The sequence below is a fragment of the Pseudomonas sp. BCA17 genome (assembly GCF_004519405.1).
Classification (GTDB): Bacteria; Pseudomonadota; Gammaproteobacteria; order Pseudomonadales; family Pseudomonadaceae; genus Aquipseudomonas.
Map to the genome: position 1 here is coordinate 1,145,306 of NZ_SGWI01000001.1, position 56,720 is coordinate 1,202,025.

A 56,720-nucleotide genomic window follows, 5' to 3' on the forward strand; every position below is an offset into this window, starting at 1 on the left:
TGAGGCGCCACTTGGCCGGGAACGCCTGGATCATGTAGTACAAACCCAGGGAACTCAGCGCCGCCCCCACCATGCCATGGGCCGCCCGAACCGCAATCGCCGAACTGAGGTCGTTGACGAACAAGTGGCCGAAGGTCACCAGCGCATACAGCACCAGGAACACCTCGGTAAACGCACGCAGGCCGAACTGCTGGCGGAACTTCACCAGCAGCAGGTTCATGCACACATTGGTCATCACATAGGCGGCGGGCAGCCAGGCCATTTCGGCGGTGGTCGCACCCAATGCGCCTTGCAGGTATTGCAGGTTGGCGATGACCAGGGCATTGCCCAGGCCACCGGTGATCGCCACCAGCACGCCCACCAGCGCGAACAGCCAGCGCTTGCGTGTGGGGTGCAGCGGTGTAGACGGCGAGCCGGGCAGGCTCGGACGCTCGTGAGGCTCCCAGGTGTGGGGAGTGTATTTGTCCATTCGATGACCTAGATGAGCCGACGGGTTAGGTCGGTAAAACCATGACCCAGGGATAGTAAACCTGAGAGCCGCTCATCTTGCCATCTTGGGGTGGGATTGAAGCCCGTATTCTGTAGGAGCGAGCTTGCTCGCGAAAAACGTCAATGATAACGCGTGCTTCCTGAATGAACGCGGCGCCTATGGCTTTTTCGCGAGCAAGCTCGCTCCTACAGTGGTTGTTCAGATGTTTCTGGAGCGCATTTGCGATCAGATCCAGCCCAGCCAGCTCCAGTAAGTGGCGGCAAATACCAGCATCAACAGATAACCCACCAATGTCACCAGGATGCCCACCTTGGCAAATTGGCGCGCCGTAAATGTCCCCGTCCCCAGACACACCATGTTCTGCGGCGCATTGATCGGCAAAATAAACCCGTAACTCATCACAAACCCCAGCAACATCGCCATCCCCAGGCGACTGAATTCTCCCGGCAGGGTCTGCAACACGGCAATCAGGATCGGCAGCAACGCCGAGGTCAATGCCGTCGCGCTGGCGAACCCCAGGTGAATCAGGATCAGGAACGCTCCCAGAATCGCGAAGACCCCCAACGGCCCCACTTGATCCAACCCGGTGTGCGCCACCACCTGCGAACCCAGCCATTGCCCGGCCTGGGTCGTCAGCAGCGCCGTGCCCAGGCTGATACCCACACCGAACACAATCACCGTGCCCCACGGAATACGCGATTGCACATCCTTCCAGGTCATCACGCCCAGGCCCGGCAGCAGCAGGAACACCAGCCCGGCGTAGGTGGTGGAGGTGGTATCGAAACTGTGCAGGCGCCCTTCAGTGGCCCACGCCAGCAGCAACAACACCGAAACGGCCAGCAGGCGTTTCTGCGGGCCGGTCATGGGGCCGATCTCCACCAGCGATTGCGCCACCGCTTCTTTACCACCGGGGATGCTGTCGGTTTCCGGCGGCAGCAACTTGAGCACCAGGAACAACAGCACGGCCGACATAATCAGCGCCCACGGCGCGCCGGCGATCAGCCAGTCGATCCACGACACGCGCTGACCGAGCATCTTGTCCATGAAGCCGACGGTCAGCAGGTTCTGCGCTGCCGCGGTCTGGATCCCGACGTTCCAGATGCTGGTGCCCTGGGCCACCACGATCATGATGCCGGCGGCGATGTTCGAGCGCTTGTCGACGCCAAAAGCGGCGATCACCCCCATCATGATCGGCACCACACAGGCACTGCGCGCCGTGGCGCTGGGCACGACCAGGCTGAGCAGGAGGGTGACGGCAATCGCGCCCAGCAGGATGCGCCGGGTGCTGGTGCCGACGCGGCTCAGGGTCACCAACGCGATGCGCCGGTCCAGGCCGGTGTGGGTCATCGCTGCCGCAATAAACAGGGCCCCCGCCACCAGCGCCAGCGCAGGATTGGAGAAGCCCGTCAGCGCCATACTGATGGCTGGGCTGGAGCCGATCAGGTGCGTCGGGTCTTGCAGCGATGGTGCGGTACCAAGCAAAAACGCCATGAGCGAGGTGATCATGATCGCACTGGCTTCATAAGACACCGCTTCGCTGATCCACACCACCACGGCAAATGCGAGGATCGCCAGCATGCGCTGCCCCGCCACTGGCAGGTCGGCCGGCAGCGGCAACAGCAGCACGCCGACCATCACCAGTACGGCGACCACCAGGCCCAGGGGTAATTTGAAGGATGCAGCGGTTGTGGCAGGGGCGTTCATGGGGGACTCCAGGCCTCTAAATCAGGCCTGGAGCATGAGGCAAAGCGCCGCGTGGCGTGTTGACAGGTATCAACGCTCTAAGCCAACAACTGGCTCAACACCGCACGCAACTTGCCCGGCTTGACCGGTTTATTCAGCAACGGTGCGTCCAGCCGACGCAACGCGCGGCGGCATTGGTCGGTGCGGTCGGCGGTAATGATCACCGCCGCAATCTTCTGCCCGAAATGCTCGCGCAGGTGCTTGACCACCTCACACCCGAGACCCCCATGGTCCAGGTGGTAGTCCGCCAGGATCAACTCCGGCGCCCTGCCCTGTAACGCCAGCAAAGCGCCCGCCTGGTCGGTGGCGGTGAGCACTTCGCAGCCCCACTGCCCGAGTAACGCCTGCATGCTGTCGAGGATGCTCACTTCGTTGTCGATCACCAGTAGACGCCGACCCGGCAGCGGGTTGCCGGTGCTCGGTTGTACCGACAGTTGGCTGATCGCCGGCGGCATCTCTGCGCCCAGGGGGACTTCGATGCTGAACATCGAACCGCGCCCCGGCCAGGACCGTACCGCCACCGGGTGGCCGAGGATTTCGGCGATACGCTCGACAATCGCCAACCCCAGCCCGACACCCTTGCGGTCCGCCGCACGGCCGACGTCGAGTTGGTTGAACTCGAGGAAGATCGCCTCCAGCCGGTCCGCCGCAATCCCACGCCCGGTGTCCCATACCTCGATGCACAGGCGGTCACCCCGGCGCCGTGCGCCGAGCAGAATGCACCCCTCATCGGTGTAGCGGCAGGCATTGCTCAGGAAGTTACGCAGGATGCGCGTCATCAGGCGCAAGTCGGTACGGATCGCATAACGGCCGGTGTGCACCCGCAGGTTCAGCCCCGTCGCCTCGGCCACCGACTGAAACTCCGAAACCAGCGGCGCGAACAGTTCATCGAGCCGATACACGGCCAGGTCCGGCTTGACCGCCGCCTGGTCCAGTCGCGAGATATCCAGCAAGTCCGTGAGCAAATCCTCGGCGCCTTCCAGCGCCTGGTGCGCACGCTCCACCAGGACATGCTCGACGCTGGGCAATTGCCGTTCGCGCAACGTAGCGATCAACAGACGTGCGGCGTTCAGTGGTTGCAGCAAGTCATGGCTGGCGGCGGCGAGGTATTTGTCCTTGCTGCGGTTGGCGGCTTCGGCAGCGTCGCGAGCGTCGCGCAGGTCCTGTTCGATGCGCTCGCGTTGGGCGATCTGTTGTTGCAGGTTGAGGTTGGCTTCCAGCAGCTCATCGGTACGCGCGGCGACCCGTTGCTCCAGCTCGTCGTTGAGACGGATATAGCGTTTGCGCTCGGCCTCCAGTTCATCCAGCCGTGCGGTGAGCTCCGGGTAATGGCTTTTACGCGCCGACTGGTCGCCAAGGCCCAGCAACCCGGCGAGGGCACGCTGCTGGTCGTCAGAGAGCTTCGCCATAGACGACCTCGACATCGCGCTGGCTCGACTCCCGTGGGTTGGTGAGGATGCACGGGTCGTGCATCGCATGTTGTGACAGGAACGGAATGTCTGCCACTCGCACCCCATGCAGGCCCAGGGTTTCGTGGAAGCCAATCGCGTGTTTCAACGCAATCAGATGGTCCACCAGCCGCCCGCAGATCTGCCGGTGGTTGAGGCCCCGGCAGTCGATGCCGAACGTCTCGGCGATCACCTGGAAACGCTCCGGCGCCGAGTTGTAGTTGAACGCCACCACATGCTCCACCAGCACCGCGTTACACAGGCCATGGGGCAGGTCGAGAAAGCCGCCCAGGCTGTGGGACATGGCATGTACTGCGCCGAGGATCGCATTGGAGAACGCCAGCCCGGCCTGCATGCTACCGAGCATGATTTTCTCGCGCAGGGCGATGTCGCCGGGGTTGGCGATCATCTGCACCAGGTTGCCGTTGATCAGGCGCATCGCCTCCAGCGCGTGGGGGTCGGTGAGCGGGCCGTGGCCGGTGGAAACGAACGCTTCGATGGCGTGCACCAACGCGTCGATACCGGTACAGGCCGACAGGAACGGGTCCATGCTGGCGGTGGTTTCCGGGTCGATCAGCGATACGTCCGGCACCACGGCCTTGCTGACGATGGAGAATTTCATGCGTTCCTGCTGATTGGAGATGATCACGAACTGCGAGACATCCGCCGAGGTGCCGGCGGTGGTCGGAATCAGGATCAGCGGCGGGCTGGGTACGCGAATCGTGTCCACGCCCTCGAAATCGAGGATGCTGCGGCCGTGGGCGACCACGATGCCGATGGCCTTGCCGCAGTCCATCGGGCTGCCGCCGCCGATGGCGACAATCACGTCACAGTGGTGTTCGCGGTACACCTCGGCGCCGAGCATCACTTCTTCGACGCGGGGGTTGGGCGAGACGGCGCTGTATAGGCAGTAGTCGATGCCAAGGGCTTGCAGGCTGGCTTCGACATCCGCCACCCAACCGGCGGCGATGACACCGGGGTCGCTGACCACCAGCACCTTGCGTGCGCTGAAGGTCTTGGCGTAGTTACCGACGTTGTGCCGGCAGCCGGCACCAAAGATGATTTCAGGAGAGACGAATTTACGCAGCTGGCTCAGGGTCTGGCTCATTGGTAAGCCTGTTTTTATTATTTTGGAAGATGCGCTCCACACTAACCCATCCGGCTGCGATTGCAATCAGACCAAAGGGGCATCCTCCACACAGCACCGGCCAGCACAAGGCTGGCCGGGGTGAATCAACGGCTGGCGAAGTACATGGTCACTTCGAAGCCGATACGCAGGTCGGTAAACGCGGGTTTAGTCCACATGGGCATGTCCTCTTGTTGTGCCGGAAGATCCCGGTCAGGTCATTAATGCATGGGGGGGTTGGGAGGCGAATGCTACTTTCGACGTAGCGGCCGCCGTGCATTAGTCGCGGATGCAGGGACGGCCAATCCGCCATGCCTTTTTTGTAGGAGCGAGCTTGCTTGCTCCTACAGACGGCCTGCTAAACGAGGGTGGCAGCTGTACGCGGGTTAGCAGACCGGTCAATAGGAAAACCAGCGCACCCGAAGGTGCCCCACGCACAGCCACCATAAAAGAAGCAGTGAACCGTGTACCTATTGAGTCAGGCTGCTAAATCCGATCACTGATTTGTCAGTGACGGACCGCAGACTAGCCACCGATTCCAGCAGGCACAAGGCGGCAGGGATTGTCTAGGAAACGTCCTGCAATTTAAAGGGATGCGCCTTGCTGGCCCTTTACAAAGCATGACCAAATGCCACCAGCCCTGCCAATCAAACATCGGCATGCGGTCCATGTGGGACGGGGTTTGCGCCCTCCCACATGGACCGCATTGCCAGTTTTAGGCTTAGAAGAAACCCAGCGGATTGATGTCGTAGCTCACCAACAGGTTCTTGGTCTGCTGGTAGTGATCGAGCATCATCTTGTGGTTCTCACGGCCCACACCCGACTTCTTGTACCCGCCGAACGCCGCATGTGCCGGGTACAGGTGATAACAGTTGGTCCACACCCGCCCGGCCTTGATCGCGCGGCCCATGCGGTAAGCGCGGTTGATGTCGCGGGTCCATAGGCCGGCGCCCAGGCCGAACTCGCTGTCGTTGGCGATCGCCAGCGCTTCGGCCTCGTCCTTGAAGGTGGTCACGCCCACCACGGGGCCGAAGATTTCCTCCTGGAACACGCGCATCTTGTTATGCCCCTTGAGCAAGGTCGGCTGGATGTAATAGCCGCTGGACAGGTCGCCCTCCAAACGCTCCGCCGCGCCGCCGGTGAGGAGCACGGCGCCTTCTTGCTGGGCGATTTCCAGGTAGGACAGGATCTTGTCGTATTGCTGCTGCGACGCCTGGGCGCCGACCATGGTCTCGGTATCCAGTGGGTTACCGCGCTTGATCCTGACGATTTTCTTCATCACCTCGGCCATGAACGGCTCGTAGATCGACTCCTGCACCAGCGCCCGCGACGGGCAGGTACACACCTCGCCCTGGTTGAAGAACGCCAGCACCAACCCTTCGGCGGCCTTTTCAATAAAGGCCGGTTCGGCGCTCATGATGTCTTCAAAGAAGATGTTCGGCGACTTGCCGCCCAGCTCGACGGTGGACGGGATGATGTTCTCGGCGGCGGCATGCATGATGTGCGCGCCCACCGGGGTGGAACCGGTGAACGCAATCTTGGCGATGCGCTTGCTGGTGGCCAGCGCCTCCCCGGCTTCGCGACCAAAGCCTTGCACGATGTTGAGCACGCCGGGCGGCAGCAGGTCGCCGATCAGCTCGGCAAACAGCATGATCGAAAGCGGCGTCTGCTCGGCGGGCTTGAGCACGACGCAGTTACCGGCCGCCAACGCCGGGGCCAGTTTCCACGCGGCCATCAGCAGCGGGAAGTTCCACGGAATGATCTGCCCGACCACGCCCAGCGGCTCGTGGAAGTGATAGGCCGCGGTATGCTCGTTGATCTCGGCCGCGCCGCCTTCCTGGGCACGGATGCAACCGGCAAAGTAACGGAAGTGGTCGGCGGCCAGGGGCACGTCGGCGTTGAGGGTTTCGCGCACGGCCTTACCGTTGTCCCAGGTTTCGGCGACGGCCAGTACTTCCAGGTGCTGCTCGATACGCTCGGCAATTTTCAGCAGCACCAGGGAACGGTCCTGGGCCGAGGTTTTGCCCCAGGCATCGGCGGCGGCATGGGCGGCGTCCAATGCCTTGTCGACATCGGCGGCGCTGGAGCGCGGGAATTCGGCGATCACTTCACCGGTGACCGGCGAGGTGTTGGTGAAGTAGTCACCCTTGAGCGGCGCGACAAACTCGCCGCCGATGTAATTGCCGTAGCGCGGCTTGAACGTGACGATGGCGCCAGGGGTGCCAGGTTGTGCGTAGATCATGGTGAGGCCTCTGTCGGGGTCCGGGCCTGTCGGTCAACAGGCGATGAGCCGATGGTAGAGAGCCCTCGCCGCCGGGCGAATGCGCCGTTGGCAGGAGGGCTCTTGTCATTTGGTCGTAGAACTAGTGCTTGGCCACCAGCTCCTTGGGCAGCTTGAAGGTCCAGAGCATGCCGCCCTGGTTGAAATCCTTGACCCGCTTGGCCACCTCGCCACCCCACAGCGGCACCGCCCCGCCCCAGCCGGAGAGCACCGACACGTATTGCTCGCCGTCCATCTCCCAGGTCACGGGCGAGCCCAGTACGCCGGAGCCGGTCTGGAACTCCCAGACTTTCTCACCGGTCTTGGCGTTGAAAGCCTGCAGGAAGCCTTCCGGCGTACCGGTGAAGACCAAGTTGCCCTTGGTGGTCAGCACCCCGCCCCACAGCGGCGCGAAGTTCTTGTGGCGCCAGACTTCCTTGCCGGTTTTCGGGTCGATGGCGCGCAGCACGCCGATATAGTCTTCATTCAGCGGCTTGATGGTGAAGCCCGCGCCGAGGAACGCCGCGCCTTTCTTGTAGGCGATGCCCTCGTTCCAGATGTCCATGCCCCACTCGTTGGACGGCACATAGAACAGCCCTGTATCGCGGTTGTAGGCCATCGGCATCCAGTTCTTGGCCCCCAGGAACGCCGGGGCGACAAACACCGAGGTGCCCTTGGTTTCGCTGCCGGGGGCGCCGGGACGGCTGGCTTCGTTATAGATCGGCCGCCCCTCCTTATCGAGGCCGCTGGCCCAGGTGATCTTGTCGACAAACGGGAAGCCGCGGATGAATTTGCCGTTGGTGCGGTCGAGCACGTAGAAGAAGCCATTGCGGTCGGCGGTGGCCGCCGCCTTGATTTCCTTGCCGCCTTCGCTGTAGTTGAAGGCGATCAACTCGTTCACGCCGTCAAAGTCCCAGCCGTCGTGAGGCGTGCTCTGGAAGTGCCACTTGATGGTGCCGTCATCCGGGTTGAGGGCCAGGCGCGAGGAGGAATAGAGGTTATCGCCAGGGCGCAGGTGGGAGTTCCACGGTGCCGGGTTGCCGGTGCCGAACAGCAGCAGCTTGGTTTGCGGGTCGTAGTAGCCGCCCAGCCAGGGCGCGGCGCCGCCGGTCTTCCACAGGTCGCCGGGCCAGGTCTTGCCGGGCGCACCGCCGGAGATACCGTTTTCCACGGCCTTGCCGTCTTTGTACACATAGCCCATATGACCTTCGACCGTTGGCCGGGTCCACAGCAAGTCGCCGTTCTTCGGGTCATACGCTTCGATCTTGCCCACCACGCCGAACTCGCCACCGGCCACGCCGGTAATCAGCTTGCCGTTGACCACCAGGGGCGCGGCGCTGATGGAGTAGCCTTCTTTGTGGTCGGCGACCTTTTTACTCCACACCACTTTGCCGGTGTCTTTGTTCAGCGCGACGAGTTTGGCGTCGAGCGTGCCGAAGAACACCAGGTCGCCGTAAAGTGCCACGCCCCGGTTGATCACGTCACAGCAGGGGCGAATGTCATCGGGCAGGCGCGCGTCGTACTGCCAGAGTTTCTTGCCCGTGCGCGCGTCCACCGCGAACACCCTCGAGTAGGAGCCGGTGAGGTACATCACGCCGTCCTTGACCATCGGCTGCGCCTGCTGCCCACGCTGTTTCTCGCCACCAAAAGAAAAGGCCCAGGCCGGGCGCAGGTCTTTGACGTTGTCGACATTCAGCGTATCGAGCGGGCTGTAGCGCTGACCCTGGACCCCCAGACCGTTGGTAACGATCTGGCCAGGGTTTTGCGGGTCCTGGAGGATGTCCTGATCGGTCACGCCGGCATGGGCCTGGCCGGATAACAGGATGGCACCGAGCAACACACTCAAGGCGAAGGGTTGGCGACGTGCGGGTTGGGTCATGACGGCTACCTCTGCGGTTTTTTTGTTATACCCGGGAAATTTTCCCGGTCTGGTACCGATTCTTGGGCGCGCAGGCCGTCGTCACAATTGACCGCTGTATCGAGATTGCTAGTTCCTTAGTAGCGGTGCCGGGATGTCCACCCGCTGCAGTTGCTCGCGTTCGTAACGTGGGTACAGGTGGCTGACGCTGCGGATCAGCTCGTAGCGGTTCAGGCTGATCGCGGCAAAGCGCTCGGGGATCGGGCTGCGGATCAGCTCGGCCATATCGCTGCCCTGCGCGGCGCCGTCGCGCAGCAACTGATCGAGCCAGGTCAGGTAGTCGCGCATTTGCTCGAGCGGCCGCGCATCGTCGGCGACCGGGCCGTGGCCGGGCACCAGCAGGGTCCAGGGCAAGGCTTGCAGGCGGGCGATATCCGCCAGCCATGTGGCCAACCCCGGGCTGTTGGGGGTGGTGAGCGCGCGTTGGTAGAACACCAGGTCGCCGGCAAACAGCACGCCAGTCTTGCTGTCGAGGATCGCCAGGTCGGCGCCGGTATGCCCGGTGAAGGCCAGCAAGCGCAGATCATGGCTGCCAAAGCTCAGCACACCGGGTTCGAGCAGTTGGGTGGGCAACACCACTTCGGTACCGCGCATCCAGTCGCCGACCAGGCGGTAGAGGTTTTCGGCCATGCCATCGCCCTGCTCGTGGAGCAAGCGCGTGGTGTCGGCCAGGGCGCCGATGGGCACCGTTTTGAACGCCTGGTTGCCCAGTGCGTGGTCGGGATGATGATGGGTCAGCAGCACTTGGATCACCGGCTTGGCCGTGACGCCGGCTATCGCCTGGCGCATCGCTTCGCCGTAGCGCCTGGACGGCCCCGTGTCGATCACCACCACACCCGCTTCGGTCACGATGAACCCGGTGTTGACGATGTTGCCGCCATTGGCCTTGTTGAAGTTGTCGGTGCTGCCCTCCAGCAGCCAGGTGTCGTCGGCAATCAGCCGGGGCTTGAGGTCGTAGTCGAGGCCGGCCAATGCAGGCAGGCTCAGGCTCAGGCAGAACAACAGTATCCAGCGCATACCGCGCTCCTCTGGGTCAGGGAATGGCGGCGTCGATCTGGTTGCCGCTGGTGTCGCGCAGCAGCAGGCGCGTCTGCCCGCGCCTTTGGATGTCAAAGGCCAGGTTGGGGTTTTCGCTGACCGCCGCAAACAGTTCAAGCTCAGCCAACACCCGGCCCTGCTCATCGCGCAGTTGGGCGTGGTTGAGGTAAAACTCAGGGATACCGCTGACCAGGCCATTGTCCATCGGGTGCGCCACCTGCACGCGCAAGCGGCTGAACTCACCGCGCGGGTAACGCCCGCCCAGCACCTCGCCAATATGCTCTTCCCAGCCCGCCTGGGTGCGCACCACACTGGGCGCGGTGCAACCGCCACCGGCCGCGTCGATCAGGGTCGAGCCGACGTGCCACACGCCGTCATCGGTGAGCACCGCCGCGCGCAGCGGCGTGGCCTGTTCGACGCGGATACGGATCGACAGCCACGGCAGTACGCCGGCCTTGGGTTGGAAGTCGACGATTTTCGGCAGCGGGTTGAGCTCGGCCCAAACGAGGATTTTCACCACGTGGCCGTTGAAGGCGCGGGCGTCGATCTCCAGCGGCACCTGCCGCGCATCTTCGGCAAATGGCGGCGCCAGCAGCTTGACCCGCTCGTCGAACACGAACGGCGCATCGCCCAAAAACTGCTTCTGATAAAACGCCCACATCACCGACGGCACCGGATCAACCTCAGCAGCGTGGGCCGCGAGCGGCAGCCAGCAAGCCAACATCAGCCCCAGGCGCCAGTTCATTGGTACATCTCGGGCACTTCATAGCGCAGGCCGTAATGGCTGTAGATGGCTTGCAGCGAGCCGTCGCGGATCAGGCCTTCCAACGCTTCTTCGACGGCGTAGGCCAACTGGCGGTTGCTTTCATGCACCGCCATGCCGATCTCCCAGCGTTGTTTGCCCATATTGGGGTAGGCGTTTTCGGCCAGGGCCAGTTGCGGGTCGTGGGCCTCGTGCACCTGCCAGTCGACTTCACCGCGCATGGCCATCACGGCGTCGACCTTCCCGGCTTTCATCGCCGCAAAGGCCTGGGGCACTCCGGGGTAATGATGGGTCTTGCCGGCGAGCATGCCGTTGAACACCGACGTGAGGTAAAACGACGGCACGCTGTCGACTTCGACGCCGATGGGGTGCCGTTCGAATACCGCCACACTGGCGACGCTGTCCAGGCGCCGACGATCATAGGCAACCTGCCATTGTTCGTTCTGGTAAGGCCCGAACATCACCACCTGGCCGTTTTCCAGTTCGCCTTGGTCGTTGCGCCTCTGCGCGTAGTCGTGGTCGTAGGGCGCGCGGAGCATCAGGTCAGCCAATTGATGATGGTGCAACGGGCTGCCGCGCCAGATGTAATCGCGCAGGTCGTCGTCGAGTTTTTCCCCGGCGGGCATCCAGATCAGCGTCAACCGCACGCCCAGGGCCTTGGCCAGCGCCTGCGCGAGCTCCACATCGACCCCGCGCGGCGTAGCGTCCTGCTTAAAGCTATAAGGGGCGAAATCCTGGTACACCGCCACTTTCAACTCGCCGGCGGCGATCATCTGGTCATAGCTGCGCACCTGCGCCTGGGCGATCTGGCCGCACAGCAACAACAGGCCCAGCACCGCTGCGAGCAGGCGCATGGCTTATTCCTCGACGCGCACGGAGTCCAGGTAAGTGCGCACCGCCCACAACGCCTCCTGGCTCAAATAGTCCGCCATTTTCGGCATGTATACCCGGCCGTCGCGTACCGCGCCATGGCGCACGCGCTCGACAAACCACTCATCCCCCGCCTCTCCCGCATCGAGCATGCGCAGGTCGGGGGCGATGCCTCCGGACTTGGCTTCCAGCCCATGGCACGCGGCACAGTTCTGGTTGTAGGCGGACGCGCCGATCTCCACCGCTTTATCGTGTTCCGGGGAGGTGCGATAAGGGTTCACGGCAGCCCAACCGTCAGCGTCGACTGCCACACCGGCATCCTTGATCGACGTCAGGCCTTTGGTCTCCACCGCTTGCGGAACCACGTTGCCATGGGCCAACGCGGAACCGGCCCCGATCACACCCACCAACAGCCCGGCCACGAGCAAGGCATTGCGTTTTGTTGTCATTATTTTTGCCCTCAGGGTTGCACGCAAAACCTCATTGTTCGAGGTTATGGCAGGCATCTTAGAAACCCTGGGCCACGGGCCGTATGCTGCTTTGGTGGCCGCGCCCTCCTCCCTTGGTAGTAGGGCTTGCGAGGCACACCTGAAACAGCGGCGCCGCGGGAAGTCTTCCCGGCCTCAGCGGGACTTTTTCCGTAGCCCTCCGCCAAAGTGGTCTGGAACAAGACGTTCGGCGACCCCGCCGCCGGCTGCACCGTGACCGGAGCACCGGTGCTGATCAAAGAGCTGCAAGGACCAGGACGGCAACGTCATCAAGGCCACCGACCACGCATCCAGCCCGTCCGGCTCCGTCACCGGCAATGCCGCGCCCCGCGCAATGGGCTACTACCTTGGTACTGGCTCAGCGGTACTTTCTGCATATTTGCAGGGGGCATGGGCCTTTCTATGCTGGCGCTACCTGTCATGGAGTGCCTTATGCGCCCGCTCGCCCCCTATGCCCTGATCTGCCTGCTGGCGATGGTGTGTGCCCCTGGCAGCCAGGCCGCCGAGGCACCGTTGCCGGTGCAAATCGGTTACCTGGGTTATCGCCCCGACCCGGGGCCGTTGCTGTCCAATGTCATCGGCGAACCCGCCGATGCCGGGCAGCGCGGCGCCGAATTGGCGATCATCGACAGCAACAGCACCGGGGCCTTTCTAAACCAGCGCTACAGCCTTACAAGCGCCACGGTCGACACGCCCGAGGCCTTGCTCGCCGCCGCCACGGCCCAGCATGACCAGGGCCTGCGCCTGTTTGTGGTCAACGCCCCCGCTGCCAGCCTGCGCCAACTCAGCGCCGCATTGCCCGACAGCCTGCTGTTCAACGCCGGCAGCGCCGACGACAGCCTGCGCAGCACCGATTGCCTGGGCAACGTGCTGCACAGCCTGGCGAGCCGCGCGATGCTGGCCGATGCGCTGATGCAGTTTCTGGTGGTGCGCAAATGGCAGCGGGCACTGCTGATCGTCGGCACCACCGAGGATGACCAAGCGTATGCCAGCGCCCTGCGCCGCGCCGCCAAGCGTTTCGGCGTGCGCTGGGTGGCGGAAAAGGCCTGGCGTTTCGATAACGACCAGCGCCGCAGCGCCCAGGCCGATATGCCGCTGTTCACCCAGGCCGATGACTATGACGTGGTGCTGGTGGCCGACGAGCGCGGCGACTTCGGCGAATACGTGCCCTACCAGACGTGGTACCCACGCCCGGTGGCCGGCACCCAGGGCCTGACACCCACCGGCTGGCACAAGACCGTGGAAACCTACGGCGCCGCCCAGTTGCAAAAACGTTTCGAGGCCCTGGCCGGACGCTGGATGAACGACCGCGACTTCGCCGCCTGGATGGCCGTGCGCAGCGTCGCCAGCGCCGTCAGCAAGTTGCGCCAGGCCGACCCCATGGCGATCCGCCAACTGGCGCTGGGCGAGCAGTTGCCGCTGGATGGCTTCAAGGGTCGCAAGCTCAGTTATCGCCCCTGGAACGGCCAATTGCGCCAGCCGATTCCCATCGTGCAACCGCGCGCACTGGTCAGCACCTCGCCCCAGGAGGGCTTCCTGCACCCCTTCAACGAAATGGACAGCCTGGGCTATGACAAGCCCGAGGTGACCTGCCGCTACCCCTGAACGCTTAAAACAATAAGGAATCCGCCATGCGCCGCACCCTGCTTTCATGCGCCCTGCTGCTTGCCGCCGGGCACGCCGTGGCCAGCACCGCCTGGGTCTCCAACGAGAAAGACAACAGCCTGAGCCTGATCGACATGCAGACCCTGCAAGTCACCGACACCCTCAAGGTCGGCCAGCGTCCACGCGGCCTGCTGCTGTCCCATGACAATAAGCTGCTATATATCTGCGCCAGCGACTCGGACCGGGTGCAAGTGATGGACGTGGCCACCCGCAAGATCATCAAGGAACTGCCCTCCGGCAAAGACCCCGAGCAATTCGCCCTGCACCCCAATAACCGCTGGCTGTACGTATCCAACGAAGACGACGCGCTGGTCACGGTGATCGACACCGAAACCGCCAAGGTCCTCGGCCAGATAAACGTCGGCGTCGAGCCCGAAGGCATGGCGGTCAGCCCCGATGGCAAGTGGGCGGTCAACACCAGCGAAACCACGAACATGCTGCATTGGATCGACACCAGCACCCAGACCCTGGCCGACAGTACCCTGGTGGACCAGCGCCCGCGCTTTGTCGAGTTCAGCCACGACGGCGCGCAACTCTGGGCCTCGGCGGAAATCGGCGGCACCGTGACGATTCTCGACGTGGCCAGTCGCGCGGTCCTCAAGACCCTGGCCTTCAAGATCAAGGGCGTGCACCCGGACAAAGTGCAACCGGTGGGCATCAAGCTCAGTGCCGACGGCAAGTACGCTTTTGTCGCGCTGGGCCCGGCCAATCATGTGGCGGTGATTGACGCCAAGACCTTCGAGATCCTTGACTATCTGGTGGTCGGCCGCCGCGTCTGGCAGTTGGCATTCACGCCTGATGAGAAACAGTTGCTGGCCACCAACGGTGTGAGCGGCGATGTGTCGGTCATCGACGTGGATAGCCTCAAGGTCGTCAAGTCGATCAAGGTCGGGCGCTACCCATGGGGTGTGGTGGTGACACCATGAACACGCTGGACGTAAGCCGGATCAGCTTCGCCTATGGCGCCCGACAGGCGTTGCAGGAGGTGAGTTTCAGCCTGGCGCCGGGGCACTTTGCGGCGTTGCTCGGGCCGAACGGGGCCGGCAAGTCGACGTTGATCGCCCTGCTCACCCGCTTGTACGACTTGCAGGCCGGCGCGATCCGGGTAGGCGGGCATTGCCTGGTACAAACCCCGCGCGCGGCGTTGCAGCAACTGGGGGTGGTGTTCCAGCAAAGCACCCTGGACCTGGATTTGAGCGTGGAGCAGAACCTGCGTTATCACGCCGCGTTGCATGGCCTGTCCCGTCGCGAGGCGGCCGCACGGGTTGACGCCGAGCTGGCCCGCCAGGCCCTCGGCGAACGGCGTCGGGAACGGGTACGCGAACTCAATGGCGGCCACCGGCGCCGGGTGGAAATCGCTCGGGCGCTGCTGCACGGGCCACGCCTGCTGCTGCTGGACGAAGCCAGCGTGGGCCTCGATCCGGCCAGCCGCCTGGCGCTCAGCCAGCACGTGCGCAGCCTGTGCCTGGAACAGGGCATCAGCGTGTTGTGGACCACCCATCTGCTCGATGAAGTGCGCGCCGAGGATGCGTTGCTGATCCTGCACCAGGGTCGGCTGGTGGCCAGCGGGCAGGTCGACGCGTTGCTGGTGGAACAAGGCGGCGACCTGGGCGGCCTGTTCGCCCGCCTGACGCGCCCCACCCCGATGGGAGCCTCGGCATGAACGCTTACTGGCAGTGTCTGCGCGGCATCGTGCTACGTGAATGGCTGCGCTTTGTGCTGCAACGCACGCGGTTTCTCAGCGCCCTGGTACGCCCGCTGCTGTGGCTGCTGGTGTTTGCCGCCGGCTTTCGCGCCGCCCTGGGTATTTCGGTGATCGAACCCTACGACACCTACATCCCCTACGAGGTGTACATCATTCCAGGGCTGGCCTGCATGATCCTGCTGTTCAACGGCATGCAGGGATCGTTGTCGATGGTCTACGACCGCGAGATGGGCAGCATGCGTGTGCTGCTCACCAGCCCGTTGCCGCGCACGTTTTTGTTGTGCAGCAAGCTGGTGGCGACCGCGTTGATTTCGCTGCTGCAGGTGTATGGGTTCCTGGCGATTGCCTGGGTCTACGGCGTGCAGCCCCCGGCCATGGGCCTGTTGCTGGCGTTGCCGGCATTGCTGCTGGTGGCTTTGATGCTGAGCGCCCTGGGTCTGTTGCTGTCGAATGCAATCCGCCAGTTGGAGAACTTCGCCGGGGTGATGAATTTTGTGATTTTCCCGTTGTTCTTCCTGTCGTCGGCGCTGTATCCGCTGTGGAAGATGCGCGACTCCAGCGAGTGGCTGTACTGGCTGTGCGCAGTCAACCCGTTCACCCATGCGGTGGAACTGGTGCGTTTTGCGCTGTATGAACGCTTTGCCGGCCTGGCCCTGGCGGTGTGCCTGGGGTTGACCCTGGTGTTCGCGCTGCTGGCGGTGCTGACGTTCAACCCTCAACATGCGGCCCTGCGCAAGAAAGGCTGAAACGCTTGAAACCAGTACTTTGGTACTGGTTTTCATGTCTATCGTCGCATTCCCAAGGGCGTGGGACTGGCGTGTAATGGCGGCATAACGATAAGGATTATCCTGCCATGCTGCCCGCTCGACTGCCCCTGTTGGCCCTGTTGTGCCTGTTTGTCGCCCACGCCCAGGGCGACACGCCGCTGTTTTCGGCCGAGGGTATGCGCATCGGCCTGTATCGCAGCCCTACTCCCGAGCAGGTGAGCGGTGCGACGACTCTCGACACGCCCGCCCTGCAAGCCCTGCTCACCCGGACGCCGCCACCGGTATTGATCGATGTTTACCGCCGCCAATGGCTGCAAGGCCGCTTCATCGAAGACCAGCCCCACGTCAACCTGCCCGGCAGCCACTGGCTGGCCAATACCGGCGACGGCGACCTCACGCCTGAGTGGCAGGGGTACTTCGCCCGCCACTTGTACCACTACACCGGCGGCGACCTGACACGGCCGCTGGTGTTCTATTGCCGCTCCGATTGCTGGTTGAGTTGGAACGCGGTAAAACGAGCCGCCAACCTGGGCTATACCTCTGTGTACTGGTATCGCGACGGCCTGGACGCGTGGGAGGCGGCAAAGCTGCCGGTGGCAACGGCACAACCAGAACCCTTCCAATAATCAAAATAAAAAGGTGAACGGCCATGTACAAAATCCTGATTGCCGACGATCACCCGTTGTTTCGCGAGGCGATTCATAACGTCATCAGCGATGGCTTCCCCGGCAGCGACATCATGGAAACCGCCGACCTGGACAGCGCTCTCGCCCTGACCCAGGACCACGACGACCTTGATCTGATCCTGCTGGACCTGAACATGCCCGGCATGCATGGCCTCAACGGCCTGATCAACCTGCGCAACGAGTCGCCGACCATCCCGGTGGTGATTGTCTCGGCCGAGCAGGACAAGCAGATCGTGCTGCAAGCCATCACCTATGGTGCGGTGGGCTTCATCACCAAGTCCTCACCGCGCCAGCAAATGACCGAGGCGATCCGGCAGATCCTCAACGGCAACGTATACCTGCCACCGGACATCATTCGCACCCAGAAAAACACCGGGCAACGGCGCATGCACGATAACCCGAGCTTTGCCCCGGAACTGCTGCAGGCGCTGACACGCAAGCAATTGCTGGTGCTGGAACGCATGACCAAGGGTGAGTCGAACAAGCAGATCGCCTATACCCTGGAAATCGCCGAAACCACGGTGAAGGCCCATGTATCGGCCATTTTGCGCAAGTTGAATGTGCATAACCGTGTGCAGGCGATTCTCAGTGCCGGGGACATCGATTTCGGCTCATACCTGCGCCGCTGACCTCACCCCACGCAAGGTGGCAAGCCCCATTTATTGTAGGAGCGAGCTTGCTCGCGAAGAACTCACGGGCGCCGCGTTCATCCAGGCAACACGCGTTATCGTTGACGTTTTTCGCGAGCAAGCTCGCTCCTACAGACGGCGGGCCGGGCCGAGCAGGTGGCTCATGGCGGTCTTGAGTTTCATGGGTCGCACAGGCTTGTGCATCAACGTGTACCCCAGCTCACGGATCTGCTGCTTCAACTCATTGCTGTAGTTGGCGGTGATCATCATGGCCGGGATTGCACTGCCGCGCCGGGCGTTGATGCGGGCCACGGCGTCCACCCCGTTCTGATCGTCGTCCAGGTGATAGTCGGCGATCAACAGGTCGGCCTCGGCATGGTAGTTATCCACCTGCCGCGCCAGGTCCTGCTCCGACAACGCAGTGATGACCCGGCAGCCCCACCCTTCCAGCAACGTGCGCATACCGGCGCAGATTGCCGCGTCGTTATCCAGTACCCATACCCGTGCGCCTTGCAGGCGTTCCAGCAACGGTTCGCTCACAGAGGCCAACGGCAGTGGCTTGGGCGCGGTGGCGCTGAGCGGAACCTCCACCGAAAACATCGACCCCTTGCCCGGCCAGGACCTGACGCTGATGCGGTGGCCGAGTATCCCGGCGATTTTTTCCACGATCGCCAGCCCCAGGCCCAGCCCACGATCCTGGTCCGGGCGCTGTACGTCGCCACGTTTGAACTCTTGGAAAATCTCCTCCAGGCGCTCCTCGGCAATGCCCATGCCGCTGTCCCACACCTGGATCGATAAGCGTTGATGGTGGCGCCGACAGCCGAGCACCACGCGCCCTTTATAGGTGTAGCGAAGTGCGTTGCTCAGCAGGTTGCGCAGAATCCGCGCGAGCAGCTGGATGTCACTGCGCACCAGCGCCGAGCAGCCGATAAAGTGCAGCGCCAGCCCTTCGGCGCGGGCCAGTTGGGTGTACTCGGCGGCCAGGTTGTCCAGCAGTTCGCTGAGGGCAAAAGGTGCGATATCGGCCTTGATCACCCCGGCATCCAGCTTGGAAATATCCACCAAGGTACCCAGCAGGTTTTCCACGTCTTCCAGGGAGTTGCTCACGTTACGCACCAGGGTTTCGCAGGGACGCTCCAGCAACGCGCTGGTAAAGAGCCGGGCGGCATTCAGCGGCTGCAACAGGTCATGGCTGACGGCGGCGAGGAATTTGGTTTTCGACAGATTAGCCCGTTCGGCCTCCAGCTTGGCGTCGCGCAAGCGGGTCTCCATACGGCGACGCTCATCGATCTCCTTCAACAGCTGGTCGTTGAGCGCGGTGAGTTCCGAGGTGCGCTGGGCCACACGCTGCTCCAGATGTTGATAAGCCTGGTGCAAGGCTTCGGCCGTGCGGCGGCGCTCGGTGATGTCGCGGATCAGCACGAAAATCCCCACCACTTCGCCAGTGGCCAACACGTTCGGCACATAGGAACGCAGCATGTAGCGCTCCTGGTTGTTGATGTTGGTCTCGGCAAATTCGAAGGTCACGCTCTCCCCGGCCAGGGCGCGTGCGACATAGGCGTCCAGGCGCTGACAGTGCTGCTCGCTGTGCACTTCGCGCAGGCTTTGCCCGAGCATCATGCCGCGCGGCCAGCAGTACCACTCTTCATACACTTTGTTGGTGAATTCGTAGACCAGGTCGGCATTCAGGTAACCGATCAGGGCAGGCACGTTGTCGGTGATCAGGCGAATCCAGCGCTCGCTTTCCTGAGCCTTCTGCGCCGCCACCTGTTCGCCGCGCAGGGTTTCGGCGCGCAGCCGGGCGTTGATCAGCAGATGGTTGCTGGCCTTGAGTTCGGCCATCGCCTGGTTCAGCGCATCGGTGCGTTCGCGCACTTGCTCGGCCAACACCACCGAATGCTGGAAGGTGGTGTAAGGGTTGTTGCCCTGGGTCATGCCCGACTCGATGCGCTCGATCAGCGCCGCGTTGATGCGCGCCAGCTTGTGGTTGTCCTGTTGCAACCGGGCCACCTGGGCGAGCAGTTCAGCGTCGGCCTCGGGCAATGGCGACCCCGGTGAAGGTCTGGTTGATATGCATGCCATTGAACTGTTCTCCATAGGTGTTGAAGCCCATCACCCGGTGGTCGCGCAGAAAGGTGCCCATCGGCTCCAGGTCGCCGTTGTCTTCCAGCTCCAGGCGGCGCAGGAAACAATCGCAGCCGATCGTCAGCAGCAGGTCGCCGAGGCGCGATTGCAGGCCGTCGAACAAACGTTCCAGGTTGGGCAGGATCGGTCCCGGTTTCATCGCGGTCAGCACGATGCCGTTTTCCACCGCGCAGTAGAAACTCAGGCTGAGGTCGTCATGCACCTGCTGGATCGCACGCACGTAGTAATAGTCGTGGATACGCACCGCCAGCGGGTGTGCGGCGAAGGTGCGGTGGTCAAGGTCGGCCACGGCGACGCCGATATGCCGCGCGTATTCTTCGGCGGCGGGCTCGGCGTTGAGTTCGAACACGCGACGCGATGGGCTGTCGGCGCCGGTCACCACCAGTTTTTCCGTGCGCGGCAGGAGGTGGTGGGTGGTGAACACCTCGAAATCCAGCCAGGTATTGACCAGCACCACCACCGCCGCACCGCTGTGGAACACGCCGTTGAAGTACACGTGGGTGTGGGTAAGGAAATTGTCATCACCGGCCGAACCGCCGAAGTGCGGGATATCGCCCAGGGCGGCGCTGAGGGCGGCAAGGACCATTTCCTCACGGCTGGACAAGCCGTCAAGCAGGGTCAAGGCGAAGGTGTTGCCCTTGATCGGCGCCAGGGTGTTGCTGCGACAGCCGCCGACAAGACGTTCGACCATGTCCTGGGCGTCAATCAGGCTGAAGTGCTCCACCTGGTCGATCAGCTCGGTGGCGATAGAGAAGTGCGCGTGGTGGAAGCCTATTGCGGTGATGCAATTGCGCCCGTAGCCCTGGGGCGTGATCTCGCCAGCGCTGGTACAGCCGACCACGCGCACACTGCCGAAACACTCTTGCAAGGCTTGGCCCAGGGCCTGCAAGTCATAAGACGCCGAGCAGAAAAACAACACGAACCCCAGGTACGGATGCAGCAGTTGCCGCGCCAGCTCCTCGGCGGCCTGCCCGGCATCGGCAGCCTGGGACATGGCACTGACTACGCCTTCGGTGTTGTGCATCGTGGACTCCCCTTCTGAGGCCCAAGTGTACGAAGGGCTGGGGATGGGGCCTATGCTACTTGGGTACTGGGCGGGGGCTGCGATGGGATAAGACGGGCCCGGTCACGGGCCCGGCACTTAGGATGTAAGAACGGCCTTGAACAACATGCCAACGGCCACCAGCACGCACAGGCCGGCAAAACCCACCTGCAAGGTGCGGGCGGGAACCCGCGCGCACAGGCGCCGGCCGACCAGCATGCCGACGACACTCGCACCGATGAACACCCAGCCCAGCGGCTCTATGCGCACGCCCGCGTGGAACGCGCCGCCCACGCCGATCAACGAGATCAGGCTGATCACCATCAAGGAGGTGGCGACGATGCCGCGCATCTGCACATCGGTGAGTTGCTTGAATGCCGGCACGATCAGGAAGCCGCCACCCACCCCCAGCAGCCCCGACACCGCACCGGTCACGGCGCCCAGCGCAGCCAGCGTCGCGCTGCACTTGGCGGTCCAGGCCAGGCGCCCGGTCTGCTGGTTGAGCATGCAGTTCTTCTGGCCCCAGGAAGCGGCACCATGGTCACTCGGCCCGGTCTGGTTTTTTTCGCGCTGCAACATGCGCCAGGCCACCAGCACCATCAACCCGCTGAAGAGGCCCATCAGCAGGTGTTCCGGCAATTGGTGGGCGAGGAACACCCCCAGGGGTGAAAACAGGCCACCGAGCACAGCGATCAACAACGCCGCACGATAACGAACCAACCCATGGCGCAACCCATCGACCGCACCGACGGCCGCAGCCGCGCCGACGGCGAGCAGCGATACCGGCGCGGCCTGGGTCATGCTCAGGCCCAGCCCCAGCACCAACGCCGGTACCCCGAGGATACCGCCGCCCGCACCGGTCAAGCCCATCACCACGCCCATCAGTAAGCCCAACACACTGGCCAGCAGCATTCAGTCCACCTTGCTCAGGCGGGTCAGCCATTCGCGGCCCTTGAGCATGCCGTTCCAGTAGAACCATGGCAGCAGGGTCGCCTTGAGGAACCACATCGAACGCCGCGCCCGGGTGGGGTCGAGGGGAAAGGTCGGCAGCAGCTTGCCGCCGTAGCCGAACTCGGCCAACACCACCTTGCCCTTCTCCACCGTCAGCGGGCAGGAACCGTAGCCGTCATACTTGAGCGGCAGCGGCGCTTGCTTGCGCAGGGCCAGCAGGTTTTCGGCAACCACCACGATTTGCTTGCGTACCGCAGCGGCGGTCTTGGCGTTAGTGGTGGAGCACACATCGCCCAGGCCGAAGATGTGCGGGTAACGCACATGTTGCAGGCTGTGGGGGTTCACCTCGCACCAGCCGGCGGCATCGGCCAAGGCGCTGTGGCGGATGAAGTCCGGCGACACTTGCGGTGGCACCACATGCAGCAGGTCGAAGGTTTTTTCCTGGAGCGTGACGTTACCCTCGGTGTCCTTCACTTCGAACCAGGCTTTGCGGGCCGGGCCATCGACTTTCACCAGGTTGGAATTGAACGCCAGCCGGGCGTTGTACTTTTCCACGTATTTCATCAACGGCGGTACAAAGGTCGCCACACCGAACAGCGCAGCGCCGGCCAGGTTGAATTCCACGTCGAGGCTGTTCAGGCGGCCTTGCTTGAGCCAGTGATCGCAGGACAGGTACATCGCCTTTTGCGGTGCGCCCGCGCATTTGATCGGCATCGCCGGCTGGGTAAAGATTGCCTTGCCGCCCTTGAGTTGCTGCACCAATTGCCAGGTGTAGGCGGCATGTTCATAGCTGTAATTGGACGTGACGCCGTTCTGGCCAAGGGTCTCTTGCAGGCCCTCGACCTTCTCCCAGGCCAGGCGCAGGCCGGGGCACACGATGAGGTTGTTCCAAGTGACGCGTTGCCCGCTGTCGAGCACCAGGCTGCGCTCGTCCGGCAGCAATTCGGTGACGGCGGCCTGCACCCAGGTGACGCCATTGGGCAGCACGTCAGCCAGCGGGCGGCGAGTCTTTTTCACGTCATAGGCGCCACCGCCCACCAGCGTCCAGGCCGGCTGGTAGCAGTGGTGATCGCTCGGTTCAATCAAGGTGATGTTCAGGTGGGGGTCGCGCTTGAGCAGGCTGGCCAGCAGGCCAATGCCTGCCGAGCCGCCGCCGATGACTACGATATCGCCACTGATGGTTGGGCCACCGTGTTGGTCATTCATGGTCGATCGCCTTCTTGTTGCATGCACACAAGGGTCGCTGCCGGATGGCGTCACGCCCAGCTTTTTATGACCGCGCCGCAGTACAGCCCGGACAGGGTCTTCATCACTTGAATCACTTCGTGGCTGGCCAGCCCGTAGAAAATGTATTTGCCTTCCCGACGGGTAGCGACCAAGCCTTCATCACGCAGGATGCCCAGTTGTTGCGACAGGGTGGGCTGGCGTACGCCGGTCATGGTTTCCAGCTCGCCCACGTTGCGCTCGCCCTGGGTCAACTGGCAGAGAATCAACAAACGATCCTCGTTGGCCAACGCCTTGAGCAACGTACAGGCCTTGGACGCCGATGCACGCAGCTGGGCGACTTCGCCTTCACTCAACGTAGATTCCATTTGCCTCAGGTCCTTTCCGTCACTTAAGCTCAAAACATTATGTGTAAATGTAAAGTGATTGTAATCACTTTTTTCAGCATCGGGGGCAGCCGTCATGTCAGCGTTGATTCAATCCTTTCTGGACGAGGCGTCGTCGACCTACACCTACATCGTCTATGAAGCGGACGGCGGGCAGTGCGCCATCGTCGACTCGGTGCTCAACTACGACCCCGCGTCCGGGCGTACCGACACGCGCCAGGCGGACAAAGTCATCAGCTTTGTCCGGGAACACCAGTTGCAGGTGCAATGGCTGCTGGAAACCCATGCCCACGCCGACCACCTGTCCGCTGCGCCGTACCTGCGCCGCACCCTGGGTGGCAAGATCGCCATTGGCCAGTGCATCAGCAAGGTGCAGGGCGTATTCAAGAATCTGTTCAACCTGGAGCCGGAATTCCGGGCGGACGGGTCGCAGTTCGATCATTTGTTTGCGCCGGACGAGCTCTTCCACATCGGCGGCTTGAAAGCCCAGGCGTTGCATGTGCCCGGGCATACGCCGGCAGACATGGCCTACCTGATCGAAGGTCGGTTGATCCTGGTGGGTGACACCCTGTTCATGCCCGATGTCGGCACCGCCCGCTGCGACTTCCCCGGCGGCGATGCGCGGCAGTTGTACGCGTCGATGCGCAAGTTGCTGGCCTTCCCCTTGGAGACCCAACTGTACGTGTGCCATGACTATCCGCCTGAAGGGCGTGAAGCCAAGTGCCTGACGACCGTGGCTGAGCAACGCGCGGGAAATATTCATGTGCATGACGGCGTGGATGAAGCGGCATTCGTGGCCATGCGCACGCAGCGCGATGCGGGGCTGGGCATGCCGACGCTGCTGCTGCCGGCGATCCAGGTGAACGTACGGGCGGGGAATATGCCGCCGGCGGAAGACAACGGTGTGGTGTACCTGAAGATCCCGCTCAACCAGCTCTAAGGGACTCAGTCAAAATAAGAGCCACTGCCCTAATGCCAGTCAGTTAAGGAGGAGCATAGTCACTGTGGCTAGGGAGCTTGCTCCCGCGGGGTCGCGCAGCGGCCCCAGCTTTGGACTTGAAAAGACTGGGCCTGCTGCGCAGTCCAACGGGAGCAAGCTCCCTCGCCACAGGTTACTCGTTGTCCGCTCTATCGTTTAACAGTCTGGAAAGCCACTCTCAGGAGAAATGCCAGTCAGTCAGGAGGAGCATAGTCACTGTGGCTAGGGAGCTTGCTCCCGCTGAGTCGCGAAGCGGCCCCAGCTTTGGGCCTGAAAAGACTGGGCCTGCTACGCAGTCCAACGGGAGCAAGCTCCCGCGGGGTCGCGAAGCGGCCCCAGCTTTGGGCTTGAAAAGACTGGGCCTGCTACGCAGTCCAACGGGAGCAAGCTCCCTCGCCACAAGTTACTCGTTGTCCGCGCTATCGTTTAACTGTCTGGAAAGCCACCTCAGGAGAAATGCCAGTCAGTAAGGAGGAGCATAGTCACTGTGGCGAGGGAGCTTGCTCCCGCTGGGTCGCGAAGCGGCCCCAGCGTTGGGCTTGAAAAGATTGGGCCTGCTATGCAGTCCAACGGGAGCAAGCTCCCTCGCCACAAGTTACTGGTTGTCCGCTTTATCGTTTAACTGCCTGGAAAGCCACTCTCAGGAGAAATGCCAGTCAGCCAGGAGGAGCATAGGCACTGTGGCGAGGGAGCTTGCTCCCGCGGGGTCGCGAAGCGGCCCCAGCTTTGGGCTTGAAAAGATTGGGCCTGCTGCGCAGTCCAACGGGAGCAAGCTCCCTCGCCACAAGTTACTCGTTGTCCGCTCTGTCGTTTAACTGTCTGGAAAGCCACTGCCCCGGGTAATTCCGGACCATAACGTGTCGACCCGCTTGAAGCCCCATTCTTGAGCTGTGGTGCGGCCGACGATCTTGTCGGGCTGCTTGGCCAGGTCGACTTCAACCTGGGTCAACGGCAACCTTGAATGCACGGAAAAGAACACCTTGACGATGGGCGTCAGCAACGAGCCGGGGTTCTGTTCGACGACCACCGCAATACGACCACTCGCCAGGCGCACCAGGGCGCCTACCGGGTAAATGCCCACGCAGCGGACAAAGGCCTGGAACACCCGCTCATCAAAATGGCCTTTCCACTCCGCCATTTTCTGAATCGCCTCGGCGGGGCCCCACGCCTTCTTGTAGGGGCGGTCGGACGTGATGGCGTCGTACACGTCACACACCGCGCCCATCTGTGCGAACAGGCTGATCTGGTCCTGTACCAGCCCGTGGGGGTAGCCGCTGCCGTCGCATTTTTCATGGTGATGCAGGCACACATCCAGCACCAGGGCGCTGATCCGGGGTGACAGGCGCAACAGCTCAGCGCCCAGCACCGGGTGCTTGCGCACAATGCCAAACTCCCCTTCGGTCAAGGCACCCGGTTTGTTCAGGATCGGTTCGGGAACACTCATCTTGCCCACGTCATGAAACAACCCCGCCAGGCCCGCCTCCTGCACCAACTCCGGTGTCAGGTCCAACTGACGCGCCAGGGCGATCATCAATCCGCAGACGGACACCGAGTGCATGTAGGTGTATTCGTTTGCGGTCTTCAGGCGCGCCAGGCTGATCAGCGCATGGGGATGACGCAGAATGGACTGGGAAATTTCGTCCACCAGCGCGGCCGCCTGGGTCGGTTCCACCGCCCGCCCCATACGCAGGTCGCCAAACATTTCGATCAACGCGCGCTTGGCCAGGGCACACACCTTGACCGCGCGGGCCACCTCAACCTTGAGGTCGACAGGCTCGGACGGCGTCGGTCGCGGCGCCGCCACGACCTGCTGCTCCGGGCTGGGCGCGACGCTGGGGCTGACGTCACAGCCCTTGAGGGTATCGATCCATACACCGCGCACAGGAGCGTCGCGCAAGCGCTGCACATCCTCGGCCTGGCGCAGCAGAAAGCTGGTTTTCCAGAAGCCGTGATCCATCCAGGCCCCATCCAGTTTATGGACGTACATCCCCTGGACGACTTGCGATGCAGAAATGCACTTCAACATCCCTCCCCCCTCACGACCGCGATCCTGCGGTCAAGCTATGGAGAACTTCCCAACGATCTGCTTGAGGTCTACCGCCAATCTGGACAGCTCATGACTGGCCGTAGACGTCTGGCCCGCCGCCGAAGAACTCTGGATAGACAAATCGCGAATGCTGATCAGGTTCTGGTCAACGGAACGCGCCACCTGAGCCTGCTGTTCCGAAGCGGTCGCGATCATCAGGTTGCGTTCGTTGATGTCGGTAATGGCTTGGGTGATCTGGGTAATGGCCACGCCGGCTTCATGGGCAACTTTCAAGGAATCCATCGCCTCGTCGCGATTAAGGGCCATGGACGCCACTGCCTCGCTCGAACAGCTCTGTATCCTGGCAATCATCTGTTCGATTTCCTGGGTCGACGTTTGCGTTCTATGGGCCAACGCCCTTACTTCGTCGGCCACTACCGCAAAGCCTCGGCCCTGCTCCCCGGCCCGCGCCGCCTCAATCGCCGCATTCAAGGCGAGTAAATTGGTTTGTTCGGCAATGGAGCGAATCACTTCCACCACCCGGGCAATGTCTTGGGCCTGCTTGGCCAGCCCTTCGACTTCCACCCCGGTCTGCTGCACCGTGGTACTCAACTTCTCAATCGATGCAATGGTTTGCGTCACACGCTCCTGGCCCACTTTGGCCGAGCGCTGGGAGTCTTGCGTCGACTGGGAAGCAGACACCGCATTCCTCGCTACTTCCTCCACCGCTGCGGTCATCTCGTTGACCGCCGTGGCGGCCTGGTCAGTCTCCATACTCTGGCGCTCGATGCCGGCGGTGGATTCCCGAGTGATCGCACTCATTTCCTCCGCTGCCGAAGCCAACTGCCCGGACGCCTCCGATATATGCTGCAGGGTGCTTTTCAAGTTCATCTGCATGGCGGCGGTCGACCTTTGCAGGTCGGTCAATTCGTCCTTGCCGCTGATGGCAATGGTCAGGCGCAGATCACCGTCGGCGATTTTGCCGGTCGATATCAACAACTCACGCACCGGGTTGATGATGCTGCGGGTAAACAGGCGTGCCACTACCACGGCGATCAGCACCGAGCTGACCATCAGCACCCAGGTGAACAAACGGGCGGCATCATGCTCACTGGAGGCGACTTGCACCGTCGACGTGGAGCCCCGTTCATTGATCGCTATCAACTCGTCCATGGCCTTTTGCGCCTGGGCCCCAATAGGGCCGTTGACGTCACGCAAGTACGCCGCCATCTGCTCAGGGGAAAAGGTGGAGGCCTGGGCCAGAAACTCATCCGTTTTCTGGCTGTAACTCTTTATGTTGGTGAGTACTTCGTTGTACTTGGCTTGTTCCTCGGGACTCGACACCTTGCTTGCATAGCTATCGGCAACTTGCAGCGCCTCATCGCGCGCGGCCTTGACCTTTTCAAGGGAGGCAGGGTCCTTGGCGCTGTACTCCATGGCGTAACGACGCAGATCCAGACGTAGTTTGTAAAAAGCCGAGTCCATCTTGCCCGCCAGGCGAATACTGGGAAGCCAGTTGGCGCCTACTTCGACCGTCGACGCATACATCTTGTCGACTTTTATGAGGGTCATTGCGCCTTGTATCAGCAGGAGGGAACAAACCACACCGAAGCACAGGGTGGTACGAAAGTTCAGCTTAAAGGATCTCATGGACATGCGGCTCACCCTTCCCTTGGCCGCGTAGGACGCGGCTTGACGAATACAACTGTGTACAAGTGAAGGTGAAAAAAGTGTGACTGTCCAAGCGATTTTTTATCGAAGCCGCCCAATAAAAGTGCGATTAATTACGTAGCTAAATATCGAAAAAACAGTCTCTTCCGATTATTTACCATCACACCATCAGCCCATCCCGCGGCAATGGCAGTGCCGTTTTATAACGCACTTGTTTGAGGGCAAAACTGGAGCGGATGTTGGCCACACCCGGTACTTTGGTCAGAAAATCCATCATGAAGCGCTCCAGCGACTGGATCGTCGGCACCAACACCCGGATCAGATAGTCCGGGTCGCCCGCCATCAAATAGCACTCCATCACTTCCGGCCGGTCCGAAATCGCTCCTTCGAACTGCTGCAACGCCAGTTCATTCTGTTTTTCCAGGCTGACATGGATGAACACGTTGACGTGCAGCCCCAACAGATCGGCGTCCAGCAGCGTGACCTGGTCACGAATCAGGCCCAACTCCTCCATCGCCTTTACCCGGTTGAAACACGGCGTGGGCGACAGGTTCACCGAACGCGCCAGGTCGGCGTTGGTGATGCGGGCGTTCTCCTGCAAAGCGTTGAGAATGCCGATATCGGTACGGTCCAGTTTGCGCATGAGACAAAATCACCTGTTTATTATGTTTATGCAGTTTTTTTATCCGCAAATGGTCTCGGGTGCAACGAAACAGAGATAAATATTCTTCTACGCCACGCCTATGATTGTTGTAGGACAAGATTTCTCCTACCCGGAGTCTGACTGTCAGCTAGCGCGCCCACTACAAGAAATTCACAAGATAGAGCGTAGAAAGCCATGACCCAGCAGTACGAACCGCTGCGCCTGCACGTTCCCGAACCCTCGGGCCGCCCAGGCTGCAAGACCGACTTCACCTACCTGCGCCTGAATGACGCCGGCCTGGTGCGCAAACCCGCCATCGACGTAGAACCCGCCGACACCGCCGACCTGGCCAAAGGCCTGATCCGCGTGCTCGACGACCAGGGCCAGGCGCTTGGTCCCTGGGCTGAAGGTGTTTCAGTCGAGATTAAGCGCCGCGGCATGCGCGCAATGCTCAAGACGCGGATCTTCGACAACCGCATGGTGGTCGCCCAGCGTCAGAAGAAAATGTCGTTCTACATGCAAAGCCTCGGCGAAGAAGCCATCGGCAGTGCCCAGGCCCTGGCCTTGAACATCGACGACATGTGCTTCCCTACCTACCGCCAGCAAAGCATCCTGATGGCGCGTGAAGTACCGCTGGTGGACCTGATCTGCCAACTGCTGTCCAACGAACGCGACCCGCTCAAGGGCCGTCAGTTGCCTATCATGTACTCGGTGAAAGACGCCGGTTTCTTCACTATTTCCGGCAACCTCGCCACCCAATTCGTACAAGGCGTGGGCTGGGGCATGGCCTCGGCCATCAAGGGCGATACCAAGATCGCCTCGGCCTGGATCGGCGACGGCGCCACCGCCGAATCCGACTTCCACACCGCCCTCACCTTCGCCCACGTGTACCGTGCGCCGGTGATCCTCAACGTGGTCAACAACCAGTGGGCCATCTCCACCTTCCAGGCCATTGCCGGCGGTGAAGCCACCACCTTCGCCGGACGCGGCGTCGGTTGCGGTATCGCCTCCCTGCGCGTGGACGGCAACGACTTTATCGCGGTGTACGCCGCCTCCGCCTGGGCTGCCGAGCGTGCGCGCCGCAACCTGGGGCCTAGCCTGATCGAATGGGTGACCTACCGCGCCGGCCCGCACTCGACCTCCGATGATCCGTCCAAATACCGCCCCGCCGATGACTGGAGCCACTTCCCCCTGGGCGATCCGATTGCCCGCCTCAAGCAGCACCTGATCCAGATTGGCGAGTGGTCCGAGGAGGAACATGCGGCCGTCAGTGCCGAACTCGAAGCCGAAGTGATCGCCGCGCAAAAACAGGCCGAACAGTACGGCACCCTCGCCGGCGGCCAGATTCCAAGCGCCGCGACCATGTTCGAAGACGTCTACAAAGAGATGCCGGAGCACTTGAAGCGCCAGCGTCAAGAGTTGGGGATCTGACATGAACGATCACAACAACAGCATCGAATTGGAAACCGCCATGACCACCACCACCATGACCATGATCCAGGCCCTGCGCTCGGCCATGGATGTGATGCTCGAACGTGACGACAACGTGGTGGTGTTCGGCCAGGACGTCGGTTACTTCGGCGGCGTGTTCCGTTGCACCGAAGGGTTGCAGAACAAGTACGGCAGTTCGCGGGTGTTCGACGCGCCGATCTCGGAAAGCGGGATTATCGGCGTGGCCGTGGGCATGGGCGCCTATGGCCTGCGCCCGGTCGCCGAGATCCAGTTCGCCGACTACGTCTACCCCGCCACTGACCAGATCATCTCGGAAGCGGCCCGCCTGCGTTACCGCTCGGCCGGCCAGTTCACCGCGCCGCTGACCATGCGCATGCCCTGCGGCGGCGGCATCTACGGTGGCCAGACCCACAGCCAGAGTATCGAGGCGGTGTTCACCCAGGTCTGCGGCCTGCGCACGGTGATGCCGTCCAACCCTTACGACGCCAAGGGCCTGTTGATCGCCTCGATCGAAAACGATGACCCGGTGATCTTCCTCGAGCCCAAGCGCCTCTACAACGGCCCGTTCGATGGGCACCACGACCGTCCCGTCACGCCGTGGTCAAAACATCCGCAAGCGCAAGTGCCGGACGGTTACTACACCGTGCCGCTGGACGTGGCCGCTATCGTGCGCCCGGGCTCCGCCGTGACTGTGCTGACCTACGGCACCACCGTGTATGTGTCGCAAGTTGCCGCCGAAGAAACCGGCATCGACGCCGAGGTCATCGACCTGCGCAGCCTGTGGCCGCTGGACCTGGAAACCATCGTCAAATCGGTGAAAAAGACCGGTCGTTGCGTGGTGGTGCATGAAGCCACGCGCACCTGCGGTTTTGGTGCCGAGCTGGTGTCGTTGGTGCAAGAGCATTGCTTCCATCACCTGGAAGCGCCGATAGAGCGCGTCACCGGTTGGGACACCCCCTACCCGCACGCGCAGGAGTGGGCGTATTTCCCAGGGCCGTCCCGAGTGGGCGCGGCGTTGAAACGGGTCATGGAGGTCTGAATGGGCACGCACGTTATCAAGATGCCGGACATTGGCGAAGGCATCGCGGAAGTGGAACTGTCGGTGTGGCATGTGAAGGTCGGCGACATGGTCGTCGAAGACCAGGTGCTGGCGGATGTGATGACCGACAAGGCGATGGTGGACATTCCCTCGCCGGTGCACGGCAGGGTGATTTCCCTCGGCGGCGAGCCGGGCGAGGTCATGGCCGTGGGCAGTATTCTGATCAGCATTGAAGTGGAAGGCGCGGGGAACACCAAGGATGTGCCGGTAGCGGCTGAGCCCGTCAAGGCGGCGCCGGCTCCCGTTATCGAAGCCAAGCCGGCCCCCGTCGTGGTTGAAACCAAGGCGCCGGCCAAGCCTGCCGCAGCGCCCGTCGCCCGCGATGCCGGTGAGCGCCCCCTGGCCTCCCCCGCCGTGCGCAAGCATGCGCTGGACGCGGGTATCCAGCTGCGCCTGGTCCAGGGCACGGGCCCGGCCGGCCGGATCCTGCACGAAGACCTCGACGCCTACCTGCAACAAGGGACGGCGAAAGCATCGACGGCAGCCAACCCCTACGCCGAACGCAACGACGAAACACAGATCCCGGTGATCGGCATGCGCCGCAAGATCGCCCAGCGCATGCAGGAGGCGACCCGGCGCGCCGCGCATTTCAGTTACGTGGAAGAAATCGACGTCACCGCCCTGGACGAATTGCGCGTGCACCTCAATGAGAAGCACGGCGCCACGCGTGGCAAGCTGACCCTGCTGCCGTTTATCGTGCGTGCGATGGTGGTGGCACTGCGCGACTTCCCGCAGATCAATGCGCGTTACGACGACGAAGCCCAGGTCATCACCCGCCTTGGCGCGGTGCATGTGGGTGTCGCTACCCAGAGCGACGTGGGCCTGATGGTGCCGGTGGTGCGTCACGCCGAGGCTCGCAGCCTGTGGGGCAATGCCGCAGAAATCGCGCGTTTGGCCACAGCCGCGCGCAACGGCAAGGCCAGCCGCGATGAGCTGTCCGGTTCAAGCATTACCTTGACCAGCCTGGGCGCCCTGGGCGGTATCGTCAGCACGCCGGTGCTGAACCTGCCGGAAGTGGCGATTGTCGGCGTCAACCGCATTGTGGAGCGGCCGATGGTGATCAAGGGCCAGATCGTGGTGCGCAAGATGATGAACCTCTCCAGCTCCTTCGATCACCGCGTGGTCGATGGCATGGACGCGGCGCAATTCATCCAGGCCATTCGTGGCCTGCTCGAACAACCCGCCAGCCTGTTCCTGGAGTAACGGCATGACTCAGACATTGCACACCACGCTGCTGATTATCGGCGGCGGCCCCGGCGGGTATGTAGCCGCGATCCGTGCCGGCCAGTTGGGCATCCCGACCATTCTGGTGGAAGGCCAGGCGCTGGGCGGGACGTGCCTGAACATCGGCTGCATCCCATCCAAGGCCCTGATCCATGTGGCCGAGCAGTTCCAGCAAACCGTGCATCACAGCCAGGGTTCGCAGTTGGGTATCGAAGTGGATGTACCGACCCTGGACATCCGCAAAAGCGTGGAATGGAAAAACGGCATCGTCGACCGCCTGACCACCGGCGTCGCCGCGTTGCTGAAAAAGCACAAGGTCCAGGTGATCCATGGCTGGGCCAACGTGGTGGACGGCAAGACCATCGAGGTGGGCGAGCAGCGCATTCACTGCGAACACCTGCTGCTGGCCACCGGTTCGAAAAGCGTCAACTTGCCGATGTTGCCGTTGGGTGGCCCGGTCATCTCTTCCACCGAAGCGTTGGCACCCACCCATGTGCCCAAGCGCTTGATCGTGGTGGGTGGGGGTTATATCGGCCTGGAGCTGGGCACGGCCTACCGCAAGCTGGGTGCCGAGGTCAGTGTGGTCGAAGCACAGGAGCGGATCCTGCCGGCCTATGACAGCGAGTTGACACTGCCGGTGGCGGAAGCGCTCAAGCAGTTGGGCGTGAAGTTGTATCTCAAGCACAGCGTCACCGGGTTTGAAAACAACCGCCTGCAAGTGCGTGACCCGCTCGGCGAGAGGCTGTCACTGGAAGCTGACCAGGTGCTGGTGGCCGTAGGGCGCAAACCCAACACCCAGGGTTGGAACCTCGAGGCGCTGAACCTTGCGATGAACGGGTCGGCGATCAAGATCGACCAGCATTGCCAGACCAGCATGCGCAACGTATGGGCCATCGGCGACCTGAGCGGCGAGCCGATGCTGGCGCACAGGGCCATGGCCCAGGGCGAAATGGTCGCCGAACTGATCAGCGGCAAACACCGTGAGTTCAACCCGGCGGCAATCCCCGCGGTGTGCTTTACCGATCCCGAATTGGTGGTGGTCGGCAAGACCCCGGATGAGGCCAAGGCAGCAGGCTTGGATTGCATCGTCTCGAGCTTCCCGTTTGCAGCCAATGGCCGGGCCATGACCCTGGAATCGAAAACCGGCTTCGTACGGGTGGTGGCGCGGCGTGACAACCGCCTGATCGTCGGTTGGCAAGCGGTGGGCGTCGGTGTGTCCGAACTGTCCACCGCCTTCGGCCTGAGCCTGGAAATGGGCGCGCGCCTGGAAGACGTGGCCGGCACCATCCATGCCCACCCGACCCTGGGTGAAGCGGTGCAGGAAGCCGCGCTACGGGCACTGGGGCATGCCTTGCACCTTTGACCGGAAAGGCTTTGTGGCGAAGGAGCTTGCTCCCGCTGGGGTGCGAGGCGCCCCTAAAAGCTGGCGCCTGCTACGCAGTCGAGCGGGAGCAAGCTCCCTCGCCACTATCAGCCCGCTCCCACACACAGCCAGAATGCAGTATTGTTGTGCCCATTCAGAAAAAAACCGACTTGACCAGAGATTAGAGGGTGTCATGGGTAACGAGAGCATCAATTGGGACAAGCTGGGCTTTGACTACATCAAGACCGACAAGCGGTTTCTCCAGGTCTGGAAAAACGGCGACTGGCAAGAAGGCACCCTGACCGACGACAACGTGCTGCACATCAGCGAGGGTTCCACCGCCCTGCACTATGGCCAGCAGTGCTTCGAGGGCCTCAAGGCCTACCGTTGCAAGGACGGCTCGATCAACCTGTTCCGCCCGGACCAGAACGCCGCCCGCATGCAACGCAGCTGCGCGCGCCTGCTGATGCCGCATGTGCCGACCGACGTGTTCATCGATGCCTGCAAGCAAGTGGTCAAGGCCAACGAGCGGTTCATTCCGCCGTATGGCAGCGGCGGCGCGCTGTACCTGCGCCCGTTCGTGATCGGTACCGGTGACAACATCGGCGTGCGCACCGCGCCGGAGTTCATCTTCTCGGTATTCGCAATCCCGGTCGGCGCCTACTTCAAGGGCGGCCTGGTGCCACACAACTTCCAGATTTCCACCTTCGACCGCGCCGCCCCACAGGGCACCGGTGCCGCCAAGGTCGGTGGCAACTACGCCGCCAGCCTGATGCCGGGCTCCGAGGCGAAGAAATCCGGCTTCGCCGACGCGATCTACCTGGACCCGCTGACCCATTCGAAAATCGAAGAAGTCGGTTCGGCCAACTTCTTCGGGATCACCCACGACAACCAGTTCATCACGCCGAAGTCGCCTTCGGTACTGCCAGGCATCACTCGCCTGTCGCTGATCGAACTGGCCAAGACCCGACTGGGCCTGGAAGTGGTCGAGGGCGAAGTGTTCATCGACAAGCTGGATCAGTTCAAGGAAGCCGGTGCCTGCGGTACTGCCGCAGTTATCTCGCCGATTGGTGGCATCCAGTACAACGGCAAGCTGCATGTATTCCACAGCGAGACCGAAGTCGGCCCGATCACCCAGAAGCTCTACAAAGAGCTGACCGGCGTGCAGACCGGCGAAGTTGAAGCGCCGGCGGGTTGGATCGTCAAGGTCTAAGCCGGAGCCCGCAGCTCAGCAAAGCGTATGTGGGAGGGGCTTGCTCCCTCTCACATTTAATCTGCAGTGTTCTCAGGATGGGGACGGGATATTCGCGGCGATCTTCTTGCCCATGCTGATCCTTGGTTCCACCCCATACCCTAACGCCTCATAAAACCCCACCACCCCCTCATTGCCGCCGGTGATCTGCAGGTTGATCTTCATGCAGCCCAGCGCCGTCAGCGCCTGCTCCGCATGGCGCACCAACGAGGCGCCCAGGCCCTGGCGCCGATAGTCCGCGTGCACCGCCACCGAATACAGCCAGCCGCGATGGCCGTCGTACCCGGCAAGGATTGTCCCTATCACCGCCTTTTTATCCGTCGCGACGAAGAACAGCCCATCGTTGACCGCCAGTTTCTTATCAATCGCCAGCGTCGGCAGGTTATGGGCAGTGTCATAGCCAAACGCTTGCTGCCACAGCGCAACCACTTGCGCGCGGTGCTGGCGGTCACGGTAGGGGCCGATGGGATGGCGGGAGGACAGTGATTTTTCCATCACCAAGGTGCGTTCATTGCCGTGATAGACATCGCGCACGGTATGAAAACCCAGCTTGGTGTAGAACGGTTCGGCCGTCAGCGAGGAAGGTACGCTCAGGGTGGTCACTCCGGCTTCGCGGGCGCGCAGCTCGATTTCAATCATCAACAGCCGGCCAATCCCCTGCCCTTGCAGGCTCGGGTTGACGAACACCGAACGCACCACATTGGCATCAAGGGCTGCGGTGGCCACGATCATCTGATCTTGAATCGCCACCAGCACGACCCGGCGCTTGAGCAATGCCAACACCGCATCCGGTGTGAAGTTGCTCGCGACCCGCGCGATCACCTCGGCCGGGTAATCCTGCGCATTGCTGCTGTACAAGGCAGCCAGGATGACCTGACTGATCCCCTCGGCATCGGAGGTTTGGGCAAGACGGACAGCGGTAGACATGATCTCTCCTGGCTGACGGCGTTATGGCAGACGCCACAATACCAAGGTGCAAGGAGGCTTGCTCCCGATTGCGCCAGATCAGTGATTTTTTTGACCGGCACGCCGCCCCTGCCCGATTCGAGCCCATTTCAAACGCGGCAGCCGATTCGGCTGTCTCACTGCCCTTTTCAGCTTTCCCGGCTGAGGCGTCCCGCTGTTTCAGCCGGGATTCACCCGGCACAACGCACAAAATAACGCCACAGTTCACCCCATGGATTTCGTGCACCCATGCAAACCACCAACACTGTCTTGATGATCCGCCCGGCGCGCTTTGCCTTTAACCCGGACACCGCGATCAACAATCGCTTCCAACGTCCGCCCCTCGACCCGTTCGGTGCGCAGCAGAAAGCGCTGGAAGAGTTCGACGGTTATGTCGATACCTTGCGCAACCACGGCGTGGAAGTACTGGTGGTACAGGACACGCCGGCGCCTCACACGCCCGACTCGATCTTTCCCAACAACTGGTGGAGCAGCCACGCCGACGGCAGCCTGGTGCTGTACCCGATGGAAGGCCAGAACCGACGACTGGAACGCAACAAGGGTGTGCTGCAAGTGCTGGAGCAGCGCTTTGCGATCAACCACACCATCGACCTGAGCCACCTGGAACAACAGAACATCTTTCTCGAAGGCACCGGCAGCATGGTGCTCGACCGCCAGCACCGCATCAGCTACGCCTGCCACTCCGGGCGTACTCATCAAGACGCCCTGCGCCAGTTTGCCGAACGCCTCGACTACCGGTTGTGCGTGTTCCATGCCGTCGACCGCCACCAGACGCCGATCTACCACAGCAACGTGATGATGAGCGTCGGCCGCGACCTCTCGGTGGTGTGCCTGCACGCCTTGCCCGATGCCGACGAACGCCGGGCCCTGGAACGCTCCCTGCGCGACACCGGCAAGGACATCCTCGGCCTCGACTTCGACCAGCTCGAAGCCTTCGCCGGCAACATGCTCGAAGTGCACGACCGCGACGGCCAGCCCCTGCTGGTGATGTCCGCCAGCGCCTGGGGCGCCCTGCAACCGACGCAACGCCAGCATGTGGAGCGTCACGCCCGCCCGGTGGTGGTGAACATCGACAACATCGAACGCATCGGCGGCGGCAGCGCCCGCTGCATGCTGGCGGAAGTGCATCTGCCTGCCCGCCCCTCATTTCAATAAGGAGTCTTGCCATGACCCGTTACATCGACGTCAACGACCTCTGCTACCTGGTCTCGCAGAAAGGCCTGCCAACCTGCATCAGCGAAATGGCCGAGTACATCCGCGCCGACTACCTGCGCTGGCAGGATTTCGAAAAATGCGCGCGCCTGGCCAACCATTCGCCGGACGGCGTGATCGAGTTGATGCCGGTATCCGACGCTTCGCTGTACGCTTTCAAATACGTCAACGGCCATCCGAAAAATACCCAGGCCGGCATGCTCACAGTGATGGCCTTCGGTGCCCTGGGCGATGTGGATACCGGCCGGCCGGTACTGCTGGCGGAAATGACCCTGACCACCGCGATCCGCACCGCCGCTACCTCGGCACTGGTGGCTCGCTACCTGGCCCGCGACAACTGCCGCAGCATGGCGTTGATCGGTAACGGCTCGCAAAGTGAATTCCAGGCCCTGGCGTTCCACACCATGCTCGGTATCAATGAAATCCGCCTGTTCGATATCGACGCCAAGGCCACCGCCAAACTCGCCGCCAACCTCAAAGCGTTCCCGGCAATCAAGGTGATCCTGGCCGGCAGCGTGGCCGAAGCGGTGAAAGGTGCGGACATCGTCACCACCGTGACCGCCGACAAAGCCTACGCAACCATCCTCACCGACGACATGATCGAACCGGGCATGCACCTGAATGCCGTGGGCGGTGATTGCCCGGGCAAGACTGAGCTGGACCGACGCATCGTCGAGCGCGCCCGGGTGATCGTCGAATACGAACCGCAGAGCCGCATCGAAGGGGAAATCCAGCACATGCCGGAAGACTCGCCGGTAACCGAGCTGTGGCAGGTTATCAATGGCCAGAAGCCGGGCCGCGAAAATGCGCGACAAGTCACCCTGTTCGACTCGGTGGGCTTTGCCATCGAAGACTATTCGGCCCTGCGCTACGTGCTGGATGTGGCCAAGGCCCTGGACGTAGGCCGCGAACTGGAGCTGGTGCCGGACCTGACCAACCCGAAAGACTTGTATGCGCGCCTGGCCCAGCAACCGGCGGCACAGCAGAAAAAGCGCGCCTGAGACCGCTCTGGCCTGCCGCTTCAAGCCCGAGGCAGGCCAGAACTTTCCCCCGGAAAAGCCGATTCAGCGCGTGCAACAGCCGATTCCGCTGCATTGCACTTTTTAACAGCGCAATTCGCGCTTTATGCACGGGGTAAACGACACAAAAAACGCACCACCATGGAGCATTCTCTGCGCCGACGACAAAGATTTATTTCACCTTTATGACTGCCCCTGACATCAATTACAAAATATAGGGACTCCACCATGACGCCACTGCGATCACTCTTCGCTGCATTGCTGTTGCCACTGTGCGCCACCGCCGCCCAGGCCCAAGACTGGAAAGAAATCCGCTTCGGCGTGTTCCCCGAATATCCCCCCTTCGAGTCCGTGGCCGCCGATGGCAGCCTGCAGGGCTTCGATATTGAATTGGGCAATGCAATCTGCGCCAAGCTCGAGGTCAAATGCACCTGGGTACATAACGAATTCGACGGCATGATCCCGGCCCTGCGAGCGCGCAAGTTCGACGCGATCATGTCATCCATGGCCGTGACCCCGGCACGCGAGAAGGTCATCGACTTCACCGACCGGCTGTTCCTCAGCCCGACGTCGGTGATCACCCGCAAAAGCGCCGACTTCGGCGACACCCCGGAATCGTTGAAAGGCAAACAGGTGGGCGTGCTGCAAGGCTCGCTGCAGGAAGCCTATGCCCGTGCGCAACTGGCCAGGCTGGGGGCGCAGATCAAGGCGTACCAGTCCCAGGAACAGAACTACGCCGACCTGCAAAATGGTCGCCTCGATGCCACCCTGACCGACAAGCTCGAAGCCCAGCTCAACTTCCTGTCCAAGCCTGAAGGCGCCGACTTCAAGACCGGCCCGGCCTTCAAGGACCCGACCCTGCCGCTGGATATCGCCATGGGCCTGCGCAAGAACGATCAGGAATTACGTGCGCTGATCAACAAGGGCATCGCCGCCGTGCAGGCCGATGGCACTTATGCGCAGATCCAGAAGAAGTACTTCGGCGATCAGGACATCTACCACGAGTGATGCCAACGCTGCGCCTGCGGGAGAACACGTGTGTGGGAGGGGATTGCTCCCCGATGAGTGCGCGCCAGTCGACACGCATTGACTGAGCTGCCGCTATCGGACGCAAGCCCCAGCCACATGCGCCGGTTCCCGCAGGGTATGTCTGCGCCCTTTAGAGATCCCCCCATGAATGAATTCCTCAACTTGCACGGCTACGGCCCGATGCTGGCTCAAGGCGCGTGGATGACGCTTAAGCTGGCATTCCTGGCACTGGCCCTGAGCCTGACCCTCGGCCTGATTGCCGCCGGCGCCAAACTGTCCAGTGCCAAATGGCTGCGCGTGCCGGCTACGCTGTACACCACTTTGATCCGCAGCGTGCCGGACCTGGTGCTGATCCTGCTGATCTTCTACAGCCTGCAACTGTGGCTCAACGACCTGAGTGAAGTGTTCGGCTGGAACTACTTTGAAATCGACCCGTTTACCGCCGGGGTCATCACCCTGGGCTTTATCTATGGCGCGTATTTTACCGAGAACTTTCGCGGCGCGATCCTCAGCGTGCCGGTCGGCCAGCTGGAAGCCGCGACCGCCTACGGCCTGAGCCGCTGGCAGCGTTTTCATCTGGTGCTGTTCCCGCAATTGATGCGCTTCGCCCTGCCGGGCCTGGGCAACAACTGGCTGGTGCTGCTCAAATCCACGGCGTTGGTGTCGATCATCGGCTTGTCGGATCTGGTCAAAGCCGCACAGAACGCCGGCAAGACCACCAACGAACCGTTGTATTTCCTGATCCTCGCCGGCCTCGTCTATCTGGTGATCACCACCTTGTCCAACCGTATCCTCAAGCGCCTCGAACGGCGCTACAACCTCGGCATCAAGGGGATGGCGCGATGATCGAACTGTTCCAGCAATACGGCCTGGCCTACCTGTTCAGCGATGGAACGGGCCTGTCCGGCGTGGCCATGACCTTGTGGCTGTTCATTGTCTCGGTGGTGCTGGGGTTTGTACTGTCGATACCACTGGCACTGGCCCGCGTTTCGGAACGCTTCTGGCTGCGCTGGCCGGTGGAGGTCTACACCTACCTGTTTCGCGGCACGCCGTTGTACATCCAACTGCTGATTTGCTACACCGGGCTGTACAGCCTGGAAGTGGTGCAAGACAACGCGCTGCTCAACCAGTTTTTCCGCAATGCACTCAATTGCACCCTGCTGGCGTTTGTGCTCAACACCTGCGCCTACACCGTGGAAATCTTCGCCGGGGCGATCCGCAATATTCCCTACGGCGAAATCGAAGCGGCTTGCGCCTATGGCCTGCATGGCTGGCGGCTCAATCTGTTCGTGGTGGTGCCGGCGGCATTGCGGCGCGCGTTGCCGGCCTACAGCAATGAAATGATCCTGATGCTGCACGCCACCTCGCTGGCGTTCACCGCCACCGTCGCCGACATCCTCAAGGTGGCCCGCGATGCGAATGCCGAGACGTTCCTGACGTTCCAGGCGTTCGGTATCGCCGCCCTGCTGTACATGCTGCTGTCCTTTGCACTGGTGGGCCTGTTTCGACTGGCCGAACGTCGCTGGATGCGCTTCCTTGTTTCTACCCGAGGCTAACCCATGAATCAGTCTGCGCAGGCCCTGGCCGCTTACCCCATCGATGTGCCCATGGCCAAATCCGCAACCACAGCCATCAAGCTGCAAGTCGAAGGCGTCCACAAACGCTACGGCGAACACGAAGTGCTCAAGGGCGTGTCCCTCAACGCCCGCAACGGCGACGTGATCAGCCTGATCGGCGCGAGCGGCTCGGGCAAGAGCACCCTGCTGCGCTGCATCAATTTTCTCGAACAGCCGGACGCCGGGGTCATCACCCTGGACGGCATCAGCATCGAAATGCAGCCCGACCGCGCCGGCACCCGCGCGCCGCACCAGGCGCAACTGCAAAACCTGCGCACACGCCTGGCCATGGTGTTTCAGCACTTCAACCTGTGGAGCCACATGACCGTGCTGGAAAACATCACCATGGCCCCGCGACGGGTACTGGGCGTAAGCGCCGCCGAGGCGCAGAAACGCGCCCGGCTGTACCTGGACAAAGTCGGCCTGCCGGGCCGCGTGGCGGATCAATACCCGGCGTTTCTATCGGGTGGCCAGCAACAACGCGTGGCCATTGCGCGGGCACTGGCGATGGAACCCGAGATTATTCTGTTCGATGAACCGACCTCCGCGCTGGACCCAGAACTCGTAGGAGAAGTCCTCAAAGTCATACAGACGTTGGCTGAGGAAGGTCGTACCATGCTGATGGTCACCCACGAAATGGGCTTTGCCCGCCAGGTGTCCAGCCAAGTGCTGTTTTTGCACCAGGGCCGGGTCGAGGAACAAGGCGGCGCCGACATCCTCGACCACCCCAGCAGCGAACGCTTGCAGCAATTTCTTTCCAACCGTTTGAAGTGAACTCATGGATACCAAGGCCAACGGACCCCATTCTTCCCCTGCGCTGGATCGCATCGATGAGGCGATCATCGATGTGTTGCGCCATCAGGGGCGTATCACCTACGAAAAGCTCTCGTCGCTGGTGCACCTGACGCCCAGGCCATGCCTGGAACGGGTGCGCAAGCTTGAGCGACGCGGGGTGATTCGCGGGTATGGGGCGATCATCGATGTACAGATGGTCTCGCCGGGGCTATCGCTGCTGGTGCTGGTGGCGTTGTCCAACCAAAGCGGGCGTTCGGCGCAGAAGGCTTTCGAAGCGTGCGTCAAAGCCTGCCCGCAAGTGTTCGAATGCCAACTGATCAGCGGGCCGTTCGACTACAGCCTGCGCATGCGCTGCCGCGATATGGAGCATTACCGCGTCTTGACCGAGACCTGGCTGAACAATGATGAGTTGCACATTGATAAGTTGGTGGCGCACCCGGAGTTGGCAGTAGTGAAGAACACCGCCACCGAGCTGGCGTGAGCGCCACGCCCCAAACACTCTGATCAAACGCGGGAGCGGGCTTGCCCCCTCCCACACTTTTAACCGTGGCTGCTTGAGATTCTCTTGCCCGGCCTGGCGCCAATCAACTTCGCCTGACCATCCTTCTGTTTCCCCGTCCGCGCTTCGCTGATCAACCCCGGTATCAATTTGCCCTCCGGCAGATTCTTCCAGAAACGGCTGGGCAAGTGCCCTTCCATCACTTTGGGGTTCAGGCGCGCCGGGTTGAAGATATGGCTGTAGTAGGTCAGCCACATGCCGCTGTGGGGGTCTTCGACATTCTGCGCCAGTTGTCGCCAGGCCTCGGGGCATTCGCGTTGATGGATCAACTGCTCGCCGTCGTAATAGACCCCATCCAGCGGCGTGGCGATCATCCAGCGATGGCGCCCCATGCGTCCAATAAAATGCTGGCTGGCACTTTCCAGAATGTCATGGGCCGGCTCATGCCACGCGACATACTCCGGAAGCTGCGACCCCGCCTCGGCCGGCAGCGCAATGAAGCGGACAAATGCATGCAGGTGGTGGGCCTCACGGCTTACCTGTTTGATCCGTCGCTGCAACTCGCTGCCCAACTTGTCCCCCGCCATCATCGCCGTGCGGTCACCATGGCTGACTCGCCACAGCACTTCATACAGCAGGCTCCAGCGCTGGTCGCCGTGGTAACGGGCAGCCGACTCCAGCAACGCCAGCAGTGTCTTGGGAATTCGCGCCTGGAACGGACCCAGCCCGGCAGGAACCGGCTCATCGGTGGCAAACAGATCGGCCACCTCTGCCTCGCACCAACTCACCTGGCTCGGGTCGACCTGATGGCTGAGCAACCAGCGCGCCTGTTCGCGCCAGGTGCTGAACAGGTTGTCGCATTCCAGGCTGATCATCCCCATAACCCCATTTGTTGCGGCTGCGGACGGTCGCGCAGTTGTTCACGCAGCAACACACTGGTGCTGTCGGCCTGTTGCGGGTGGTAATCACTGGTGATGAAGAACGGCTTGGCCTTGGCCAGCACGCAGCGCATGCGCGCCAGGTCTTCGAAGCGGATCTTGCGTTCACGGCGCAAGTCCACCAGGCGCTGGGTGGTGCGCAAGCCAATGCCGGGGATGCGCGCGATCAACGTAGGTTCGGCGCGGTTCAGGTCCAGGGGGAACACGTCGCGGTTGTCCAGGGCCCAGGCCAGCTTGGGGTCGATATCCAACGCCAGGTGGCCTGGGCCTTCAAACAGCTCGTTGGCGCTGAAACCGTAGCTGCGCAACAGGAAGTCGGCCTGGTACAAGCGGTGCTCGCGCATCAGCGGTGGTGCCGCCAGTGGCACACTTTTCGGGCTGTTGGGAATGGGGCTGAAGGCCGAGTAATAAACGCGGCGCAGCTTGAAGTTGCCATACAGCGCTTCGGCGCCATGGAGGATGGTGCTGTCGTCGGTGTCATCGGCGCCGACGATCATCTGCGTGCTCTGCCCGGCGGGGGCGAAGCGCGGCGCCCGGGGCTCGTTGAGTACGGTCTGCTCGCCGGTGTAGATGGTGCGCATCGCCTGCTTGATCGAGCCGATCTGTTTCTCCGGCGCCAGGGTTTGCAGGCTGGCGTCGGTGGGCAATTCGATATTGACGCTCAGGCGATCCGCATATCGCCCCGCCTCGGCGATCAGCGCGGGGTCGGCTTCAGGAATGGTCTTGAGGTGAATGTAGCCGCGAAAGTCATGCTCTTCTCGCAGCAGCTTGGCCACGCGCACCAACTGTTCCATGGTGTAGTCGGCCGAACGGATGATGCCGGAACTGAGAAACAGCCCGCTGACGCAATTGCGCCGGTAGAAGTCCAGGGTCAGGGTGACCACCTCCTCGGGGCTGAAGCGCGCGCGGGGCACGTCGCTGGAGCGACGGTTGACGCAATACTGGCAGTCATAGAGGCAGAAGTTGGTGAGCAACACCTTGAGCAATGACACGCAGCGCCCGTCCGGGGTGTAGCTGTGGCAGATGCCCATGCCGTCGGTGGAACCCAGCCCGGCCTTGCCCTCGGAACTGCGCTTGGGCGCACCACTGCTGGCGCAGGAAGCGTCGTACTTGGCGGCGTCGGCGAGGATGCTGAGTTTTTCGATCAACTGCATGGAGGGCTACCGATACTGGTTTTTTGTACAGTATCAGGCAGCCCACCGTGTCACAAGTGCAGCTTGTCAGCTGGCGGTGGCCAACAACAGGTCCTGCACCGAATGCCCCGTGCCGCGATGGCGATCATGCTCAAACAGCGACGCCGCAATTTCATCCGCACGAATCGGCAGCACCGACAGCAAGGTATCGCTCAAACCATGGCTGGCCTGGCTGAAGCCCTGGATGTAGACGCCAGCCTTGCAACGTTCATCCGTGATGATGCGGTAATCACGGGCCACTTCGAAGTCGCCCATGTAGGCTTGCAACGGCGCCAACAGCTCGCGGTGTTGCTGGCGCTCATAACCGGTGGCGAGGATGACGGCGTCGTAATGGTTGACGAGGGTGTCGCCGGTGGCGTTGTCGCGCAAGACCAGTTCGATGCCCAGCGCGCTGGCGGTGGCTTTTTCCACGACGGTCATGGTGCGGAACGCCTGGCGGGCGATACCCGAGACTTTCTGGCGGTAGAAGATGCCGTAGATGCGCTCGATCAAGTCCAGGTCTACCACCGAATAGTTGGTGTTCTGGTACTCGGCAACCAGCCGCTCGCGCTCGGCACCGACTTGCTGAAACACCAGGTCGGTGAAGGCCGGCGAAAACACTTCGTTGACGAACGGGCTGTCATCGGCGGGCTTGAGCGCCGAACCGCGCAGGATCATGTCGACTTGCACCGACGGGAAGCTGTCGTTCAAGTCGATAAAGGCCTCGGCCGCGCTCTGGCCACCGCCGATGATTGCGATGCGCATTGCCTTGCCTTCGACACACGGCTGGGTGGCCATGCGTTCCAGGTATTGGGAGTGGTGGAACACCCGCCCGTCATCCTTGAGGCCTTTGAACGCTTCAGGCACACGCGCCGTACCACCTGGGCTCACCACCACGTTGCGGGCGGTGCGTACATGCTGCTCGCCCACGGCATCGCGGGAAATCACGCGCAGCGCTTCAACCTGCTGCTGATGCAGGATCGGCTCGATGGCCAAGACTTCCTCGCCGTAGCGAGCCTGGGCCTGGAACTGCCCGGCCACCCAGCGCAGGTAGTCGTTGTACTCCATGCGGCATGGGTAGAAGGTGCCCAGGTTGATGAAATCCACCAAGCGGTCGTGGGCCTTCAGGTAATTGACGAAGGAGTAAGGGCTGGTGGGGTTGCGCAAGGTCACCAGGTCTTTGAGGAAGGAAATCTGCAATTCACTCTGGGTGACCAGGGTATTGCCGTGCCAGCGGTAGTCAGCCTGCTTGTCCAGGAACAGTACATCCAGTTTGCCCTGGGCCTTTTCGCGCTCCTGCAGGGCGATGGCCAGCGCCAGGTTCGAAGGGCCGAAACCGATACCGATCAGGTCGTGAACCGCGGGCGAAGCAATTGCCTGTGTCATTCCAGTGTCCTCTGGATAAGCCCCTTGGCGGTGGGGCGGGAATACCTTCAAGACCCGAACATCAGGTCGTGTGTTGATAGGAAACGAGGACAATGAAATAAAATTTAACTGATCGGCGATCAGTGCGCTTCCCACTCACGCATCCGCACCCGGCAATGCTTCATGGCATTGACGATGTGCTTTTCCACCACACTGCGAGAAATGTCCAGGCGTTCGGCAATTTGCAGGTGGGACAGGCCCTCGAGTTTGCGCAGCAGGAAGCTGTCGCGGCATGTGGCCGGTAACTCGGCCAGGGCGCGCTCGAGCATTTCAAGGCGCTGCCCCTGGTCGTGACTGATGTGCGGAGAATCCGTGGCGAAGCGCTCTTCACCGTCGAGCACCTCCAGGGGTTCGGCCTGGCGCAACGCATTGCGTCGATGGCCGTCGATCACCAGGTTAAGTGCGGTGCGGTACAGAAACGCGCGTGGCTGCTCGATCGGCGTGTCACTGGAGCGTTCCAGCACGCGGACATAAGCGTCATGCACCACATCCTCGGCCACCTGACGGTTGCCCAGCTTGGCGTTGAGGAAACACACCAGCTCGCGATAGTAGTTTTCCAACATGACTCCCGACAGACACATGGCGGCATCAGGTGCTCGCGCCTACAAGTGCAGCCATTCAGTGATAGCAGTTTGAGTGCGTGCAATTTATAGTAATTCTCATCTACTTTTAAACAGGTCTCGCACCAACGGTCGTTTTTTTTCTTCACACAAGCTGTAACCGCTTGTGTAACCGCCTAAATCTCCAGCCAATTTCCTCGTTTAACTGTCAGCTCTGCGCGACTGCGCCCCGATCCTGACTGGCTGGAACCTACGCATGAAACGCCCTCGACCTGCCCGACGCGCCCTGCTTATCGCCGCGTGCCTGATTCCCATCATCGCGGCTGCAGCCTGGCAGGTCCTTCCACCGGGCCGCGATACGTTCGCGACCGTCACCGTAACCCGCGGCAGTATCGAAAACAGCGTCACCGCCCTCGGCACCCTGCAACCCCGACGTTATGTAGACGTCGGCGCCCAGGCTTCCGGGCAAATCCAGAAGATCCACGTCGAGGCCGGCGATCAGGTCAAGGCCGGCCAGTTGCTGGTGGAGATCGACCCCTCCACGCAAAAAGCCAAGCTCGATGCCAGTCGCTACGCCATCGAAAACCTCAAGGCTCAGTTGCAGGAGCAAAAAGCCCAGCACGCCTTGGCGCGCCAGAAGTACCAGCGCCAGCAACGCCTGGCCGCCGGCAATGCCACCCGCGAAGAAGATGTGCAGACCGCCCAGGCCGAACTGAGTGCCACCCAGGCGCGGGTCGACATGTTCCAGGCGCAGATCCGCCAGGCCCAGGCCAGCCTGCGCAGTGACGAAGCCGAACTGGGCTATACGCGGATCTTCGCGCCCATGGATGGCACCGTGGTAGCCGTGGACGCCCGCGTCGGCCAGACCCTCAACGCCCAGCAGCAGACGCCGTTGATCCTGCGGATCGCCAGGCTGTCGCCGATGACGGTATGGGCTGAGGTTTCAGAAGCGGACATCGGCCACGTCAAGCCCGGCATGACGGCCTACTTCACCACGTTGAGCGGCGGCAACCGGCGCTGGACCAGCACCGTGCGCCAGATCCTGCCGATCCCGCCCAAGCCCCTCAATGAGACCAGCCAGGGCGGTGGCAGCCCCAGCAGCACAAGCAAAAGCGGGAGTGGCCGCGTGGTGCTGTACACCGTGCTGCTGGATGTAGACAACGCCGATAACGCGCTGATGGCCGAGATGACCGCCCAGGTGTTTTTCGTCGCCAGCCAGGTCAAGGACGCCCTGACCGTGCCCGTCGCCGCCCTGCAGGGCAGCGCCAACGCCGACCGCCAGATCGCCCGGGTGGTGGCGGAAAACGGCACTGTCGAAGACCGCGAAGTGCGCCTGGGCATCAGTGACCGCCTGCGCGTCGAGGTGCTGGATGGCCTGCGCGAAGGCGATCACCTGTTGATCGGCCCGGCCGATAGCAATGGGGGCTGAGTTGAGCACACCCCTGATCGAACTCAAGCACATCCGCAAATCCTACGGTGGCGGCGACAGCCCGCAAGTCGACGTGCTGCGCGGCATCGACCTGTCGATTCATGCCGGGGAATTCGTTGCCATCGTCGGGGCGTCCGGCTCCGGCAAATCCACGCTGATGAATATCCTCGGTTGCCTGGACCGCCCCACCGAGGGCGAGTACCTGTTTGCCGGCGAAAATGTCGCGCACCTGGACAGCGATGCACTGGCCTGGCTGCGCCGCGAGGCGTTCGGGTTTGTGTTTCAGGGCTATCACCTGATTCCGTCGGGCTCCGCCCAGGAAAACGTCGAGATGCCGGCGATCTACGCCGGTATCAGCGCCGACGAACGCCGTGCGCGAGCCAACGCCCTGCTCACGCGCCTGGGCCTGGCCGAGCGCACCGGCAACCGCCCGCACCAACTTTCCGGGGGCCAGCAGCAACGGGTGTCGATTGCCCGGGCGCTGATGAACGGCGGGCATATCATCCTCGCCGACGAACCCACCGGCGCCCTCGACAGCCACAGCGGTGCCGAGGTGATGGCCTTGCTGGACGAACTGGCGAGCCAGGGCCACGTGGTGATCCTGATCACCCACGACCGGGATGTGGCCGCACGCGCCAACCGTATCATCGAGATTCGCGACGGCCTGATCATCAGTGACTCGGCCGATACCCACACCACAGCCCCCGCCCCCGCGGCCGGCGCTCTGCAAGCCGTGGACCTGCGCCAGCGCCTGGCTGACGGCGCCGAACACAACGGTGCCTGGAAGGCCGAGCTGCTCGACGCCATACGCGCGGCGTGGCGGGTGATGTGGATCAATCGTTTTCGCACGGCCCTGACCTTGCTGGGGATCATCATCGGCGTCGCCTCGGTGGTGGTGATGCTGGCGGTGGGCGAAGGCAGCAAGCGCCAGGTGATGGCGCAAATGGGCGCCTTCGGCTCGAACATTTTGTATGTCAGTGGTTCGTCGCCGAACCCGCGTACGCCGCTGGGGATCATTACCCCCCAGGACGTGGCGGCCCTGGCCACCCTGCCGCAGGTCAAGCGGATCATGCCCGTCAACGGCGCCGAAGCCGGCGTACGCTTCGGCAATATCGACTACATGGCCTACGTGGGCGGCAACGACACGCAGTTCCCGGGCATTTTCAACTGGCCGGTCGTGGAAGGCAGCTACTTCACCGAAGCCGACGAGCGTAACGCCGCCACGGTGGCGGTGATCGGCGCCCGGGTGCGCGACAAACTGTTCAAAGGTCTGATCAACCCGATCGGCCAATACATCCTGATCGAAAACGTGCCGTTCCAGGTGGTGGGCGTGCTGCAGGAGAAGGGCTCCAGCTCCGGCAACAAAGACAGTGATGACCGCATCGCTATCCCCTACTCCGCCGCGAGCATCCGGTTGTTTGGCAGCTACAACCCGGAATACGTGGTGATCGCCGCCGCCGACGCCAGCCGGGTGCACGACGCGGAGCAGGCCATCGACCAGTTGCTCAAGCGCCTGCACCACGGCAAGTCCGATTATCACCTGACCAACAACGCCGCCATGATCCAGGCCGAAGCCCGGACGCAGAACACCCTGTCGCTGATGCTCGGCTCGATCGCCGCGATTTCACTGCTGGTGGGCGGCATCGGCGTGATGAATATCATGCTGATGACTGTGCGCGAACGTACCCGCGAAATCGGCATCCGCATGGCGACGGGTGCGCGCCAGCGCGACATCCTGCGCCAGTTCCTCACCGAAGCGGTGATGCTCTCGGTGGTCGGCGGCCTGTGCGGTATCGGCCTGGCGCTGCTGGTGGGTGGCGTGCTGGTGCTGGCCCAGGTGGCGGTGCAGTTTTCCCTGGTGGCGGTGGCGGGTGCGTTTGGCTGTGCGCTGGTCACCGGTGTCGTATTCGGCTTTATGCCGGCCCGTAAAGCAGCCCGGCTCGATCCGGTTAAGGCGTTGACCAGTGAATAAACCATTCCCGCTTTCTGTGCTCAGCCTGTGCCTGTCGCTCAGCGCCTGCAGCGGCAACCCGCCTGCCGTGGACAACGGCATCGCGCCGCCAACCGCCTGGCAGTACGCGGAACGTGAGGCGGCCCAGGCGAGTAACCAGCGTTGGTGGACGCAGTTCGGTAGCGCGTCACTCAACCGTCTGATCGACCAGGCGCGCCGTGACAGTTTCGACGTGGCCGCCGCCATGGCACGGGTGCGCCAGGCACAGGCCAGTGCAGTGATAGCCGGAGCGCCGTTGTGGCCCGAGGTAAAATTCAACCTGACCGCCAGCCGTGAAAAACTGCTGCACGGCAGCGGTAACTCGTCGCTGGATGCCACCGAAAACGACAAGACCGTGGACGATTTCGGCGCCAACCTTACCGCCAGTTATGAGCTGGATTTCTGGGGTGGCCGCGCCGCCGCCCGGGACAGTGCGCTGTATGCCCTGCGCGCCAGTGAGTTCTACCAGGCCACCGTGGAACTGACGCTGCTCAGCAACGTGGCCGACCGCTACGCGCAAACCCTTGCCGCACGCCAACGCCTGCAGATTGCCGAGTTGAATCTGACGAATGCGCGCAACGTGCTGAACCTGGTGCAAACCCGCTTTGACGCCGGCTCCGCCACCGCCCTGGAACTGGCACAGCAGAAAAGCCTGGTGGCCAGCCAGCAGCGGCAACTGCCGTTGATCCAGCAGGTGGCCGAGGAATCGCGGATCACCCTCGCCACGCTGCTCGGCCAGCCGGTGCAAGCCCTGGACCTGGGCAGCGAACCGTTCCAGGCCCTGACCTGGCCGGCCATCGGTGCCGGCGTGCCCAGCCAGCTATTGAGCCGCCGTCCCGATCTCGCCCAGGCCGAAGCGCAATTGGCCGCAGCCAGCGCCGACGTCACGGTCGCCCGTGCGGCGATGCTGCCTACCGTGACCCTGGGCGCCACGCTGGGCTCGGCGTCGTCCAGGGCAGAAGAGATCCTGCGCAGCCCGTTCTACAACCTGACCTCCGGACTGGTCGCACCGATTTTCAACCATGGCCGTTTAACCGCCGAACGCGACAAAGCCCGCGCGCGCCAGGATGAGCTGTTGCAGACTTACCGCGGCGCGATCATCAACGGCTTCGCCGATGTGGAAAAAGCCCTCAGCACCATCACGCGCCTGGACCAGCAGCGGCAGTGGCAAGCCGAAGAACTGCAGCAGGCCCAGACGGCATTCCAGATCGCGCAAAGCCGCTACCAGGCCGGCGCCGAAGACCTGCTGACAGTGCTGGAAACCCAGCGCACCCTGTACGCCGCCCAGGACGTGAACGTGCAACTGCGATTGTCGCGCCTGCAAGCCAGCATTGCCTTGTACAAAGCCCTGGGCGGCGGTTGGAGTACAGACATCCGATAAACGAAACTCCTGTTTCTTACACGAACCGTTTTCTCTCCCTACATTTTATAACCTCAGGTCCTTGGTAAAAAAGCCGCCATCACACGGCTGCCCGGGACCTCTCGATGAAACCCAGTGTTCTTGTAAAAAGCCTGGCAGGTGCCTGCTTATGGTGGATAGCACAGGCGGCCCATGCCCAACCCCTGATCGCGCCCACCGCGATTGACTGGCTGCTGGACTGTCCCTTCCCCGCGGTTGAACGGCTGGATCCCGAGGTGCTTGAACGCACCCAATGCGGCCAGGTGAGCGTACCCCGCGACCATGCCGCGCCCGGACGCGGCCGCATGCGCCTGAACCTGACCCGTGTCGGCGCGCGGCAACCGCTCAATCGGGCAGGCGCGGTGTTCATCCAGGCCGGCGAGCCGCACACCGTCAAACGCACGACGTTCGCCTTGCACCAGGTCAGCCGCTGGGAGTCTTACGCCACCCCGGCCTATCGCACACTGGTCGACCGATATGACGTCATCGAATTGAGCCTGCGAGACCTCGATGCCCCGAATGCACTCGAACAGGCAGCACGCGACATGGAATACGTGCGCGAACAATTGGGTGAGGCCCGGCTGTATTATCTGGGTAACGCCCAGGGCACCCGGCTCGGTAATCGCTACGGCACGCTGTTTCCCGAGCGCGTTGCGCGCATGGTGCTGGTCGACGCCTGGCAGGGTGAAGCAAGCGTTCCGGGTGTCGAGCAATTGCTGCTCAAGGCGTCGGCCCGGTCCGGCAGCGATGGATGTGTTACCCGTTGGCTGGGAGATTTTCTGGTGTATGGCCATCAACCGCCCGCCACCGCACGCTGCTTGGATCCCGGCACCTGGGAATAAGCCGACGCCCGCACTTGACCGCATGTTCTACAATGGCCCTTCATCTGAATGAGGGCCTCCATGGACATCGAACTGGCACGCACCTTCCTCGAAATCACCCGCTGCGGCAGCCTGGCCGCCGCGGCCGAGAAGTTGCACGTCACCCAGACCGCCATTACCGCAAGGGTTAAAAGCCTGGAGAGCCAATTGGGCAGCACGCTGTTTGTGCGTAACCGCGCAGGGGCTCGATTGACCGCCGATGGCGAGGCATTTGTGGCTTACGCCAACCAGCTGCTGCAAACCTGGGAAGCCGCGCGGCGCGACCTGCCGCTGCCGGACGGCTATCGCAACGTGCTGCACATCGGTGGTGAAGTCAGCCTGTGCGCCCCGCTGATGCTCGGCTGGGCTCGGGTTCTGCGCGAACGGATTCCGGGGTACGCGCTGCGCACCGAAGTGCGCGAAGGCGAATACCTGCTGCGTCAACTCGAACTGGGTGTGCTGGACGCTGCCCTGGTATTCCAACCGCAATACTGGCCAGGGTTGCAGGTGGAGCAGGTGCTCGAAGAAAAACTGATCCTGGTGCAACTGGTGAGCAAGCCGGACCCGTATGTGTATATCGACTGGGGCCCGGGCTTTCGCCAGCAGCACGACGCCGCCCTGCCCGACAAGGCACGTGCCGCCCTGAGCTTCAACCTCGGGCCGCTGGCGCTGCAATACATCCTGGAAAATGGCGGCGCCGGCTACTTCCGGACCCGCGTGGTGCAGAGCTACCTGGACAGCGGCGTCATGCAGCGCGTGCCCAAGGCACCCGAGTTCAGTTTCCCGACTTACCTGGTGTATTCGCGGGCGCGGGATTCGGCAGTGTTGCAGCAGGCGCTGGAACTGTTGCGCGGCGTAGTCAAGGTCGAAAATGACTGGTCCCAGCGCTGGGATCCACTGATTTGAATCAACCAATACCTGTGGCTGACACACCGCAATCGGGGGCAAGCCCCAATGCCGGTCAGTCAAGCGATAGAGCGGACAACGGGTAACCTGTGGCGAGGGAGCTTGCTCCCGTTGGGCCGCGTAGCGGCCCCAGCTTTGGGTTTGAAAAAGACTGGGCCTGCTGCGCAGTCCAGCGGGAGCAAGCTCCCTCGCCACAGTGACAGCGTTGCGCCTCAACTGACCGGTTGGGCAAGCCCCTCCCACACTCCGATCGCATCGCCTGCAAAAATTCGCACAATTTCGAGCACCAACTAAGCTCAGGCTCCAACAAAAAAACACCGAGCAGCTCGTCATGGCCCATCCCACCGAAACCTTTCGCGCCCGCTACCGCGCCGACGTCAGCCCGCATTACAACCCTTGGCTGCATGCCGGTTTCGTGCTGGGCTACGGCATTTCATGCATTACCCTGGCGTGGTCCTCCACGGCGAACATCAGCCCGCTGCAGTGGCTGGCCGTGCCTTTGACGCTGGTGTTTTTCAACCTCTGCATCTACCTGGTCCACCGTCACCTCGGCCATCACAAACACGCCTTCGCCCGGCTGTTCTACGCACGTCACACCGGCGACCACCACAGTTTCTTCACCCCCGGCCACATGACGTACGGCAGCCCCAGGGACTGGCGCGTGATCCTGTTCCCGGCCTGGCTGATTGTGCTGCACAGCCTGGCCATCACCCTTCCCGCCTGGTGGCTGCTCAAGCAACTGAGCCCCAACGTCGCCGGGCTGTTTGCCGGCTGCATGATCCTCGGGTATTTAATTTACGAAGTGTTTCACGCTTGCGAACACCTGCCCGTTGCACACCCCGTAGCGCGCCTGCCCTGGGTGCGCCAGATGCACCGACTGCACGCCCTGCATCATCGCCGCGAGCTGATGCAGGGGCGTAATTTCAACATTGTGCTGCCACTGATGGACTACCTGTTCGGCACCCTCCATTGGGAGCCGGCTCCCCACGACAACCAGGAGTCGTCATGAGTACCCGTCCCAAAAAACTGCGCCATCTGCTGTTCGTGCTATGTCTGGCGGTGATCGCTTTTCTGCTGCTGATGCCGACCAGAGTCCAGCCGGTAAATTGGACGCCGCCCAAGGCGCCCTCATTGAAAGACGGGGTGTACGCCGAGAACCAGCGGCTCAGGCATATCCAAAAGGTCGGCGCGCAGGACATCCCCGGGCCGGAGGCTTTGCTGCTGGATGCCCAGGGCCTGCTGATCAGCGGTTTGCATGACGGGCGCATCATTCGCACCTCGCCCGACAGCCAGAGCCTGGAAGTGCTGGCCAATACGGGCGGGCGGCCGCTGGGCATGGCGTTGCACCCGGATGGTCGCTTGATCATTGCCGATGGGATCAAGGGCCTGCTCGCCCTGGATGGCGCTCGCCAACTCACGACCTTGAGCACCAGCGCCGGTGGCGTGCCCTTTGGATTTACCGATGACGTGGCCGTCGATGCCGCTGGGCGTTATGCCTACTTCAGCGACGCGTCGAGCCGTTGGGGTTACGGCCAGGATGGCGAAGCGGTAATTGAGCATGGCGCCGATGGGCGCCTGCTGCGCTATGACTTCAACCACGGCACGACGGAAGTGCTACTCGATCATCTGCAATTTGCCAACGGTGTGGCGCTGGGCCCGGATGAAAATTATGTCCTGGTCAATGAAACCGGTGCCTACCGTATCAGCCGTTATTGGCTCAAGGGCGAACGCAGCGGCAGTCACGATCTGTTTATCGACAACCTGCCCGGCCTGCCGGACAACCTCAGCTTCAACGGTCACGATCGCTTCTGGGTCGCCTTGTATTCGCCGCGTAATCCCCTGCTGGATGTATTCGCCGGTTATCCCACCCTGCGTAAAGTGATGGTGCGCGCACTGATGGTGGTGCCCAAGCCCATCGAACGCAAAGCCTTTGTATTGGGGCTGGATACCGACGGCAAAGTAATCGCCAACCTGCAGGATGGCACTGCGGGCAACTACTCGCCCATCACCACCGCGCGGGAATGTGGCAACTGGTTGTACTTCGGCTCGTTGACGAACACGAGCATGGCGCGCCTGCCCATGAAACTGGCACTCAACGACGAATGAAAAAAGGGGCAGCCCGCCAAGGCTGCCCCTTCCGATGACGCCGTTCGATCAGTGAATAATGGTCTGGGTACAGATATGCCCCAGGCTCACGTATTGCACATTGTTGCCGCCCACGCCCACACCGGGGAACTCGGCCAGCTCGATGCGCCAGCCACCCTGGTTATAGGTGGTCGCCCACTTGTACGGTACGCCGGTGCTGCTGTCGTTGATCACGGTGCTGTAGTCACCAAAACAGGTGCCGATGTTGGCCGAAGCCGAAGACTCGCCAGCGCTGTTGGTGGTCGCGGTGTAGTCGACCCAGCGGTAGTTCAAGTCGACAAAGTGGTTATCCACGCGCAGCACCGGGGTGACGCCCAACAGCGGCGCGCCGGTGGAGTCCGACCACTTGGTCGACCAGTTCAGCACGCGAGCGGTTTGCGTGGCCAAAGGCATCTCGCCCACCGGTACCCGCACGATGTTGTCGCCCTTCACGTCGTGCTTATCCAGACGTGGCGTGGAACCCAGGCTCAGTTGGTAGTACTTGCTCGGGTCCTGCGCCACAGCCGGGTTGGCACGCACACGCACCTTGACCGTGGTGCCGGGCGCAACGCTTGGGTAGGTGGAGCTGGAGCCGGCCGGCACGGTCACCCAGTTCACGCCGTCGAAGCGATCGAAGAGCCACTGGTCGCGGCTGCCGCTCTCATCGCCCGCCAGGTACATGCTCACACTCTGGCCGCGCACGGCCTTGAAGTCGAAGTAATCGACATCGCCGGCGTTATCGAGGTTGCCACTCACCTTGTTCATCGAGTCCGGCAACACAAAGGCGGTTTGCGCGGAATCGTTGGGTTCGAAGGCATCGATATTGGTGTCCACCGCCACGCCGAAACTGAACTGCGCATTGCTGGCGGTCTTGGCCAGCATGAACCAGTAGTAGTCTCCGGCCGGCAGGATGCCGTCCAGGTACTCATCGGCACTGCCTGGGTTATCGGACGTCGCCACCAACAGCGGATTGCCCTGGCCGTCATCCACGAACAGGCTCAGCGACATATCGGCACCGGCACTCTGGTCGATCAACTGCACCACCGCCCGCGCGTTTTGCGGCAGGTTGAAGTGATACGTGAAGTCCTGGCCGGCCTGTACCTGGTCGATGGTGTAGAGGGTGTTGACATCCAGGGTCGGGAACAGCGGGACAAAGTCGGCGGCGGCAGCGTTTTTCAACTGAGCCTGGCTCGGCTTTTTCAACGCATCGACGACGGTATTGAACGGTGCCGATTTGGCGCTCTTGGCGATCGCCTTGGTCTTGCCCTTCATGGCGTCGAGCATTTTCTGCCGAAGCTCGGCCGAGACCGGCTCCGCCTTGATCGTGCCGCCAGGTTTCAGCGCATCCAGTACGGCTTGGTTAACCGTGCCGGGGGTGAGTTTGGGAAGGGTCTGGTCGGCCAGGGCAGAAGCCGAAGTGAAGCAGGCAGCCATCATGGCCGCGCCCAGGATCAGGCTTTTTTTCGATTTCATTTTTTATCCATCCATAGTTAAAAAATTGAAGCTCAGGTGACGGGTGACGTCCTGTCACCTGGGATGGACTGTAGGATAAAACTGTATGGATGTACAGTATTTTTCTGTAGGTATCGTAAGAGGTCTCCTTCGACCTTGCAGGAAGCTCACTTCGCATGAGCCCTATGACCCAGGCTCACTCTTCAATACCCCGTCATCTCCAAATACCCCACCCCACCCTCAAACTCCACCGGCCCTTCCCAGTACGGAATACTG

At 62.3% G+C, this 56,720-nt stretch carries 52 protein-coding genes (2 of these 52 running past the window's edge); 26 read left to right on the forward strand and 26 right to left on the reverse strand.

The annotated features are described in order from the left end of the window. From EXW71_RS05240 to pedF, 11 genes are all read right to left on the reverse strand, one after another. Positions 1–469: the 5' end (the start) of an MFS transporter gene (locus EXW71_RS05240; protein WP_134657838.1), read on the reverse strand. Its footprint begins 1,178 nt before the window's first position; 469 of the gene's 1,647 nt are visible here — the first part of the coding sequence; it begins with the start codon at positions 467–469; its stop codon lies off the left edge, out of view. 246 nt (positions 470–715) lie between these two features. Further along, the gene (locus EXW71_RS05245; protein ID WP_134657839.1) at positions 716–2,194 is read right to left on the reverse strand and encodes a DASS family sodium-coupled anion symporter; all 1,479 of its coding nucleotides are present in this window, start codon (positions 2,192–2,194) and stop codon (positions 716–718) included. Positions 2,195–2,271: 77 nt separating this feature from the next. Continuing rightward, positions 2,272–3,642, reverse strand: coding sequence for a hybrid sensor histidine kinase/response regulator (locus tag EXW71_RS05250; protein WP_134657840.1), 1,371 nt, complete (start codon positions 3,640–3,642; stop codon positions 2,272–2,274). Then, on the reverse strand, positions 3,626–4,789 hold the full coding sequence (gene ercA / locus EXW71_RS05255) for an alcohol dehydrogenase-like regulatory protein ErcA (protein WP_134657841.1): 1,164 nt from the start codon (positions 4,787–4,789) through the stop codon (positions 3,626–3,628). The genes EXW71_RS05250 and ercA overlap by 17 nt, the downstream gene beginning before the upstream one ends. Positions 4,790–4,914: 125 nt before the next feature. Beyond that, on the reverse strand, positions 4,915–4,986 hold the full coding sequence (gene pqqA, locus EXW71_RS05260) for a pyrroloquinoline quinone precursor peptide PqqA (protein WP_010209364.1): 72 nt from the start codon (positions 4,984–4,986) through the stop codon (positions 4,915–4,917). A gap of 542 nt (positions 4,987–5,528) precedes the next feature. After that, positions 5,529–7,049, reverse strand: coding sequence for an aldehyde dehydrogenase family protein (locus tag EXW71_RS05265; protein ID WP_123717907.1), 1,521 nt, complete (start codon positions 7,047–7,049; stop codon positions 5,529–5,531). Between the two features lie 121 nt (positions 7,050–7,170). Beyond that, positions 7,171–8,946, reverse strand: a complete 1,776-nt coding sequence (locus tag EXW71_RS05270) for a PQQ-dependent methanol/ethanol family dehydrogenase (protein ID WP_134657842.1) — start codon at positions 8,944–8,946, stop codon at positions 7,171–7,173. A gap of 108 nt (positions 8,947–9,054) precedes the next feature. Continuing rightward, the gene (locus EXW71_RS05275) at positions 9,055–10,002 is read right to left on the reverse strand and encodes a quinoprotein relay system zinc metallohydrolase 1 (RefSeq protein WP_134657843.1); all 948 of its coding nucleotides are present in this window, start codon (positions 10,000–10,002) and stop codon (positions 9,055–9,057) included. Positions 10,003–10,018: 16 nt separating this feature from the next. Continuing rightward, complete coding sequence (locus tag EXW71_RS05280) at positions 10,019–10,768, reverse strand: quinoprotein dehydrogenase-associated SoxYZ-like carrier (protein WP_134657844.1); 750 nt, start codon at positions 10,766–10,768, stop codon at positions 10,019–10,021. Beyond that, on the reverse strand, positions 10,765–11,640 hold the full coding sequence (locus EXW71_RS05285) for an ABC transporter substrate-binding protein (RefSeq protein ID WP_134657845.1): 876 nt from the start codon (positions 11,638–11,640) through the stop codon (positions 10,765–10,767). The genes EXW71_RS05280 and EXW71_RS05285 overlap by 4 nt, the downstream gene beginning before the upstream one ends. Positions 11,641–11,643: 3 nt before the next feature. Then, complete coding sequence (pedF, locus tag EXW71_RS05290) at positions 11,644–12,105, reverse strand: cytochrome c-550 PedF (protein WP_134657846.1); 462 nt, start codon at positions 12,103–12,105, stop codon at positions 11,644–11,646. 471 nt (positions 12,106–12,576) lie between these two features. Between pedF and EXW71_RS05295 the strand changes: the two genes are divergently transcribed. The 6 genes from EXW71_RS05295 (at position 12,577) to EXW71_RS05320 (ending at position 17,596) form a co-directional block, all read left to right on the forward strand. Next, the gene (locus tag EXW71_RS05295; RefSeq protein WP_134657847.1) at positions 12,577–13,749 is read left to right on the forward strand and encodes an ABC transporter substrate-binding protein; all 1,173 of its coding nucleotides are present in this window, start codon (positions 12,577–12,579) and stop codon (positions 13,747–13,749) included. A 26-nt stretch (positions 13,750–13,775) separates the two neighbouring features. Beyond that, on the forward strand, positions 13,776–14,735 hold the full coding sequence (locus tag EXW71_RS05300) for a YVTN family beta-propeller repeat protein (RefSeq protein ID WP_134657848.1): 960 nt from the start codon (positions 13,776–13,778) through the stop codon (positions 14,733–14,735). Continuing rightward, positions 14,732–15,472, forward strand: a complete 741-nt coding sequence (locus EXW71_RS05305; protein ID WP_134657849.1) for an ATP-binding cassette domain-containing protein — start codon at positions 14,732–14,734, stop codon at positions 15,470–15,472. Before EXW71_RS05300 ends, EXW71_RS05305 begins: the two co-directional genes overlap by 4 nt. After that, on the forward strand, positions 15,469–16,260 hold the full coding sequence (locus EXW71_RS05310) for an ABC transporter permease (protein ID WP_134657850.1): 792 nt from the start codon (positions 15,469–15,471) through the stop codon (positions 16,258–16,260). The genes EXW71_RS05305 and EXW71_RS05310 overlap by 4 nt, the downstream gene beginning before the upstream one ends. Positions 16,261–16,367: 107 nt before the next feature. Next, entirely contained in the window at positions 16,368–16,907 is a 540-nt protein-coding gene (locus tag EXW71_RS05315; protein ID WP_134657851.1) for a PQQ-dependent catabolism-associated CXXCW motif protein, read from the forward strand. Positions 16,908–16,930: 23 nt separating this feature from the next. Further along, positions 16,931–17,596 carry a response regulator transcription factor gene (locus tag EXW71_RS05320; protein WP_134657852.1) on the forward strand — a complete coding sequence of 222 codons (666 nt, stop codon included), beginning with the start codon at positions 16,931–16,933 and terminating at the stop codon, positions 17,594–17,596. Between the two features lie 129 nt (positions 17,597–17,725). Here EXW71_RS05320 and EXW71_RS05325 read toward each other — a convergent pair whose 3' ends face one another. The 5 genes from EXW71_RS05325 to EXW71_RS05345 form a co-directional block, all read right to left on the reverse strand. Beyond that, on the reverse strand, positions 17,726–19,678 hold the full coding sequence (locus tag EXW71_RS05325) for a PAS domain-containing hybrid sensor histidine kinase/response regulator (protein WP_134657853.1): 1,953 nt from the start codon (positions 19,676–19,678) through the stop codon (positions 17,726–17,728). Further along, positions 19,620–20,765 carry a nitric oxide-sensing protein NosP gene (nosP, locus tag EXW71_RS05330; RefSeq protein ID WP_134657854.1) on the reverse strand — a complete coding sequence of 382 codons (1,146 nt, stop codon included), beginning with the start codon at positions 20,763–20,765 and terminating at the stop codon, positions 19,620–19,622. Before nosP ends, EXW71_RS05325 begins: the two co-directional genes overlap by 59 nt. A gap of 117 nt (positions 20,766–20,882) precedes the next feature. Beyond that, the gene (locus tag EXW71_RS05335; RefSeq protein WP_134657855.1) at positions 20,883–21,695 is read right to left on the reverse strand and encodes a sulfite exporter TauE/SafE family protein; all 813 of its coding nucleotides are present in this window, start codon (positions 21,693–21,695) and stop codon (positions 20,883–20,885) included. Continuing rightward, complete coding sequence (locus EXW71_RS05340; protein WP_123717920.1) at positions 21,696–22,940, reverse strand: FAD/NAD(P)-binding oxidoreductase; 1,245 nt, start codon at positions 22,938–22,940, stop codon at positions 21,696–21,698. A gap of 50 nt (positions 22,941–22,990) precedes the next feature. Beyond that, positions 22,991–23,326 carry a metalloregulator ArsR/SmtB family transcription factor gene (locus tag EXW71_RS05345; RefSeq protein ID WP_090370020.1) on the reverse strand — a complete coding sequence of 112 codons (336 nt, stop codon included), beginning with the start codon at positions 23,324–23,326 and terminating at the stop codon, positions 22,991–22,993. A 94-nt stretch (positions 23,327–23,420) separates the two neighbouring features. On the opposite strand from EXW71_RS05345, the gene EXW71_RS05350 reads away from it, so the two are divergent. Next, complete coding sequence (locus EXW71_RS05350) at positions 23,421–24,284, forward strand: MBL fold metallo-hydrolase (RefSeq protein WP_134657856.1); 864 nt, start codon at positions 23,421–23,423, stop codon at positions 24,282–24,284. Positions 24,285–25,134: 850 nt separating this feature from the next. Here the strand turns inward: EXW71_RS05350 and EXW71_RS05360 are convergent. From EXW71_RS05360 to EXW71_RS05370, 3 genes are all read right to left on the reverse strand, one after another. Further along, positions 25,135–26,349 carry an HD-GYP domain-containing protein gene (locus EXW71_RS05360; RefSeq protein WP_134656654.1) on the reverse strand — a complete coding sequence of 405 codons (1,215 nt, stop codon included), beginning with the start codon at positions 26,347–26,349 and terminating at the stop codon, positions 25,135–25,137. A 30-nt stretch (positions 26,350–26,379) separates the two neighbouring features. Then, positions 26,380–27,921: a methyl-accepting chemotaxis protein gene (locus EXW71_RS05365; RefSeq protein ID WP_372241309.1), complete on the reverse strand. Its 1,542-nt coding sequence runs from the start codon at positions 27,919–27,921 to the stop codon at positions 26,380–26,382. A gap of 259 nt (positions 27,922–28,180) precedes the next feature. Then, on the reverse strand, positions 28,181–28,663 hold the full coding sequence (locus tag EXW71_RS05370; protein WP_123716976.1) for an Lrp/AsnC family transcriptional regulator: 483 nt from the start codon (positions 28,661–28,663) through the stop codon (positions 28,181–28,183). Positions 28,664–28,858: 195 nt separating this feature from the next. On the opposite strand from EXW71_RS05370, the gene EXW71_RS05375 reads away from it, so the two are divergent. From EXW71_RS05375 to EXW71_RS05395, 5 genes are all read left to right on the forward strand, one after another. After that, positions 28,859–30,094 (forward strand): 3-methyl-2-oxobutanoate dehydrogenase (2-methylpropanoyl-transferring) subunit alpha, encoded by a 1,236-nt coding sequence (locus EXW71_RS05375; RefSeq protein WP_123716975.1) that lies wholly within the window; start codon positions 28,859–28,861, stop codon positions 30,092–30,094. A 1-nt stretch (position 30,095) separates the two neighbouring features. Further along, positions 30,096–31,154, forward strand: a complete 1,059-nt coding sequence (locus EXW71_RS05380) for an alpha-ketoacid dehydrogenase subunit beta (RefSeq protein WP_060756808.1) — start codon at positions 30,096–30,098, stop codon at positions 31,152–31,154. Beyond that, positions 31,155–32,417 carry a dihydrolipoamide acetyltransferase family protein gene (locus EXW71_RS05385; RefSeq protein WP_134656656.1) on the forward strand — a complete coding sequence of 421 codons (1,263 nt, stop codon included), beginning with the start codon at positions 31,155–31,157 and terminating at the stop codon, positions 32,415–32,417. 4 nt (positions 32,418–32,421) lie between these two features. Beyond that, on the forward strand, positions 32,422–33,801 hold the full coding sequence (gene lpdA, locus EXW71_RS05390; protein ID WP_134656657.1) for a dihydrolipoyl dehydrogenase: 1,380 nt from the start codon (positions 32,422–32,424) through the stop codon (positions 33,799–33,801). A gap of 193 nt (positions 33,802–33,994) precedes the next feature. Next, positions 33,995–35,014 carry a branched-chain amino acid aminotransferase gene (locus EXW71_RS05395; RefSeq protein WP_134656658.1) on the forward strand — a complete coding sequence of 340 codons (1,020 nt, stop codon included), beginning with the start codon at positions 33,995–33,997 and terminating at the stop codon, positions 35,012–35,014. Positions 35,015–35,086: 72 nt separating this feature from the next. On the opposite strand, the gene EXW71_RS05400 is transcribed toward EXW71_RS05395, so the two are convergent. Further along, positions 35,087–35,980 carry a GNAT family acetyltransferase gene (locus EXW71_RS05400; protein WP_134656659.1) on the reverse strand — a complete coding sequence of 298 codons (894 nt, stop codon included), beginning with the start codon at positions 35,978–35,980 and terminating at the stop codon, positions 35,087–35,089. 267 nt (positions 35,981–36,247) lie between these two features. On the opposite strand from EXW71_RS05400, the gene ctlX reads away from it, so the two are divergent. From ctlX to EXW71_RS05435, 7 genes are all read left to right on the forward strand, one after another. Further along, positions 36,248–37,174, forward strand: coding sequence for a citrulline utilization hydrolase CtlX (gene ctlX, locus EXW71_RS05405; RefSeq protein ID WP_134656660.1), 927 nt, complete (start codon positions 36,248–36,250; stop codon positions 37,172–37,174). A gap of 11 nt (positions 37,175–37,185) precedes the next feature. Beyond that, entirely contained in the window at positions 37,186–38,232 is a 1,047-nt protein-coding gene (locus tag EXW71_RS05410; RefSeq protein ID WP_134656661.1) for an ornithine cyclodeaminase, read from the forward strand. A 246-nt stretch (positions 38,233–38,478) separates the two neighbouring features. Next, positions 38,479–39,258: an ABC transporter substrate-binding protein gene (locus EXW71_RS05415; RefSeq protein WP_123716968.1), complete on the forward strand. Its 780-nt coding sequence runs from the start codon at positions 38,479–38,481 to the stop codon at positions 39,256–39,258. Between the two features lie 165 nt (positions 39,259–39,423). Beyond that, positions 39,424–40,125, forward strand: coding sequence for an ABC transporter permease (locus tag EXW71_RS05420; protein WP_134656662.1), 702 nt, complete (start codon positions 39,424–39,426; stop codon positions 40,123–40,125). Further along, positions 40,122–40,835 carry an ABC transporter permease gene (locus EXW71_RS05425; protein WP_123716966.1) on the forward strand — a complete coding sequence of 238 codons (714 nt, stop codon included), beginning with the start codon at positions 40,122–40,124 and terminating at the stop codon, positions 40,833–40,835. Before EXW71_RS05420 ends, EXW71_RS05425 begins: the two co-directional genes overlap by 4 nt. A gap of 3 nt (positions 40,836–40,838) precedes the next feature. Continuing rightward, positions 40,839–41,669 carry an ABC transporter ATP-binding protein gene (locus EXW71_RS05430; protein ID WP_305955820.1) on the forward strand — a complete coding sequence of 277 codons (831 nt, stop codon included), beginning with the start codon at positions 40,839–40,841 and terminating at the stop codon, positions 41,667–41,669. A gap of 4 nt (positions 41,670–41,673) precedes the next feature. Next, positions 41,674–42,171, forward strand: coding sequence for an Lrp/AsnC family transcriptional regulator (locus tag EXW71_RS05435; protein WP_029296543.1), 498 nt, complete (start codon positions 41,674–41,676; stop codon positions 42,169–42,171). 59 nt (positions 42,172–42,230) lie between these two features. On the opposite strand, the gene EXW71_RS05440 is transcribed toward EXW71_RS05435, so the two are convergent. From EXW71_RS05440 to EXW71_RS05455, 4 genes are all read right to left on the reverse strand, one after another. Continuing rightward, positions 42,231–43,064, reverse strand: coding sequence for a TIGR03915 family putative DNA repair protein (locus EXW71_RS05440; RefSeq protein ID WP_134656663.1), 834 nt, complete (start codon positions 43,062–43,064; stop codon positions 42,231–42,233). Continuing rightward, positions 43,061–44,281: a putative DNA modification/repair radical SAM protein gene (locus EXW71_RS05445; RefSeq protein ID WP_123716964.1), complete on the reverse strand. Its 1,221-nt coding sequence runs from the start codon at positions 44,279–44,281 to the stop codon at positions 43,061–43,063. The genes EXW71_RS05440 and EXW71_RS05445 overlap by 4 nt, the downstream gene beginning before the upstream one ends. Before the next feature lie 66 nt (positions 44,282–44,347). Beyond that, positions 44,348–45,685, reverse strand: coding sequence for a lysine N(6)-hydroxylase/L-ornithine N(5)-oxygenase family protein (locus tag EXW71_RS05450; RefSeq protein ID WP_134656664.1), 1,338 nt, complete (start codon positions 45,683–45,685; stop codon positions 44,348–44,350). 119 nt (positions 45,686–45,804) lie between these two features. Then, positions 45,805–46,287 (reverse strand): sigma-70 family RNA polymerase sigma factor, encoded by a 483-nt coding sequence (locus tag EXW71_RS05455; protein WP_134656665.1) that lies wholly within the window; start codon positions 46,285–46,287, stop codon positions 45,805–45,807. Between the two features lie 253 nt (positions 46,288–46,540). Between EXW71_RS05455 and EXW71_RS05460 the strand changes: the two genes are divergently transcribed. The 7 genes from EXW71_RS05460 to EXW71_RS05495 all read left to right on the forward strand — a co-directional run bounded on the left by EXW71_RS05460 (position 46,541) and on the right by EXW71_RS05495 (position 54,974). After that, positions 46,541–47,713 (forward strand): efflux RND transporter periplasmic adaptor subunit, encoded by a 1,173-nt coding sequence (locus tag EXW71_RS05460; protein WP_134656666.1) that lies wholly within the window; start codon positions 46,541–46,543, stop codon positions 47,711–47,713. Next, entirely contained in the window at positions 47,703–49,685 is a 1,983-nt protein-coding gene (locus EXW71_RS05465) for a MacB family efflux pump subunit (RefSeq protein ID WP_167659635.1), read from the forward strand. Before EXW71_RS05460 ends, EXW71_RS05465 begins: the two co-directional genes overlap by 11 nt. After that, positions 49,678–51,084, forward strand: coding sequence for an efflux transporter outer membrane subunit (locus tag EXW71_RS05470; protein WP_177421566.1), 1,407 nt, complete (start codon positions 49,678–49,680; stop codon positions 51,082–51,084). The genes EXW71_RS05465 and EXW71_RS05470 overlap by 8 nt, the downstream gene beginning before the upstream one ends. Positions 51,085–51,188: 104 nt before the next feature. Continuing rightward, positions 51,189–51,944 carry an alpha/beta fold hydrolase gene (locus EXW71_RS05475; RefSeq protein WP_134656668.1) on the forward strand — a complete coding sequence of 252 codons (756 nt, stop codon included), beginning with the start codon at positions 51,189–51,191 and terminating at the stop codon, positions 51,942–51,944. A gap of 60 nt (positions 51,945–52,004) precedes the next feature. Continuing rightward, positions 52,005–52,868: a LysR family transcriptional regulator gene (locus EXW71_RS05480; protein ID WP_134656669.1), complete on the forward strand. Its 864-nt coding sequence runs from the start codon at positions 52,005–52,007 to the stop codon at positions 52,866–52,868. Between the two features lie 331 nt (positions 52,869–53,199). Beyond that, entirely contained in the window at positions 53,200–53,877 is a 678-nt protein-coding gene (locus EXW71_RS05490; protein WP_134656671.1) for a sterol desaturase family protein, read from the forward strand. Continuing rightward, positions 53,874–54,974, forward strand: a complete 1,101-nt coding sequence (locus EXW71_RS05495) for an SMP-30/gluconolactonase/LRE family protein (protein ID WP_134656672.1) — start codon at positions 53,874–53,876, stop codon at positions 54,972–54,974. The genes EXW71_RS05490 and EXW71_RS05495 overlap by 4 nt, the downstream gene beginning before the upstream one ends. Before the next feature lie 48 nt (positions 54,975–55,022). Here EXW71_RS05495 and EXW71_RS05500 read toward each other — a convergent pair whose 3' ends face one another. Next, a complete protein-coding gene (locus EXW71_RS05500) occupies positions 55,023–56,465 on the reverse strand; it encodes a hypothetical protein (RefSeq protein WP_134656673.1) in 1,443 nt (480 codons plus the stop codon). A gap of 182 nt (positions 56,466–56,647) precedes the next feature. Then, a protein-coding gene (locus tag EXW71_RS05505) for a lipocalin-like domain-containing protein (protein ID WP_134656674.1) crosses the window boundary here: on the reverse strand, positions 56,648–56,720 show its final stretch. 995 nt of this gene lie beyond the right edge of the window; only the last 73 of its 1,068 coding nucleotides appear in the window; its start codon lies off the right edge, out of view; it ends in the stop codon at positions 56,648–56,650.

What these genes read in the sequence shown, in the direction of transcription:
- EXW71_RS05455 (WP_134656665.1), bottom strand. Translation starts at nt 46,287, where the DNA reads ATGTTGGAAAACTACTATCGCGAGCTGGTGTGTTTCCTCAACGCCAAG.
- EXW71_RS05435 (WP_029296543.1), top strand. Translation starts at nt 41,674, where the DNA reads ATGGATACCAAGGCCAACGGACCCCATTCTTCCCCTGCGCTGGATCGC.
- EXW71_RS05285 (WP_134657845.1), bottom strand. Translation starts at nt 11,640, where the DNA reads ATGCGCCTGCTCGCAGCGGTGCTGGGCCTGTTGTTGCTGTGCGGCCAG.
- pedF (WP_134657846.1), bottom strand. Translation starts at nt 12,105, where the DNA reads ATGACAACAAAACGCAATGCCTTGCTCGTGGCCGGGCTGTTGGTGGGT.
- EXW71_RS05365 (WP_372241309.1), bottom strand. Translation starts at nt 27,921, where the DNA reads ATGACCCTCATAAAAGTCGACAAGATGTATGCGTCGACGGTCGAAGTA.
- EXW71_RS05460 (WP_134656666.1), top strand. Translation starts at nt 46,541, where the DNA reads ATGAAACGCCCTCGACCTGCCCGACGCGCCCTGCTTATCGCCGCGTGC.
- EXW71_RS05430 (WP_305955820.1), top strand. Translation starts at nt 40,839, where the DNA reads ATGAATCAGTCTGCGCAGGCCCTGGCCGCTTACCCCATCGATGTGCCC.
- EXW71_RS05415 (WP_123716968.1), top strand. Translation starts at nt 38,479, where the DNA reads ATGACGCCACTGCGATCACTCTTCGCTGCATTGCTGTTGCCACTGTGC.
- EXW71_RS05480 (WP_134656669.1), top strand. Translation starts at nt 52,005, where the DNA reads ATGGACATCGAACTGGCACGCACCTTCCTCGAAATCACCCGCTGCGGC.
- EXW71_RS05425 (WP_123716966.1), top strand. Translation starts at nt 40,122, where the DNA reads ATGATCGAACTGTTCCAGCAATACGGCCTGGCCTACCTGTTCAGCGAT.
- EXW71_RS05375 (WP_123716975.1), top strand. Translation starts at nt 28,859, where the DNA reads ATGACCCAGCAGTACGAACCGCTGCGCCTGCACGTTCCCGAACCCTCG.
- EXW71_RS05335 (WP_134657855.1), bottom strand. Translation starts at nt 21,695, where the DNA reads ATGCTGCTGGCCAGTGTGTTGGGCTTACTGATGGGCGTGGTGATGGGC.
- EXW71_RS05245 (WP_134657839.1), bottom strand. Translation starts at nt 2,194, where the DNA reads ATGAACGCCCCTGCCACAACCGCTGCATCCTTCAAATTACCCCTGGGC.
- EXW71_RS05500 (WP_134656673.1), bottom strand. Translation starts at nt 56,465, where the DNA reads ATGAAATCGAAAAAAAGCCTGATCCTGGGCGCGGCCATGATGGCTGCC.
- EXW71_RS05400 (WP_134656659.1), bottom strand. Translation starts at nt 35,980, where the DNA reads ATGTCTACCGCTGTCCGTCTTGCCCAAACCTCCGATGCCGAGGGGATC.
- EXW71_RS05345 (WP_090370020.1), bottom strand. Translation starts at nt 23,326, where the DNA reads ATGGAATCTACGTTGAGTGAAGGCGAAGTCGCCCAGCTGCGTGCATCG.
- EXW71_RS05280 (WP_134657844.1), bottom strand. Translation starts at nt 10,768, where the DNA reads ATGAACTGGCGCCTGGGGCTGATGTTGGCTTGCTGGCTGCCGCTCGCG.
- EXW71_RS05445 (WP_123716964.1), bottom strand. Translation starts at nt 44,281, where the DNA reads ATGCAGTTGATCGAAAAACTCAGCATCCTCGCCGACGCCGCCAAGTAC.
- EXW71_RS05300 (WP_134657848.1), top strand. Translation starts at nt 13,776, where the DNA reads ATGCGCCGCACCCTGCTTTCATGCGCCCTGCTGCTTGCCGCCGGGCAC.
- EXW71_RS05410 (WP_134656661.1), top strand. Translation starts at nt 37,186, where the DNA reads ATGACCCGTTACATCGACGTCAACGACCTCTGCTACCTGGTCTCGCAG.
- EXW71_RS05465 (WP_167659635.1), top strand. Translation starts at nt 47,703, where the DNA reads ATGGGGGCTGAGTTGAGCACACCCCTGATCGAACTCAAGCACATCCGC.
- EXW71_RS05395 (WP_134656658.1), top strand. Translation starts at nt 33,995, where the DNA reads ATGGGTAACGAGAGCATCAATTGGGACAAGCTGGGCTTTGACTACATC.
- EXW71_RS05490 (WP_134656671.1), top strand. Translation starts at nt 53,200, where the DNA reads ATGGCCCATCCCACCGAAACCTTTCGCGCCCGCTACCGCGCCGACGTC.
- EXW71_RS05420 (WP_134656662.1), top strand. Translation starts at nt 39,424, where the DNA reads ATGAATGAATTCCTCAACTTGCACGGCTACGGCCCGATGCTGGCTCAA.
- nosP (WP_134657854.1), bottom strand. Translation starts at nt 20,765, where the DNA reads ATGCACAACACCGAAGGCGTAGTCAGTGCCATGTCCCAGGCTGCCGAT.
- EXW71_RS05310 (WP_134657850.1), top strand. Translation starts at nt 15,469, where the DNA reads ATGAACGCTTACTGGCAGTGTCTGCGCGGCATCGTGCTACGTGAATGG.
- EXW71_RS05380 (WP_060756808.1), top strand. Translation starts at nt 30,096, where the DNA reads ATGAACGATCACAACAACAGCATCGAATTGGAAACCGCCATGACCACC.
- EXW71_RS05370 (WP_123716976.1), bottom strand. Translation starts at nt 28,663, where the DNA reads ATGCGCAAACTGGACCGTACCGATATCGGCATTCTCAACGCTTTGCAG.
- ercA (WP_134657841.1), bottom strand. Translation starts at nt 4,789, where the DNA reads ATGAGCCAGACCCTGAGCCAGCTGCGTAAATTCGTCTCTCCTGAAATC.
- EXW71_RS05305 (WP_134657849.1), top strand. Translation starts at nt 14,732, where the DNA reads ATGAACACGCTGGACGTAAGCCGGATCAGCTTCGCCTATGGCGCCCGA.
- EXW71_RS05325 (WP_134657853.1), bottom strand. Translation starts at nt 19,678, where the DNA reads ATGGCATGCATATCAACCAGACCTTCACCGGGGTCGCCATTGCCCGAG.
- EXW71_RS05385 (WP_134656656.1), top strand. Translation starts at nt 31,155, where the DNA reads ATGGGCACGCACGTTATCAAGATGCCGGACATTGGCGAAGGCATCGCG.
- EXW71_RS05315 (WP_134657851.1), top strand. Translation starts at nt 16,368, where the DNA reads ATGCTGCCCGCTCGACTGCCCCTGTTGGCCCTGTTGTGCCTGTTTGTC.
- EXW71_RS05450 (WP_134656664.1), bottom strand. Translation starts at nt 45,685, where the DNA reads ATGACACAGGCAATTGCTTCGCCCGCGGTTCACGACCTGATCGGTATC.
- EXW71_RS05320 (WP_134657852.1), top strand. Translation starts at nt 16,931, where the DNA reads ATGTACAAAATCCTGATTGCCGACGATCACCCGTTGTTTCGCGAGGCG.
- EXW71_RS05295 (WP_134657847.1), top strand. Translation starts at nt 12,577, where the DNA reads ATGCGCCCGCTCGCCCCCTATGCCCTGATCTGCCTGCTGGCGATGGTG.
- EXW71_RS05440 (WP_134656663.1), bottom strand. Translation starts at nt 43,064, where the DNA reads ATGATCAGCCTGGAATGCGACAACCTGTTCAGCACCTGGCGCGAACAG.
- EXW71_RS05475 (WP_134656668.1), top strand. Translation starts at nt 51,189, where the DNA reads ATGAAACCCAGTGTTCTTGTAAAAAGCCTGGCAGGTGCCTGCTTATGG.
- EXW71_RS05360 (WP_134656654.1), bottom strand. Translation starts at nt 26,349, where the DNA reads ATGTTGAAGTGCATTTCTGCATCGCAAGTCGTCCAGGGGATGTACGTC.
- EXW71_RS05340 (WP_123717920.1), bottom strand. Translation starts at nt 22,940, where the DNA reads ATGAATGACCAACACGGTGGCCCAACCATCAGTGGCGATATCGTAGTC.
- EXW71_RS05265 (WP_123717907.1), bottom strand. Translation starts at nt 7,049, where the DNA reads ATGATCTACGCACAACCTGGCACCCCTGGCGCCATCGTCACGTTCAAG.
- ctlX (WP_134656660.1), top strand. Translation starts at nt 36,248, where the DNA reads ATGCAAACCACCAACACTGTCTTGATGATCCGCCCGGCGCGCTTTGCC.
- lpdA (WP_134656657.1), top strand. Translation starts at nt 32,422, where the DNA reads ATGACTCAGACATTGCACACCACGCTGCTGATTATCGGCGGCGGCCCC.
- EXW71_RS05275 (WP_134657843.1), bottom strand. Translation starts at nt 10,002, where the DNA reads ATGCGCTGGATACTGTTGTTCTGCCTGAGCCTGAGCCTGCCTGCATTG.
- EXW71_RS05270 (WP_134657842.1), bottom strand. Translation starts at nt 8,946, where the DNA reads ATGACCCAACCCGCACGTCGCCAACCCTTCGCCTTGAGTGTGTTGCTC.
- EXW71_RS05495 (WP_134656672.1), top strand. Translation starts at nt 53,874, where the DNA reads ATGAGTACCCGTCCCAAAAAACTGCGCCATCTGCTGTTCGTGCTATGT.
- EXW71_RS05250 (WP_134657840.1), bottom strand. Translation starts at nt 3,642, where the DNA reads ATGGCGAAGCTCTCTGACGACCAGCAGCGTGCCCTCGCCGGGTTGCTG.
- EXW71_RS05350 (WP_134657856.1), top strand. Translation starts at nt 23,421, where the DNA reads ATGTCAGCGTTGATTCAATCCTTTCTGGACGAGGCGTCGTCGACCTAC.